The sequence below is a fragment of the Bacteroides sp. genome, from assembly GCA_036351255.1.
In the GTDB taxonomy this organism is placed as follows: Bacteria; Bacteroidota; Bacteroidia; order Bacteroidales; family UBA7960; genus UBA7960.
The window spans coordinates 1-49,504 of sequence record JAZBOS010000132.1 but is presented as its reverse complement, the minus strand read 5'-3'; the positions used below and the strand labels follow the sequence as shown (position 1 = coordinate 49,504).

Here is a 49,504-nt window from a genome sequence, read left to right as displayed (position 1 = left end):
TTGACCCCGAAGGAATCTTTGTGAAGGAATGGATTCCTGAACTGGATTCGGAAAATTATCCAGAACCCATTGTTGACCACAAGGCAGCCCGCGAAAGGTGTCTTGCCGTTTACAAAAAGGCCCTTACCTAGAATCGTAAAGCGGGTGGTGATCGATGATCACCTCAAAGTGCTCGGGGTCAAAGAAGGAAGCGAACTGCAGACGCTCCTTCCGCACGTCCTTGTTCATCTTTTCGAAAATATCAACACCCGCTTCTTTGAGGAAAATGCGCCAGATCAGTTCCGAACAAAAGAACCGGGTGCTGTCCTCCAGGCTGAAGCTGTGATCAAAAGGGACTTCCTGTTCAAGGTACTTCAGGCCAGCCTCTTCCACGCGCAGGTTCAGGCCGGGTTCCTTGCAGTAACCCTTGAACCGCACCACCAGAATACTATTGGTTTCGCTTTCGCTGACAAAGGAGGGAAGGTCTTGCTTTTGCACACCATCCACCTTCGAAACCCTTTGGGAAATGGACTGAACGACCTGCCAGCCATCTTTTGGGTCAAGGCTCAGCAAGGCCACGTGCGAGACCCTGATGTCTTCGTCCAGGTATTCGCGAATGGCCTGGCTTACCACCCCGAAACCTTGCCTTAAGATCAAATCACCCGGCTGAAGCAGTGCCAGTTCCTCCTGCGAAAGCTGGTAGCCTGGGTTTTGCTCTTCTTTTCCTGAAAAAAGGCTGCAGGAAGCTATCCCGCTCATAAGCAGGAAACAAAGAAGTGCAAGACGGGCAAACAAAGCGGAGGTCTTCATTGTTGCTTTAACAGAATTGGGGTAATTTTACCCTGTTTCTGCAAATGTACGCCTTTTGATTTTTTCATAGTCCCTTTATGTCTGTTGTTCAAAATAGCATCATTCCCGACAGGATAACCAAATTCAGCGCTTTTGTCCCTTTTTTGCGCAGCCTGCCCTTCCACCAGCTTCCAGGGATGGAGTCACAGCTCAGGATGGCACCCACCAACCGTAAGCAGGAAATCATGTCGCTGGGCAAGGGCAAAGGGGCCACCCAAAGCGCAGTGCTGTTTCTTTTCTATCCGCTTGCCAATGGCAATACGTCTACTGTCTTTATCCAGCGGCCTCAATACAACGGCGCCCACAGCGGGCAGATCGCCTTCCCCGGCGGACGCTTCGAACCCAATGACCCGGGCCTCGAATTCACCGCTCTTCGCGAAACCCACGAAGAGGTTGGAGTACACCCTGGTTCCGTCGAAATGGTGGGGAAACTTTCCGACCTGTTTATCCCTCCAAGCAATTACATTGTAAGCCCTTACGTGGGAATAACCATGGAGCGCCCGCAGTTTATTGCCGATCCGCTGGAAGTGGAAAGTATCCTGGAAATTGAACTGAGTGATTTCTTTCAGCCAACCCATTGTCAAACCCGTGAACTGACCCTCATTGGGGGATATCGCCTTCAAACCCCTTGTTACGTGATCAACGAGCAGGTTATCTGGGGTGCCACCGCTATGATGATCAGTGAGTTTCTGGCCCTGATCGAAAAAGGGTAGGGGCAAACTTCCCTGTCATGGAAAAGACTGCGGTAAGAAATCATTTCTTTTAAGCCAAGATTTTATTAATTAATCTGCTGGTTCAGAACGGGTTATAGCATCTGACCATTTATTTCTTTTGTTTTTCAGGCAATAATTTATTTTATCTTAAAAGGGTATTTGTTTGACGAACAATTTAATACCTCCTCCATACCATGCTCGTACCATGGTCGTGTAAGGTTCGAGAACACACGACCGTGGTAGGTCTGTGGCAGGTCAGTGGAGGGTGGAAAGGGAAAAATGAAAAATTAAAAATGAAGAATGAAAAATGTATTGAAATAGGCTCAGTAAGGACAGGATGATGGCTGCATGGGCACGAAGGCCCTTTGCCTCACCCGTTTAACCAAGCAGGATAGAATAAAAAAAGGGAGCTTTTTGGGCTCCCTTCTCACTAATGTTCTTTTAAATTTAGTCCTGGACAGAATCGACGATAGCTTTGAAAGCCTCGGGATTGTTCATGGCCAGATCGGCAAGGACCTTGCGGTTGATCTGGATATCCTTGGCGTTTAATTTACCGATAAATTGCGAGTAGCTCAAGCCATACTGCCTTGCACCTGCGTTGATGCGTTGGATCCACAGTTTGCGGAATTCCCTTTTCTTGTTGCGCCTGTCGCGGTAGGCATAGGTTTGTCCTTTTTCCCAGGTATTCTTGGCTACGGTTAATAAGTTTTTACGACCCCCAAAGTATCCTTTGGTGAGTTTCAGCAGCTTCTTGCGTTTCGCTCTCGAAGCAACTTTGTTAACTGATCTTGGCATAATTTTTCGTTTTTTGTTCGTTTAGCGCTTTCCTCACGCGGGAAAGTCTTTTTTGGCTAAACAAAGGTTTTTTAAAATGGTGTTTACTTTACGAGCATCGCTTTGATGTTCTTCTCGTCGGCCTTGCTAACCAAGCCGGTTTGAGTCAGGTTTCTTTTCTGCTTAGTGGTTTTCTTGGTCAGAATGTGACTCTTGTATGCATGTTTACGCTTCACGCGTCCGGTAGCGGTAAGCGTGAAACGCTTCTTTGCTCCGGATTTGGTTTTCATCTTAGGCATTACAAAACAATTTACGGGTTATTAAACAATGAACATTAGTTTTTCTTTGGTGATTTCTTGGGAGCGATCAGCATGATCATTCGTTTTCCCTCAAGTTTGGGCATCTGTTCAACTTTTCCGATTTCTTCCACTTCCTGGGCAAAGCGCAGCAGGATAACTTCACCCTGTTCCTTGTAAATGATGGAGCGGCCTTTGAAGAAAACGTATACCTTCAGTTTGGCGCCTTCCTCAAGGAATTTGATGCCATGCTTCAGTTTAAAGTTAAAGTCGTGTTCGTCGGTGTTGGGCCCTAGCCTGATTTCTTTGACAACAATTTTGGCGGCATTGGCCTTAATTTCTTTTTGTTTCTTTTTCTGTTCGTAAAGAAACTTTTTGTAATCCATGATTTTGCACACGGGCGGGTTGGCTGTTGGAGCGATCTCCACCAGGTCATAACCTTGTGCTTCGGCCATCGCCAGTGCCTCCCTGATAGGGATAATGGCGGGTTCAACATTGTCGCCAACCACCCTTACCACGGGTGCCTTGATCTTTTCGTTAATGGCATGCGGGTCTTCTTTTTTTACAAAGCGCCTGCCACCGGGGCGGGGTTTGAATGGTGCTGCTATACTTCGTTCCTCCTATGTTTAGTGAATATTAATGCATTAAAATTCAGTGACACTATTGATGTCTTCCTGAATCAATTTAACAAATTCTGCTATGGTGAAGGTTCCAAGATCACCATGGCCATGTTTCCTTACAGAAACCGTGCCATCTGTTTCTTCCTTCTCTCCGACAATCAACATGTAGGGAATCTTGCGTGTCTCGGCATCCCGGATCTTTTTGCCGGTTTTTTCACTGCGCTCGTCAATGAGGGTGCGAATTTCGGCATTATTCAGCAAATTTAAAACTTTTTTTGCATAAATCTGATACTTGTCGCTGATAGGCAGGATGATAGCCTGATCGGGGGCAAGCCAAAGGGGGAAATTACCGGCGCAATGTTCAATCAGAACAGCAACGAAGCGCTCCATTGAACCAAAGGGAGCCCTGTGAATCATCACGGGGCGGTGCTTCTGGTTGTCGCTTCCGATATATTCGAGTTCGAAGCGTTCGGGCAGGTTGTAGTCTACCTGAATGGTACCCAGCTGCCATTTGCGGCCCAGGGCATCCTTCACCATGAAGTCGAGTTTGGGCCCGTAAAATGCGGCTTCGCCGGGCACGATGGTTGCCTGCAGGCCTTTTTCGCGGGTTGCCTCGATGATGGCCTGTTCAGCTTTCTCCCAGTTCTCGTCGGTGCCAATGTATTTTTCGTGGTTGTCGGGATCGCGGAGGGAGATCTGAACGCTGTAATCCTTAAAATCAAGGGCATTGAAAATATACAGCACGATGTCGATCACCTTGGTGAACTCTTCCTTCACCTGGTCGGGGCGGCAGAAGATGTGCGCATCGTCTTGGGTAAAACCCCTTACGCGGGTCAGTCCATGCAATTCACCGCTTTGTTCGTAACGGTAAACCGTTCCAAACTCGGCAAAGCGCACGGGCAGGTCTTTGTAACTGTATTGTTTGGTTTTATAAATCTCGCAGTGGTGGGGGCAGTTCATGGGTTTTAGCATGAACTCTTCGCCTTCGGCCGGAGTTGAAATGGGCTGGAATGAATCTTTGCCGTATTTCTCATAGTGGCCGCTGGTCATGTAGAGGTTTTTGCCTCCGATGTGCGGGGTGATTACAGGCAGATAACCTGCCTTGCGCTGTACCTTTTTCAGGAATTTCTCGAGGTTCTCGCACAGTTCGGCGCCCTTGGGCAGCCAGAGGGGGAGTCCCTGTCCCACGTTTGCCGAGAAGGCAAACAGTTCGAGCTCCTTGCCTATCTTGCGGTGGTCACGTTTTTTGGCTTCCTCAAGCATCACCAGGTATTCATCCAGGTCTTTCTGCTTTGGGAAGGTGATACCGTAAACGCGGGTAAGCTGTTTGCGGCTTTCGTCGCCACGCCAGTAGGCGCCGGCCAGGGCCAGCAATTTAACGGCTTTGATGGGGCTGGTGTCGGGCAGGTGAGGGCCGCGGCACAGATCTGTAAAATCGCCCGATTCGTAGAAACTGATGGTGCCATCTTCCAGATCACTGATCAGGTCAACCTTGTATTCATCGCCTTTATTGGAATAGAAATCCAGGGCTTCCTGCTTGGGGACTTCGCGGCGCACAAAGGGCTGCTTCTCGCGAGCGATCTCAAGCATTTTCTTTTCAATCTTTTCAAAATCGTTACTCGAAAGGACTTGGTCACCCAGATCGATGTCGTAATAGAAACCGTTTTCGATATCGGGCCCGATGCCAAATTTGGTGCCGGGGTAAAGCGACTCGATCGCGCTAGCCATGATGTGAGCCGACGAGTGCCACATGGTAGCCTTGCCTTCTTCCTCTTCCCAGGTATGCAGTTTAATGCGGGCATCTTGATGGATGGGGCGGGTGAGATCTTTCACTTCGCCATTGACGCTAATGGAAAGCACTTTACGGGCCAAACCCTCGCTGATGCTTTGTGCGATCTCCAAACCTGTTATACCTTCACGATATTCGCGTACGGAATTATCTGGAAATGTTATTTTTATCATAAGGGACCTTTCGGATTTTCAGGGCGCAAAAATACAAAAAATTAGCCGATTATTTCAGCTATTTTGCAAAAAAAGCCATAAGAGGAACATTTAACCCAAAATATTGTTTGGGTTTGGCTTAATTCTTTTGATTAGCCTGAGCGAATGGGTGTATCTCCTGATATCGCGGCTGAAAATGCCATTGTGATCGATCAGATCAACCCGTACTTTCCCATGGGCGTGAATGATGTGGCCTTCGTTGATCAGCATGCCCACATGGGTGATTTGCTGCTCTTCATTGTCGAAAAACAACAGGTCGCCAGGCAATGCTTCATTGATCAGGTGGATGGTATCGCCTTGTGTGGCTTGCACAGCAGCGTCGCGGGGAATTTTTATTCCTCCCATCTTGAAGACCAACTGCATGAAACCTGAACAATCGATTCCAAAGGGCGATCGTCCTCCCCACAAATAGGGTGTATTCAGAAATAGCAGGGCATATTCAGTGAGTAGAGATGGCTTGGCTGGAAATTCCTGGTTTACGGCTCCGTTGTATTGGAAGACTTTTCCTGCCACGCTGAGATTGCCCGCTTCGTAAAAATAGAATGTACTTCCGGCACCTATAGGAAAACTTGTATTCTGGGTGCGGTCTTCAATCAACTTGATCAAGTCGGTATTGATGGTTTGCGGGCTTTGCTGCAGATCAGAAAAATCGGAATCAGTAAGCAATTGCACCTGGTTGGCACTAACCCATCCCAGGTAATGGTCGTAAAGCATACGAATCTGCAGCCAGTCTTTTTGATCGTCAACAATCTCAAAAAGGTCGCCAAACACAAGCTGGCTGACCAATTCGCTTCGGGAATCAGGTTCTGACCTTAGCCCGGCCACGCTTAACAGGCAAATTCCTTGCTTCATAAATTAGTAACGAATACGATGAATGTTTTTACAAAGATAAAATTTATAAAAGATAAACCCATCTTCAATAAAATGGTTGAATAGATATGCATAACCTTCTTTAGGATTAATTGTTAAATTCGTGGTCATAATCCTGAGGTAATGGACAAGCTCATAAATTGGTTTCAGAAGCATTTCACCAATCTGTTTAAGGCTGCTCTTTTCTTGGGCAGCATATTGCTGATCGTGCAGTTTTTCCCACGTCAGACGCGTTTTGCTTATGACTATCAGCAGGGGCGTCCGTGGCTGCACGAAGACCTGATTGCACCCTTTAACTTTGCCGTTCTCAAAAGCGATGAAGAACTTGAGGAAGATCGCGCAGAAGTACTCAGAGACTTCAGGCCTTTTTTCAGACATTTACCCGAAATTGCCGAAGAGCAGGAAATGAGGTTTGTTCAGGAGTTTGACCGTGAATGGCAGAAACGTTTTGGAGAAACAGAAGGACAGGCACGAAAAGAAAACCTTGAAAAAGGGTTCAGTTTGCTCGATTCGGTTTTCAGTATGGGCGTCATTTCCTTCGAAGGAGCCCCGGGGGAAGTAAATTCGGATTATGCTTTTAGGTTGATCGAAGGACACACAGCCACCAGCCGCCGGGTCTCTGATTTTTTAACCATGCGTGAGGCTTTCCTTTGGATCTCCACGCAACTGGAAAAGGAGGCGGGATTTGAGCGTGACCTCCTGCTTTCGCTCATTGAAAATGCCATGGCTGCCAACATTGTTTTTGATCATCAGTATTCTGAAATGACGCGCGAAGCGGAGCTGGACAAGATCCCCCTGAGCCGGGGCATGGTTCAGCAGGGAGAGAAGATCATTTCGCGGGGTGAACTGGTGACGCCCGAGAAGTTCCGCCTGCTGGAATCCTTCAAGGCTGAGTTTCAAAAGCAAGCAGGACAAACGTCTATTGCGACAGTTCTGTATGCAGGCCAACTGCTGTTGGTAAGCATTTCCATTGTTGTGCTGGCTTTGTTTCTTTGGTTTTTCCGGCGGGAGGTTTTCTTCGATAACCGCAGGCTGGTATTGATTCTCCTGTCCGTGTTCATCCTGGTGTTCATTACCAGCCAGGTGGTTAAGGCCGAGGTTGACTGGCTTTTCCTTTTGCCCGTTTGCATCGTTCCCATCCTGATTCGTGCATTCTTCGATAACCGCCTGGCGCTTTATGTGCATATCATCACCATTATCATTATTGGCTTTTTGGTCCCGCGCAGTTTTGAGTTCGTTTTTATGCAGTTTGTTGCGGGTATTGTAGCTATTTTTAGCATGGTCAACCTAAGACGGCGGTCCCAGCTATTCATTACTGTGATGCTGATCTTCCTTACCTATTCTGCTATATTCTTTGGCCTCTCGCTGGCTCAGACGGGAACCACTCGTGGTATTGACTGGATAAATTTTGCTTATTTTGGCGGAGCTGCCACACTGACCTTGTTTGCCTACCCGCTCATATTCCTGTTTGAGCGGATCTTTGCCCTCCCAACCGATTTCTCTTTGCTGGAGCTGGCTGATACCAACAATACCCTTCTGAGGGAGTTAAATCTCAATGCTCCCGGAACATTTCAGCATTCTCTGCAGGTAGCCAACCTTGCTGAGGAAGCCATCATTCAAATTGGTGGCAACAGTCTTTTGACCCGCACAGGGGCCTTGTACCACGACATCGGAAAGATTAAAAATCCCATGTTTTTTACTGAAAATCAGGCCTCAGGCTTTAATCCCCACGATGACATCCCACGCGAAGAAAGTGCCAGGATCATTATCAGCCACGTGATTGAAGGCATTGAGATGGCAAGGAAAAAGAACATCCCTGAATATATCATTGATTTTATCCGTACCCATCACGGGACCACCACAGCAAGATACTTTTTTTCCATGCATAAAAAGGAAAACCCTGGGGTGGAGACTGACATCAAAGCCTTTACTTATCCCGGCCCCCGCCCTTTTAGTAAGGAAACTGCCGTGGTTATGATGGCCGATTCAGTAGAAGCTGCATCTAGAAGTATGCGCAAACCCGACGAACGAAGCATCAGCGATTTGGTGGAAAAAATCATTGATACCCAAATCGCAGAAAAACAGTTTGAGAATGCCAACATCACCTTTAAAGACATTACCGTTGTAAAAAAGATTTTCAAAAGGCGTTTGATGAATATTTACCACGTCAGGATCGTTTACCCTTCGCTGAACTGATCGAGCAACTTCATTCCGCATTGCTGAAGATAAGGAAGAGTATCAGGTCCCAGGTTAAAAAGCAGGTCGATGACGCTTTGATTCCGTGCAAAACCAAACCTGTCGGAGAAAGGCTGAAAATATTCAGGGAATATGTCCTGGTTCAGTTTTTGTATTGTTTTTTCTTTGGGTGAGATGCTGTTACGGAGGTCAGTTCTCCCATTTGCCTCCTTTTCAAAACGAATGGTATTTTTGATTACCGGGTTCATTCCAATGGCCCTGAAAAGCTGGATTAGCAAGGATTGATTCCATTCAATCAAGTGTTGCGGTGGGGCACTGCTGTAAAAAGGTTCGAAAAAATCCTGATAATAGAGGAAAAAAGCTGACTTGCTGTAGGCCGTTTCTATGGATCTCCAGTGTTGTTTTTGCCAGGGCAGGTGGGGGCTTATTCTGATCAGGCAGGTCGGGGTATGATTGCCCTCGGGTCTTTCCACCGGTATGCTCAGGGCCAGGGGGCCGTTGGCCGAAAGGATGCTGCAGCGGTTACGCCAGGTTTGCTTGGGATAGGTTTCGTGAATTTCAATTTCAGCTTTTTCTGCAACGGTAAGCCAGGACATATACTCGACCGGAGGCAGGTAGGACGTGGAAAGCAGCAGAATGGGAGCCTGTGATTTCAAGTGAAATTATTTTTCGCAAAGGTAGGTAAAAATGGCAGAGGACATGGAGCTGGTTGCATGGGGCATAGGGGAGAGGTCCGGTAAAATTTTGGCAGGTCTCAAAAGCTTGCGCCCATTGGCCAGCGACAATGACATATTTTGTAACTTTATCCTTTAGAAAAGCCTATGCGGATGAAAATTCTTGACGCCCCACAGATACGCCAGCTGGATGCGTATACAATTGCCAATGAACCGATTTCATCCATTGACCTGATGGAACGAGCTGCCAGGCAATGCTTTCTAAGGATCAAGAAGTTACTCAGGCCAGGCATGGACATTAAGATTTTTTGCGGGATGGGCAACAATGGGGGAGATGGTCTGGCCATCGCCAGGATGCTTGCAGGATCCGGACATTCCGTGAGCGTTTTTAAGGTGATCCATACCAAAAAGGCTTCGCCCGATTTTCTTATCAACGAGGATCGGCTGAAAAAAGTCAGAAAGTCTAAAATCATTGAGATAAAGGAAGACAAAGATTTTCATGAGATAAGCAAAAACGATCTAATAATCGATGCCTTGTTTGGAACCGGGCTGAACCGGCCGCTCAAAGGACTCCCTGCCAGGGTGGTGCAGCACATGAACCAGTCAGAAGCCTTTGTGGTCTCCATCGATCTTCCCAGTGGACTGTTTTGCGAGGATAATAGGAGAAACGATTACAAAAAGGTGGTAAGGGCTAAGCTCACCCTGACATTCCAGTTGCCAAAACTTGCCCTTTTGCTGCCAGGCAATGCGCCTTTTTCTGGCCATTGGGAGATGCTCGACATTGGCCTTCATCCCAATGCTATTGAAGCTGTCGAGACCCGCAATTATTATCTTCAGGCAGAGGATATCCGGTCTTTTTACAAACCTAGGCAAAGATTCGATCATAAAGGTCACTTTGGCCACGCCCTTTTGCTGGCGGGCAGTTATGGGAAAGCTGGTTCTGCAGTACTGGCTGCCAGGGCCGCTCTTAGGACCGGTGCAGGTTTGCTAACCGTGCATTTGCCTTCAGGATTGGTTCCAATCATGCAGACCTCTCTGGCCGAGGCGATGTGTGTGGCTGATGAGGCCCACTCGATCATCACGCATCCGGGCGATGTTTCAGCATATAATGCCATTGCCATTGGCCCGGGATTAGGGAAAGACCCCCAGACTGCCAATGCATTGAAGTTCCTGATACAAAATACGCCGAATCCAATGGTGCTGGATGCTGACGCCCTGAATATCCTGGCGGAGAACCCAACCTGGTTATCGTTCTTGCCCGGAGGTTCTGTGCTTACGCCCCATCCCAAGGAATTTGAAAGGCTCGCCGGAAAATATGCCGATGATTATGAAAGGCTGGAGATAGCCCGTGCTTTTTCCCTGAAATACCAGGTTTACCTCGTTTTGAAGGGCGCCCATACTGCTGTGATATGCCCGGATGGACGCATATTCTTTAACGCTACAGGCAATCCCGGAATGGCTACAGCAGGAAGCGGCGATGTTCTGACAGGCATTATCCTTGGTTTTATGGCCCAGAGGTATACTCCCATACAAAGTGCCCTGGCAGGGGTTTTTATTCACGGACTTGCGGGCGACTTAGCTGCCTCCAGGTTTGGTTACGAAAGCTTAATTGCAGGTGATATTGTGTCCAATTTGCCCAAGGCCATCAAGAAAGTTTTTCATTCCTGACGTTCTTTATTTTGTCCATTAACCCGGCAAGCTTTGGGTTCAGGATTCTACCACCTTTACATGCTTATTTGGACTAAATAAAAATTAAATTTTGTACCTTTGCACGCCTTTTTGCCAGGGGTGCGAATTAAACAAAAACATGCCCGCTGGCGTTAAAAGATTGCACAAATCAACCCAGAAAAATATTTGAGATGGAAGTAACTGAAAAAACAGAAATTAAGAAAGAATATACGATTGACACTGTTGATAAAGAGACCCTGAAGAAGTGGTACAGGATTTTGATTTTGGGCAGGAAACTGGATGAGAAAGCACCCAACTACCTGAAACAGGCCCTAGGCTGGTCGTATCATGCTCCATATGCAGGTCATGATGGAATTCAGCTTGCCATCGGTCAGGTCTTTAACCGCGAGACCGATCACCTTTTCCCTTATTACCGCGATATGCTTACCGCGATTTCTGCCGGACTTACTGCCGAAGAGATCATTCTGAACGGTATTTCAAAAGCCACTGACCTTGCCAGCGGGGGACGCCATATGTCGAACCACTTTGCAAAACCTGAGTGGAACATCCATAACGTTTCTTCTGCAACTGGTAATCATACCTTGCATGCCGTCGGGGTTGCCCGGGGGATGAACCGGTATAAGCATCAGGGCGTTGCCATTAGCTCGCAGGGTGAGTCTTCGGTTTCTGAAGGTTATGTTTATGAAGCCATCAATGGTGCCAGCAACGAAAAGCTGCCGGTGATCTTTGTCTTCCAGGACAATGGTTACGGGATTTCCGTTCCCAAGAGCGACCAGACAGCCAACCGAAAAGCTGCTGATAACTTTACCGGCTTTAAAAATTTACGGATCATTCACTGCAATGGACGTGACGTGTTTGATTCAATGAACGCCATGCACGAGGCCCGCGAACACGCATTAAAAGCTGGCGAGCCTGTGATTGTTCACGCAAGTGTGGTGCGTATTCATTCGCACTCAAACAGCGACCGTCACGATCTTTATCGCGATGAGCGCGAACTGCATTGTGCACAGGCAAGCGATCCGCTTCCCAGGTTTGAAAACTTGCTGATCGGTAAAGAGATCTTTAAGGAAGCAGAATTGAAAGCTATTGAGAAAGAAGTGAACCAGGAGGTTGCCGAAGCCCATAAAAAAGCCATGGAGGCGCCTGATCCGGATTCAGATTCCATATTCGATTTCGTGATCCCGGAACCTTATGTAAGCGAGAAATATCCTAAGGGAATTCATGAAACAGATGGCCCAAAAAAGAAATTTATTACAGCCCTGAATGATACCCTGAAAGCCGAATTTGAGCACAATCCCGACACGTTTATCTGGGGTCAGGATGTCGCCAACAAGGATAAAGGTGGTATTTTCAACGTTACTAAGGGCATGCAGCACAAATATGGCAAGGCACGCGTGTTTAATGCGCCCATTGCTGAAGACTTTATCCTGGGCACTGCCAATGGCATGAGCCGTTTCAATGAGAAGATCCGTATTGTGGTTGAAGGCGCTGAATTTGCCGACTACTTCTGGCCTGCCATGGAGCAGTTTGTGGAGATGACCCACGACTACTGGCGCAGCAATGGGGCTTTTTCGCCCAACGTTACCATTCGCCTGGCTTCTGGAGGTTACATCGGAGGCGGACTGTACCATTCCCAAACCATTGAGGGCGCGCTTGCCACTTTCCCGGGCATACGCATCGTCTACCCTTCCTTTGCTGATGACGCGGCAGGCCTTCTTCGTACTTCTATGCGTTCGAAGGGCCCAACCCTTTTCCTCGAGCCCAAAGCCCTTTACAATGCAAAAGAAGCCGAGACCTCCGTTCCGGAAGATTATGAGGTTCCATTCGGAGTGGCCCGGGTACGCAGGGAAGGCAAGCATCTTTCCATCATTACCTATGGAAACACCACCCACATGAGTATCAAGGTGGCTGAAAAGCTGGCCAAAGAAACCGGTATGGAAATAGAGGTGGTAGATATCCGTTCGCTGATTCCGCTGGACAAGGAAACCATACTGAAGTCCATTCAGAAGACCAGCCGTGCGCTCATTGTTCACGAAGACAAGGTATTCGCAGGATTTGGCGGAGAGCTGGCGGCCATGATTGCCGATGAGGCTTTCAAATACCTGGATGCTCCCGTGAAAAGAGTGGGTTCTACATTCACCCCAGTGGGTTTCCACCGCAACCTGGAGAAAGCAATCCTTCCCTCTGAAGAGAAAATTTACGAAGCGGCTAAATCGCTTCTTGAATTTTAATTTCCCGATTGTGTTTGTTGTTTAATTTTGGTTTGTAAGAAAGAGGCTGTCTCAAGTTTACGAGGCAGCCTCTGGTTTTTTTTACTGACTCCTTAGAACCAGGGCTTTTATCTCTTTTTCTCTTAACTGCAATCCCTTTCCCTGTCATCCGTTCGCCATACCGAATGATAAGATTGTTCATTCAAGATAGTCTCAGAGTCAAGAATCAAACGAACCTGACACGAATTTTACACGTATTTAAGACGTAATTTAAACGTACACGCACGTCTGAACTACGTCTAAACTACGTCTGAACTACGTCTGAACTACGTTTGAACTCCCTCTTTGAACAGGACATGAAAGGATTCAGCCAGGCTTTTGGATTTTATGTTTTTCTGACGGAATGAAAAAATAACCCGCTCTTGAGGAATCTGGAAAGATGCCTCAAGTAAAAGGATTTAAGAAACAGGAATTGCTGAATTCGTTATCTTCTGACCAGGCTTTTTGAGAGGATGAAACCGATGTAAACGGCCATTAGCCCCAGAAAGATACTCAGTGAAGTGTACAGGAAGAACTGAAAATATTCCCCATGCCTGAGCAGGGTCATGTTTTCAAGGCTGAAGGAAGAAAAGGTGGTAAAGCCACCACAAAAACCGGTGGCCAGAAAGAAACGCCAGGACTTCGATAAAGGCTGTGGCTTCTCGGTGAGGCCCCAGAGAAAACCTATCAGAAGGCATCCTGCAATATTTACAAGCAATGTTCCAAGTGGAAATGACCAATGAAAATGCCTGGTAACGAACCATTGTACCCCGAAGCGTGAGATGCTTCCTAGGAAACCTCCTGAACCAATAAGTAAGAGATATTTGAGCATTTTTTATCGATTCGGGACTTGTAGTTATAACCATAGGTTTAAACAGAAACCCCGTTCGCCAAACAGGAGAACGGGGGGATTCTGTTTCTGGAGTTTTTTCATTACTTGGTCATTCCTCCGCAGACAGGAATCACTTGTCCGGTAACATAGGATGACAAGTCAGATCCAAGGAAGATGCATGCATTGGCTACATCATCAGCCGTGCCCGCGCGGCGCAGGGGAATTCTCTCGGCCCATCCTTTTTTCACTTCTTCCGGAAGGCCTGCGGTCATATCGGTCTCAATGAAGCCAGGAGCAATGGCATTGCAACGGATGCTGCGCGGGCCGAGTTCCTGGGCAACCGATTTGGTAAAACCAATCATGCCGGCTTTGGAGGCTGCGTAGTTGGCCTGTCCGGCATTGCCACCCAATCCCACCACCGAACTCATGTTAATGATACTGCCGCTGCGTTGTTTGAGCATGAATTTCTGTACGGCCTTGGTAAGGTTGAATACCGACTTCAGGTTCACCTGGATCACCAGGTCCCATTGCTCCTCAGTCATACGCATCAGCAGGGTGTCACGCGTAATCCCTGCGTTATTGACCAGGATATCAATCCGGCCAAACGCATTGACCACATCCTCGGCAAGCTTTTCGCTGGCGGCCAAATTGCTGGCATCGGAAGCAAAGCCTTTGGCCTTGATGCCCAAGGCCTTCAACTCTTCTTCCAGCGCCTGTGCAGATTCATCATATTTCAGGTCGGAAAAGGCCACGTTTGCACCATGTTGAGCAAAGGCAACTGCGATTGCTTTCCCTATTCCCCTGGCAGCCCCGGTGATCAGGGCAGTTTTTCCTTCTAATAGCTTCATAATCTCAAGTTTTGTTTAAGACATCAACACATTAATCTCCCGGATCATATCCATCTTACCAAGGGTAAGTCCTGACGGTGGGCCAGGAATTTCCCTTTCGGGAAAACCCGGAATGCATAATCGTATATACCTGCATTTTTACTGGGTACTTCACACTGGAAAGTGACTAGAATGCCATTCTTATCAACGCCCTTTTTCTCCAATTCATATACAGATATTACCTCATCGGTTTCATCAGTTAGGGACTGACGGATAAAGACCACTTCGATGCCTATATCCTCGTGGCCAAGTTCACTAACGTCAAGGACAATCTCTGCCCGGAAATTATCGCCCAGCATCATGGAGTTATCTGAGGTATTCATCATATCGATGCTTTCCACTTCTATGGTATCCCAGCTTCTCATTACCTGTGCTTTCCAGCGCCATTTTTCGCGGGACTGGGCAAAATTGTCCGCATGGTAGGTTTTTGACCCTTCAAATAATTTGTTGTAGAAACGGTCAAAATAATCGTTCATCATCCGCTTATTGGTATAATGGGGCGCGATATGGGCAATGTTGTTTTTTATCCAGCGGATCCATTCTACAGGGATATCCTTTTTATCCCGCTTGTAGAACATGGGTGCAATATCGTTTTCCAGGGTATTATAAATGGTTTCGGCATCCAGTTCATCCTGAAATGACTGGTTGTCATAGGTCCGTTCTTCCTTGACAGCCCATCCGGCTTCGGCGACATAGCCTTCGGCCCACCAGCCATCCAGAACACTGAAGTTCATGACGCCATTCAGCACAGCCTTCATACCACTGGTTCCTGAGGCTTCAAGCGGACGGGTTGGGGTATTGAGCCAGATATCCACCCCTTTGGTCAGGGCAGCACCCAATTGCATGTCGTAGTCTTCCAGGAAGAGAATCTTTCCCTTGAATTCAGGGCGTTTCGAGATCTCCACAATATGTTTTATCAGGTCCTGGCCTGCCTTGTCGGCTGGGTGGGCTTTTCCAGCATAAAGAAACTGAACGGGCATATTGGGATTATTAACGATCCTTGAGAGCCGCTCCAAATCATTGAAAAGCAGGTGGGCGCGTTTGTAGGTTGCAAAACGACGGGCAAACCCTATGGTAAGCACTTTTTCATCCAGGCCTTCCAGGGTCTGATAAATCTTCCGTGGGGTTTCCTGCCTGCGCGAAAGATTCTTGAGCATACGTTCACGGATATATTCCATGAGTTTTTTCCTTTGCTCATTGCGGAGGCTCCAGATCCTTTCATCAGGCACATCGTAGATCTTTTCCCAGATCTTGGGATCTGAGATATTTTCCTGGAATTCCTTTCCAAAGGTTTCTTTATAGAGCTGCTGCCATTCCTTTGCGGTCCAGGAGCCATAGTGTACACCATTGGTCACATAGCCGATGTGAAGTTCATCGGGGTAATAGCCCGGGTAGAGGTCTTTGAACATGTCGCGCGATACCTTTCCGTGCAAACGACTGACACCATTGACTTCCTGCGAAAGTTTAGTAGCCAGTACGCTCATAGAATAAGGTTCATCAGCATTTGAAGGTCTCATTTTTCCGAGGCTCATGAAAGTTTCCCAGTTGATGCCCAGGCGATCGGCATAATGGGGCATGTAAGTACGGAGCATGTCTTCGCTGAAATGGTCGTGACCAGCAGGGACAGGGGTGTGCGTGGTAAACAGGCTGCTTGAACGCACCACCTCAAGGGCTTCATTGAAAGATAACTTTTGATCCTGAACGAGTTTGCGTAATCTTTCCAGTCCAGCAAATGCAGCATGTCCCTCATTCAGGTGGTAAACAGCCGGGGTTATACCCAAGGCATCCAAAAGCCTTATGCCACCAATTCCCAGTAAAAACTCCTGCTTAAAACGGTTTTCCCAGTCGCCCCCATAGAGTTGGTGGGTAATAAAACGGTCAGCCGAACCGTTCTCTGGGATATCTGTATCCAAAAGGAAAAGGGGAATGCGTCCCACATCCATTTTCCAGACCTTAGCCTGAAGGGTACGACCCGGAAAAGCTATGCTGATCTTAATCCATTCGCCTGCTTCATTGCGCACTGGCACTGCCGACATATGCGAAAAGTTATGGCTGCGATAATTGGCCAATTGTTCACCAGTAAGCGACAGATTCTGTGAGAAATATCCATACCGGTAAAGGAGCCCGATGCCAACCATATTAACATTGTCATCGCTGGCCTGCTTCATAAAGTCGCCTGCCAGGACACCCAATCCTCCCGAATAAATCTTTACGGAAGTATGCAATCCATACTCCATACTGAAATAAGCAATGGGAGGCGTGCTCTTTTGTTTACCCTTTTTCAAGTATTGGTCGAGATCCTGAATGACCTTTCGGTACTTGCTCATCAATGATTCGTTGGCAAGCATGGTGTCGTAGTCTCCCATGGAAAGCTGATCGAGCAGCATATTCGGGTTTTTCTGGCACTTTTCCCAAAGATCAGGGTTAATGGAAGAAAATAATTCCTCTGCCTCATAATTCCATGTCCACCATAGGTTCTTGGCAAGCCTTTGCAGATCTGCCAATTCTTCTGGTACTTTCACTTCAACCAGCAGTTTCTTCCATTTTGGCTTTGCCGCCGGGATCACTGGTTTTTCAACGACAACGGGCTGTTTCTTGCCTTTGAAAAGCTCGTACCGCTGGGAGACCTTGGACAGCACCAGTTCAAAAACCTTAAAATAATTTTCTTTCAGGCTTCCCCAAAGGGCTTCAGAGGCAATCTTTGAAGCCAAATGGCGATCCTGAAGCAAATGGAGGTGAGCTTGTGCATTCAGCTCATCAGAGGCATCAGCCAGTTCGCCGGATTTTTCTCCAGTGAAACAAGCCAGGAAATGCTCAGCCATGTTTTTTACCACCTCTTCAGCATTATCATCGGTTCGCTTGATGACAGCCAGTGCTTTGCCTAAATCAGGGAAAGTTTCTTTGGCCCAAATCCCAAATCCTGCGAGGGAGGTTGTTACAGAGGGTACCCTGAAGGCAAGGCTTTCAAGTGGGGTGTAACCCCAGGGTTCATAGTAGGAAGGGAAAGCTGTCAGGTCAAGCCCAATGAGAGTATCATAGTAATTCAGGTTAATAATCCCATCGTCACCAGTCAGGTATGCAGGGACAAAGATGACCTTGACCTTATCGGAAGGATCATTGTGCAACTTGAATTGTTTGAGATGGTGCAGGATCGGGTCATGGCTATCATCCACCATCTTGTGCGTGGTATAATCATGGGATACAGGCTGGTCGAGGTTGGGCTTGTTGATGCGTTCCATTATTTCAGTACGGGCGCCTGTCTGGTTGGCAGGGATCAGGATAAATGCCACCACATTGTTGGTAAGCCGCTTGTCCTGGTTGATTTTCCCCAGGGCTTCAATAAAAAGGTCTATGCCCTTGTTTTTGAATTCATACCTGCCACTGGTAGCCACCAAAAAGGCGTTATCAGGAATTTCCTGGTTTAACATCCCTTTAGCAACCTTTATGAGGCGCTTGCGGGCTTCTGTTCTTTTTTCAGCAAACAGACCAGGGTGGGGAACGAAAGAGTTGTCAAAACCATTTGGCGTAACCTGGTCCACCGCTTTCCCAAGTAAAATCTCGCATTCATTGGCGGTGATCTCACTTACGGTGGTGAAGCCATCGGAATTTTTTGCAACCGTGGTCTCCATGCTATGCTTTGAACTGACTCCCAATTCGTTGGCTTTGCTTTCGGGATTAATGTTTTTCAGCTCGCTGTAAAGGGGCATCCCGTGTCCGGCAACCGAGCGGGCAAGGGTTGTTGCATGCGTGGTAAACAAAGTACCTACCTGGGGAACGAGATCCCGCAAATACAAGGCACCCGAGCCAGTCATCCATTCATGAAAATGGGCAATGATCTTGTCAAACTCCGATAAATGGAAGTTATAAAAACTTTCAATGACTTGCCCTGCGGCATAACCAAACATGGCAGGCTCAGTGTAATCCCATTGTCCACTGAGAGAATTTAATCCAAATTTCAGCCAGAAGTCCGAAAAGATCTTATCCTTTTCGGAAAACAAGGGCGTAAAATCGACGAGGACAGCAATGGGCTGGCTGGGAATATTCCAGCGCCCTATTCGGAAGTGAAGACCTGATTTGTTGGCTTGCTTTCGCCATGCACGATAGAGGTATTTGTCCTCAATAAACTCAGGGTTCCCATGGGTTTCTTTCCAAACATCCGGGCCAATGGTAATATATTTATCCTGGAATTCATTTACCAGTGAAGTGGCTTTTGTGCTAATTACAGTATGTATGCCACCAATTTTATTGCATACTTCCCAACTGACTTCAAAAAGATAATCGGGTCTATTTAATTTTTCAGACATAATATTTTTCTGCTAAGAATAATCTACTTTTTAAGGCCCGTGAAATTACAAAAAATTCCTTAATAAGGAATCACGGTAGCCTATAATGTAGGCTGTTAAAACGCAATACACTGTAATTAAGATAATTAACCAGCGTGCTATGGTTTCTTCTTGTGAAAAGGGTTTTTAAAAGCTTATTTTTTTCTGGCCTTTGCTTCGGTAGGTTTAGTGGCAGCAATTTTTGGAGGTTTCGCTGCTTTTGCTGATACGGCCTGCTTTTTCACTTTTTCTGGTTTCTGAACATTCATTTCTGCAGGGGTTTTTCCTGCACATTGCTTCTCTACCCTGATGGTAAAATCGGATAATACGTTCATATAATTAATGAAGGCATCGTAGGGTGAAGAATAAGGGTTAACCTTTCTGAAAACCATTCCATCAGAGAACCATTTGGTTGACATGAAATTAAAGTGATCGCTGGTTTGCAGAAGTTCCCACTCATGCAAAAGTTTGGCATCATCGCAAGCCTTCATTTTTTCTTCCACCTGGTATACCTTGTTGAAAGCCTCTTGTTGCAACTCATTCCCAAGCCATGCCGTCAGGTCACGCTCTTCATCGGCCCAAGAAATGGGATAAGGTACATGCAGCCCGGATACTGGCTGAAGGTTTTCAGAAACTTCAGCCGGAGTTTTAAAAGTATGCTTATTTTCTTCAATAACCTTCTTGGTAAAGGCTTTCAGGAATTCAAATATGCCGGTCTCCGCCCATTGATACTCTCCAAATGTTTCATAGTTTAGGAAAAGGTTGACGACTTCCTCATTGGGATTCATATTGTTTATCCAACCCAGGAATTTGTCTGCCGTCAGGGGCCATTCACTCCACATTTGTTCAGAAAAACGGAAGGACAGATCATCCGATAATTGGAAATTGCGCATCAGCAATTTCAGCTTAGGGTTGACAGCGCTGCAGTAAAGGAAATTGGGGCTTTTCCAGCCCAGCACGTGCTTGGCGCCTTCGGTAAGCATAGTCCGGTAACCCAGGTCAAAGACAAGTTGGCCAATGTCATCTGAATAAACCATCTCGGTGTTTCTGAACGTTTTTGGTTTCTGACCAAAGAGCTCCTCTGTCTTCTGTGCGTGTTTTATGACTTGCCGGCTGAATTCCTCTGGACTTTTTAAGGAGGCAAGGCTGTTGGCGTATGTTTCGGCAAGAAACTCTACGCATCCTGTTTTTGCCAATGCCTGGAAGCTTTTGAGCACCTCCGGTGCATACATCTCAAACTGCTCCAAGGTTGTGCCAGAGATACTAAAACTGACCCTGAATTTCTTGCCATGCTTGCGGATCATCTCCAGAAGCAGTTCATTGGCAGGCAGATATGACTTTTCGGCCACTTGTTGCATTAAAAAACGGTTGGCATAATCATCGAAATAGTCGTGCTTGTGCCCGATGTCAAAAAAACGGTAGGTCCTGAGCCTGAACGGTTGGTGAATCTCAAAAAATAAGCAGATAGACTTCATGGCTTTCGTTTTGGTTTTTTAATGCAATTTGTTTTTATGCCTTTAGGGGTGTTATGCCAGCAGGTTCTCGTAGATATCCTTTACCTTTTTGCCTGCCTGATCCCATTTAATATTCTCCACTTCGGTCTTACCGTATTTCTTGAACATCTCGGGCAGGGCATTGTAATGTAGCAGGCTATATATCGCATCGGCCATCGCATCGATATCCCAGAAATCAATTTTAACGGCATAATCAAGTACCTCGGCTACACCCGACTGTTTGGAAATGATCACTGGTACATTTGATCGCATCGCTTCCAGTGGAGAGATTCCAAAGGGTTCGGAAACGGATGGCATCACATAAACATCGCTCATCCCAAACATCTTTTCTACATCGTCACCTTTAAGGAAACCGGTAAAATGAAATTTTGTAGCAATACCCAGGCTGGCCACCCTGCGAATCATTTTGGGTAACAGGTCGCCACTGCCCGCCATTACAAAACGAACATTAGGATCGCGTTGCAGCACCTTGTAGGCCGCTTCAATAAAATATTCCGGTCCTTTCTGAAAGGTGATCCTGCCAAGAAAGGTAACGATCTTTTCATCCACCTTTTTCTCCGCGTCGAGGTACCTGCTTGGGGTGGCAGGTTCTACTCCATTGTGCACCGTGATCACTTTTTCTGCAGGGATGCCGTAACGATTTATCACAACATTACGCGTAAGATTACTGACAGCCACCACGATGTCGGCTGCTTCCATCCCTTCCTTTTCGATATCATAAACCAGTTGGTTTACATTCTCACCCGAGCGGTCAAATTCCGTAGCATGCATATGCACAACCAAAGGCTTCCCGCTGATGCGCTTGGCTTCTGCCCCGGCAAGATATGTCAGCCAATCGTGGGCATGAATGATATCGAATTCCTGCTGGCGAGCCACCTCAGCACCCACAAGGGCATAACGCCTGACTTCTTCCATCAGGTTTTTGCCATATCCTCCCGCAAAGCTGTATTTTTGCGTTTTTACGCTTAACTGCTCTGCTTTCACCCCTTTCTCCAACTGCTCGGTAATGCGGAAATACTCCTCATCGTCGGCGTACGGTATCAATGTAGAATCTATTTCCAGGTAACTTAGTCTGGATACCAATTCTCTGAATAGCTCATCCTTGATGTCTATCAGAACATCTGAAGCATTGACCAGCCTGATGCTTTTCGTTTCTTCATCACCATAAGCTTTGGGAACAACAAAAATGATATCAACCTCATGCTTCATCAGCGCTTTGGTAAGGCCATAGCTTGCCGTTCCCAAACCGCCTGAAATATGGGGTGGAAATTCCCATCCAAACATCAATACCTTCATATCCGCTTAATTTTTTAGGTTCTTCTTATTCTGTTTCTTCATTTCTTCTGAAAAAATCTTATTCGTGAGATGTTGAATCCGCATCAGTTCGGCCACACTGGGTGCAAACGATATGGCCCCGCATCCTGCATGAGGCGGATCTCCTTCATAGATTTCAGAAACTGTACCGATGCCGTCTTCCATCATGGTTTCTTCAAATCCATGGTATAGGTTTCTGATTTCTTCCAGGCCTTGTGCTCCATATAATTTTAAAAAGCCTTCAGCGTAATGCCCCAGCAACCATGGCCACACTGTACCCTGATGAAAGGACTGGTTTCGCTCCAGTTCATTGCCAAAATACCGGCCTTTGTATTGCGGGTCCTTTGGAGAAAGGCTTCGAAGCCCCCGTGGGGTCAGGAGCTCTCTTCTGACCGTGTCAATAACCTTGCGGCGAAGCTTCTCATCAATGGGACTGTATGGCAAGGAAGTGGCCAAAATCTGATTGGGTCTGATCTGCTGATTCGTTCCGGAATCCGTAACAAAATCCGACAGGCAATTGTTTTCTTTGTTCCAGAATATTTCGGGAAAATGTTTTTCGATTTTCTCAGCAATTGCCCTCCATCCCCGGAGGAAAGAAACGTTTTTGCCTCTTCCTGCCAACTCAATTGCAAAACAAATGGCATTATACCAGAGAGCGTTGACTTCAACAACATAGCCATAACGCGGGGTAACGGGCTTGCCGTTGACTTCAGCATTCATCCAGGTCATATTGGGCGAGGTCGGGTCGATATAGATCAGCCCGTTGTCGCGCATTTTGATGCCATTAGAGGTTCCCTGGGCATATTCCTCAAGGATGTTGCGGATGTGCTTACCGTGGGTTTTCCATATCCGGTCAGGGTTTTCGCCATTCTGCATGCAATGCTGCAAAGCCCAGAAATACCAGAGGGAAGTGTCAGCCGAGTCATAGGAAGTGCTTAGGCCCCGCCCGGATTCCGGGAAAAAGGGGCCTTTCATCTCCGTGACCATGGTCTGGAGCACAGCCTTACAAGCCCCAAAACCTGTCGGCTCCAGGCTCAGCCCCGGCAGCGAAATGAAGGTGTAACGTCCCATCCGGTCATACCAGGGGAATCCGGCAATGATATCTGTTTTACCATCATGCCTGTGAATGAATTGCTGAGCAGAATTTCCCAGGCAATTTTCAAAAGTACTTCTGGGGGTGCGCCTTTTCAGTTCATTGGTAAACAACCTCGACAAGGTGCTCGGATTAACTTCACGGGTAGATGCACAAAAGATAATGCTCTCACCCTTTTTGATGTCCGCCTCGAAAAATCCCGGGACATAAAGATCTTCGTTATGTTCGTAGCCTCTTTCTTTCTCCAGGGTATATTCAAGGTCTTTATACCAGTCGGGAACATGGGTATATTCAACAGTTTTTTTGGAGAACTGCATATGCAGGTTTGAATATCCCGGATACATGCGGGTCCTGATTCCATTGGGCACCTCATCATACCGGGTCTCCAGGTCAATATTCTGGTTACTCAGGCGGTGCATGCTGCGGTAGGCCAGGAAAGGCTTGAGCCGGATACTGGTTGGAGAGTGTGCCTCCAGAAGGGTGTATCGGATCAAAACCATCTCTTCTTCTGTGACAAACATGGTCTCTTTGCTCAGTACCACCCCGCCAACCCGGATGGTAAGAACGGGAATGACATCAGCAAAAAAATCCCTTACATATTTGTGCCCTTTCGGATTATAGGTCCCGGGATAACGGTTCACCCCAATGTTAAACTCTGCATTGTGCTGAATGATGGTTTCATCCACTTTTGATAGCAGAACATGCTTGTCTCCGTCGAGGGTTGGCTGGGGGCAAATAAGCAAACCGTGATATTTGCGGGTATTGCAACCAATAATCGTGGTGCAGGAAAAAGACCCTGCCCGGTTTGACCGGATCATTTCCTTGCTGAGCGAATATTCCAGGTTGATCAGTTGCTGTTTATCAAACTTAATATATCCCATGTGTTGAATAAATTTATTGCAGTTTGAGGTATGATCTCTTAGGCTAAAGTGCTGGTATGGATCAAATTTACAGATTTTTTTTATTTAATTTTTTATTCATTTTTTTTCACTGAAAATTAATGCTCCGATATTTGTTTTGTTATAATAAAAAAATAGCTGTCTGAATCCAGACAGCTATTTAATTTGAAGGAATGTTTTATTGAATACCTTCCTGGGTGTAATCGATCTCAGAGCCCAGCAAGCTATGGGGAATCATGTAGGCGATCAAGGTTACCACGGCCGCAATGATTACCCAGGTCCGGTGTTTCGGGTTTTTTCTCACCTTCCAAAAGGCAATAAGCCAGAAAATGAACATCACCAGGGTTTTATTATCCGTAAGGTCAGTTCCAAAGGGCCAACCGGTCCAGAATGCTCCAAAGGCATATTTTTGTACTATGGGGCCGAAAATCAGACCTCCTGCAAAAAGAAGTATCAGCGTGGCAAGGGTTAAGCCATAGGTCTTTTTGTTGAAAATGGCTGACAAACCCGTTCGGGTGCTTAGAAATATGGCTGCGAACATAAACAGGATATGCGGGATCATGGTCCAGGCCGGAACATCATTGCGAAAGCGTATGACAATGGGCTCTTCACTCAACACAGCCTGTTCCCCGTCCTTCTCCAGGGTGACCTGGTAAGCCACTTTCCCGGCTGATGGTTGCTGTGGGATATAGGCAATCAGTTCGTCACCTTCCCTGACCAGCGGGGCTTCGGTCCATTCATCATGGCTGGGGGTGCGTTTGTAGCGATAGTGTCCGCTGACGGCATCATCAGGAACCAATATCCTTGCAGGGGCATTTTCAGGCTTGGCATAAGTTCTGATCAGGCTGTAGGAAATGGTTTCTCCATTTAACACCACACTTCCCCTGTATGGCTTTGTTGGGCCTGTCAACCTTGTATAATATACTGCACCTAACGTCAGCAGGAATGCAAACACCCATAATAAAGTTTTCTTCGGCATAAAGTCTTTAATTGATTAGTTTTTAATTGTTTTGATTAACAATTTCTTTTCCGGTTTTTCATCCTGCTCTTCAAACCCCATATGTTTGAGGTAGTGCAGGTGCTTTTCATTCTTAACCTGGCTCACCAGGCGTTTAATGCCCTTTCTCCTGAAAAAATTCAGGTTTTTTTCATAAAGGAATTTCCCGGGCTTCATATCGCGGTATTCTGGGATCACAAAATCAAGGTAAACCTCAACGTCACCATCCTGTTGATTTCCCAGGAAAAGCCCTGCCACCGCAGCGTTTCGCAGAATGATAAGAGAAATGGGCTGCTCCCTTTCTTCCAGCATTTGGTGCTTGTTCTGCTCAAAATCAGGGAAGAACTTCCTGATCTCAGCTTTGTAAAAGTCCAGGAAATAACTGATGTAGGGATTATCACCTTGAATGGATAACAGTTTATAAGCATCCTTTCGTAAATAAATAGAGGATAGGAAGTAAATGTTTACAAAGGCAATGAACAGGTTTAACAGGCCAACCGGAAGCGAACCAATGGCAAAGCCGTAAAAGGAAAAGACTGCTGAACCCGCCAGATTAAGCCATCGCAGCCTGATGATGGAGCTCATGGTAAGGGAGATGGCCACCACTACCGATCCAAGGTAACCAATCCATTCAATCAAGGGGATGTTTAAAAACATAGCTGAGAAGGTTTTATGTAATGCTAATCCAAATCAGATAATACCTTTGGCCGCGATTGCTCAATGGCATCATAAATGGCTTGCTGCATGTTGATCCTGATATCCAGTTCCGAAATTTTTCCGTTCGAAGGGTAAGGGAAAGTTCGGTTGGAAAGGAAGACAAATACCAGATTTTCTTTAGGGTCAACCCATACGAAGGTTCCGGTAAAGCCAGTGTGGCCGTAGCTCAGGGGTGAAGCAGAGTGGCAAGCGGGACTGCCGTTGGCGGGGGTGATGGCAGGCTTGTCAAACCCCAGGCCTCTCCGATTGCGGTTCCCGGCAAACTGAACCCGCGTAAATTCCCTGACTGTGGTGGGATCCAGGTATTTATGCCCAGCGTATTCTCCGCCCTGCAATAACATTTGCATAAACACTGCCAGATCCAGGGCATTGGAGAATAATCCCGCATGGCCCGAAACACCCCCAAGCATGGCCGCATTGGGATCATTGACATAGCCTCTGAGGATTTGTTTCCGAAACAGGGTATCATTCTCCGAGGGAACGATCCTGTTGGCAGGAAATTTCTCAAGGGGGTTGAAGGTGATCGTTCGCAAGCCGAGCGGCTTATAAAATGTGTTGGCGACGTATTGATCCAGGGTTAGCCCGCTTTGGCGTTCAACCAGTTCGGTCAGCATAATGAACCCCAGATCGCTGTAACGGTAATTCCTGCGTCTGAGCAGGGGCGATTCCATGATTTGCCCGAAAAGCGTATCGCGGAAAGATTGATGAATAAAAAGCCCATCGGCTACCTTCACGGGAAATTCTTCAGAATAATCCGGGCTGAAGATCCCATCTCTGGGTTTCCCATCTTCAAGGGTGTTGTTGAAAAATGGAATCCAGGGACGCAACCTGCCCTGGTGAGCCAATAAATCACGCAAACCTATTTTTTCCTTGTCACTTTTTTTAAGCCACGGCAAGTAATGTCCAAGGTTTTTCTGCAGATTGACTTTACCCTCATCTGTTAAACGCATCACCGAGGCCGTAGTAGCAACCACTTTGGTCACTGAAGCCAGGTCGTAAAGGTCGTCGAGGGTCACAGGCTGCCGGTTAAAATAGGTGTGAAAGCCAAAAGCTTTGTGGTAAAAAAGTTTTCCATCCTTCACAATGGCTATCTGACATCCCGGATAGGCCATGCTGTCGATGCCCATCCTAGCGAGGCTGTCAATGGCATTCAGGTATTGAGCTTGTATGCCTGCCTCTTCAGGCTCCGAAAACGATATCCTGAAATTCTCAGGGGTTTGAATGCCTTTATAAACAGGGAAATGAGGTGGGATGGATACTGGCAGCCTGCCCTTGGCGGGGAGCCCCCCGATGATCACCTGTGCGGCAGCTTCCTCAAAGTATTGTCCATCCTGGTAAGCCACTATCAGGCCATCGGGCTCGAGGGCAATGTCTCCAAAGGCACGGAGGCTGTAAGGATTGGCAAAGACCGAAATAATGACTGCCTGCCTCTTGGTCAGGGCGCTCAGAAAAGCAATGTTTCCATGGCTGATGCCATAATTCCTGCCAAGGTTGTGATTGTTCCGGTGAAGCCCCACCACCACCAGTTCAAATTCACGCAAGCGACGGAGCATATCCGTGGTTTGCGCTTCGTTGTGATTCTTGGGCAACGAAAATTGCTCCAATTCAGCATACTTTCCAAGCATCGACTGGAATGGATTTCCGATATCCTGACCAATCGAAAGCACCGCAATCCGCTTTCCTTCGGTATTCCTGACGGGAATGATCTCTTCCTGGTTCCGGATTAATGATACAGCGGCCTGTGCAAGCCGTTTGTTAAGCACATTGACTGAACTGGAATTCAAGTCCCCGATCAAATGTTCCGGATTGATTTTTTCAAAACGGTCAAGGCCTGCCTTCTGCTTATAATACAACACCTTTCTTACCTTATGATTCAGTGCTTCTTCCTCAAGATCACCACTAAGAACAGCATCTCGAATGGTATGAATGGCCAGGGGAATATTCCCGGGCATCAACAGAAGGTCATTGCCCGCCTTCAGGGCACGCAATTCAAGATCGCCTGACTTGAAATGGTCGCTAACCCCTCTCATGTTGAGCGCATCCGAAATTACCAGGCCTTTAAAGCCAAGGTCTTTTATCAGGAGCTCACTGATCACATTGTAGGAAAGGGAAGAAGCCAGATTCCGCCCAGCTTCAATGGAAGGAACCTCCAGGTGACCCACCATGACGGATTGCAATCCATTTTCAATGAGCCTGCGAAAGGGGTAAATATGAATGGAGTCGAGTTCTTCTCTGCTGTGATCGATGAGTGGAAGGGTATGATGCGAATCGGTATGGGTGTCGCCATGACCGGGAAAATGCTTGGCGGAAGCGATAACCCCTGCATTTTGTAAGCCCCGCATATAGGCGATGCCTTTCTGAGCCACATTAAAGCGGCTTTCGCCAAATGAGCGGTAATTCACTACTGGGTTGTCCGGATTTGTATTCACATCCACCACCGGTCCAAAGCACATGTGAACCCCCAGCCGACTGAGTTGCCTGCCGGCTTCCAGTCCCATTTCATATACCAGGCCTTCTCCGGCAATGGCGCCCATGGTGAGGTGATAGGGAAATGCCATTACACTGTCAAGGCGCATGGCAGGGCCCCATTCGGCATCCATAGCGACCAAAAGAGGCGTAGTGGCTGCGGCCTGGAGCCGGTTGGTGATCTGTACCTGCCTGACAGGCCCTCCTTTAAAAAAAACCACCCCGCCCAGCTTATGGTCCCGTATCTGTCGCTCAATCAGGTTGTAATAGTCGCGCCCCTGGTCGGTATGTACCGCTATCATGATCAATTGCCCGATGCGCTGCTCCAGGCTTAGACTATTTATGACGGAATCCACCCAGGGGGTGCTGAAATCCATTTCAGAAGCCAGGTCTTCAGCGGAAAGCTGCCCCTTGGGTTGAAGGGGCTGAGAACTGACCGGGACTATGAAGAACAAAACGAAAAAGGGGAAGTATATCAAAAACCTGCGCATCGATGTAAAGCCAAAAAAATTAACACAACAAAAATTCCTGTCTGCAAATATAAAGGAATTTACCGCTTTCCTGCCAGAAAGCAAATATTCCAGCGCATAAAAGGTACCTGTTAAAATAACAGAAATTTTAGGGAAACCGGGATGCAAAGCTTTCAGGATTGTTTGCACCAGTGAGTAAGCTATTCCCGGCATAAATCCTTAAACCACCAGTTCTTTCCAGGTGCCGTGCTTGAGAAATATGTATGCGAAGATTCCGATAATGGAAAAGTACAATACTTCCACAAACCAAACCCCGCTTGCAGGGGCGTCGAAACCCACTGCCAGGATGAAAGCGAAAAGCAGGTAAACAATGATGGAGATCACCTCTATGCGGAGGGCTGTGCCGGTTTTACCGGTTCCCGAAAGGGCGCTGAATATGATCATGCTCACCGAAAAAACCGTTAACGAAAGGGTAATGACCCGCAGCAGGGGAAGGGTGGCTTCCACCAGTTCTGGACTGTCGGTAAAAAAGGAAATGACCGTGCGGGGAAAGAAAATCAGGGACTGGATAAGAATAAGGTTGGCAACCACACTGATGGTCAGGATCTTTTTGACCATTGACATCACTTCATCTGATTTTCCCTGTCCGATAATGTTGCTAACCAGGGTAGTAGTGGCCGAACTCAGCCCCCATACCGGGATCATCAGCAGCATATATACACTTCGGGTAATGTTGGAAGCAGCAAGGGCAGTCTCTCCGATTTGCTCCAGGATCATAAAGAAAATGAACCAGGCGGAAAAGGAGATGAAATGCTGAAACATCACGGGGATGGAAAGTCTCAACAGGTCATTGTAGAGGCGTTTTTTGGGCTTGTGGAAACGCAATAGCCTGAAGGAAGTGATACACTTGTTTTTAAAGGACCACAACAGATAAAACAAAAAAGTGATGAATTCGGCCAGATTGGTGGCCAGGGCGGCACCTGCGATGCCCATTTCAGGCAGTCCGAAATTGCCAAAGATTAGTCCGTAGTCAAGGATCATATTGCTTACTGCCATCAGGATTGTGGCTACCGACACCATACGGGTGCGCACAATCCCTACATAAAAGGAGTTGAACACCATAATGAGGAAGCCGAAAAAGTACCCGAAACGCCTGTAACTGATGAATATCAAACTCTGCTCAAGGATGGCAGGCGAGTTGATAAAGCGTTCCAGCAGGGCAGGGGCGGCAAGGCTAATGAAAACGATAAGCAACAGGGCCAGCCCAACCATGAAATACAGGCCGTGATCGAAGATTCGCCCGATGGTCCGCAAGCGACCTGCCCCGTTTCGGCGTCCGATGATGATTTGCAGACCTATTCCAAAACCCGCCCCAAACATCACCAGCGTGAGGTAAAACAATCCCCCGATGGCAGCAGCTCCCAGGGTGACTTCTCCCAGGCGCCCCAGAAAAGCAGTGTCAATGACAACCATCAGGTTCTGGGCCACCAGACCAATGATAATCGGGTAGGAGATTTTCCAGATGGAGCGATAGGTATTGCTGAAGGGGGTTTGAAGAGTTGTCATTGTTGTCGTTGTTGTCCGCTTCGCGTTCGCGCAATAAGTTTATCCTTCAAAAATCTTAAATCGTTTAATCCTGTTCAATATTCAAATCTCACTAGATTGCTCAAACACCACAACCCTGAAAAATCAAAAACCAACCCGTCAATCCCAAACATGCGGGAATAACTATGACAACCAAGACAACCCTGACAACCACGACAACACTTATTCCACTTTCAGCACCAGTCCCTTCAGGTATTCTCCTTCCGGGTGAAAAATATTTACCGGGTGATCGGCAGGCTGGTTCAGCTGGTGCAGGATGCGGATACTCCTGCCCGATTCAATGGCCGCGGCCAGCACTGCACCCCTGAAGAGTGGCATATCGACCACTTGTGAGCAGCTGAAGGTGAATAACAGTCCACCAGGCTTGATCTTACGCATGGCTTCCAGGTTCAGGCGCTTATAGCCCTGCAGGGCGTTGTGGCGCGCGTGAGTGTGTTTGGCATAAGCAGGGGGATCCAGAATAATCACATCGTAGGTCTCATCCGTATGCTTCAGATACTGCAGGGAATCCTGGGTTATGGAGCGGTGCCGGGGTTCTTCACCAAAATTCAATGCAATATTACGTTCGGTCAGTTCAATGGCCCTGGCCGAGCTGTCGAGCGAATGCATTTCGGTGGCCCCCGCCTGAAGGCCATATACCGAAAATCCACCGGAATAACAAAAGGTATTCAGCACTTTGCGACCAGCAGCATATTGTCCAAGGATTTTCCGGTTTTCGCGCTGATCAATGAAGAAGCCGGTTTTTTGCCCTTTCTCAATGTCGATCAGGAACTTATGGCCATATTCCATGACCTCCACCAGTCCGGTTTCACCAAACAAATTGCCATAAAAGGTTTTTCCCTGCCAGAAGGTATCAGGAAGGGTCTCCCGGCTTTTATCGGTAATGCTTTTCAGTTCAGTCCCGTAAATCTTCTTCAGGGCACCGGTAATGGCTTCCAGATAATAATACATCCCCGTGGCGTGCACCTGGATCACCAGGTGACCGTTGTAATGGTCGATGATGAGTCCGGGCAGGTGGTCACCCTCACCGTGCACCAGGCGGTAAACATTGGTTTCTTTGCTAACGCTCAGTCCGGAGTCCTTGCGCAGATGAAAAGCCTTCTCAAGTTTTCCTGTCCAGAAGGCTTCATCCAGACGTTCTGGACGGTCCGGGGGGAAAGCCAGGATTCGAATGGCTATGGTGGCATCCTGGTAAATGCCGGCGCCCAGGTAATCGCCATGATGACTGAACACATCGGCGTGCATGCCATCACTGGCTTCACCTTCAATTTTTTTGATAGCCCCACTGAAAACCCAGGGGTGAAATCGCCTTATTGCCCCGTCCTTGCCGGGATGCAATATTATTTTTAGTTTTCCTTGCATAATAAGTTGCAAAAGTAAACATTATCGCGCTTTGGAAAACGTTTCCAGGTTGGATTTGAAGAAATCAAAGCGTTCACCCCGGCTTCTGGCCATTGAATCCTGGAAGTAATGATAATCCAGCAAAATGGCGAAGGCGTCAATCGCCTAAAAACCACATAATATGGGTGCAATCAGAACATACATAACAATCGGCATTGCGGTTGACAAAATCAAGGTCGAACAGGGTGGCCCAAAAGGTATTCAGCATGGCTTTCCTGGTTCTGAAACGCGTATTTCCGCATACCGGGCATTTTAATTCATTTCCCCTTACGGTGAATTCCTGTGGTATTTGTTTGCTAAACCTGCTCATGTTGAGAAAATTTTAAATGAAAAATGACTTGAAACTACAGGAAGCCGGCCCGTTTTTTTTATTGAAAGGGCTTAGGCCTTGTCAAAACGATTTGCCATTCTTGTTACGATCGACCTGACCCCGCCTGACAGGCTTTCCAGGTAATGCTCCTGCGAAAGGAAAGCCATCTCTTTGGCCAGTTCAGGATATTTGTCTGCTAATTTAGCCATCATTCTGAAAGCGTGAAGCCTTACCCCGGGTTTTTTGTTCACCTGCTCCCAGATCCCGACACAGGCATCATACAGCACGCCTTCGTATTGCTCATCGATCTCCATTTTTTGAAGGATGATCAACCATTCGCGCTGCCGGTTTTCCTTCACCTGCGTAAGGTTGCGAATCAGGTCGCCGACCAAGGGCCTGATCCGGGCATCATTGGTTTCCATGCAACTCCAAAGGATCCACGATGCCCGCCACGCATAGGGTGACTCAGGGCCCAGGGCCAGCCTGATGGCCTCTTCAAAGGCCCCGGGATGCTCATCCATATAGTGAAGGATGTTGGCCTTGTAATGATTGACCAGGAATTTCTGAAGCTCAGTTTCGGCCATAAGGTTTTTATTCAAATATTTTGCCGGCTAAAGAAAGCCCAAATGCATCCCTTCCCGGGCCATGCAGAGAAAAATGAAAAACAAGGAGCTTTTTTTCGATTCATCCCGTTTTTTTATGTTTTCGCAATTTAATAAATAATTGAAAACTAAATATAAAGCATTCCAAAAATTTGTTCTCAGAAATTTCCTTGCTGGAACCATCCCCTTACCAGGGAGGTACCATCCTCGTAGTTTATACGGTTTAAACCGTATAAACTACGTTTTAACACCGTCTTAAACAGGAGCCTGGTCATACAATGCTTTTTGAATATTTGGAATATGAAAACGATGGTATTTTCCCTTTCCGGGAATAAGATTATGGAGTCATACAGGCTCGTTCCGCATTTCCTTACCGATGATTTTGAACAAGATGGCGGTAGTTTTGGCCATTAGGTAGATTTGAGGGACATTCTTGAAGGTGTATGGAATAAATCTTTGTAATTTTGAGAAGGGAAATCCCTGCAATTTAATGAATTATGAAGCGGAGAACCATCATAATCATCCACCTGCTGTTCTGGTTCTATATGATCAACCAGGCCCTTTTCCCTTTGTATGTGGGTGATTTGAAAAAAGTGGATATTGCCACCTGGAATTACCTTAAGGATGTTGGTTTCTCGGTTTTTTTAAGTGCCCTTACCTTTTATGCCGTTTACTTTGTCTTTCCCCTGGTTTATTTACTGAAGCAAAAGTTTCTTGCTGTGCTTGTTATGTTAACCTTGATTGGGCTTTTGACCTTTACCCGATTTGGCATTAGTTGGATAGTCTTCAATCATGCCGGCTTTTTCAACGCCAGCGAGATGAATTATTCTTTTGACTGGATTTGGAATGAACTCAGGGTTTGTTTAATAACGGGCATTTATGCAGTGCTTATCCGTTTTATGATCCGGGCCTTTGAGGCACAAAATATTCGAAATGAACTGGTTACCCAGCAGCAGGCAGGTGAGCTTGCCCTGATCAAGGCCAAGGTGAACCCCCATTTTCTGTTTAACACCCTGAACAACATTTATTCGCTGGTTTACAAGAAATCGGACGAAGCAGCCGAGGCAGTCATGAAATTTTCATCCATCATGCGGTTTGTGCTGAGCGAGGCAAACAGCGAAACCATACTACTGGACAAGGAGATTGAGTACATGAAGAGTTATATTGAATTGCAGAAACTCCGTATGAATGAACCAGGGTATGTGGTTATGAACATCAGCGGAATGACGGAAAAAATGATCATTGCACCCATGTTGCTGATCCCGCTGGTTGAAAATGCCTATAAGCACGGGAGCCGGAGGCACCATCCGGGGATCATCATTAACCTCATTGTGGAGAATGGCCGGATTGATTTCGGGGTACTCAATTACCTGAAGGAAGGCCAAACCCGGGCTGAGAGCCAGCCGGGAGCTCTCGGCCTGGACAATATCAGGCGGAGACTCGATTTGACTTACCCGGGGAAACACCAGTTTTCCATTACAACAGAAAGCGGTCAATTTTTTGTGAAACTTATTATTGAACCCTGAGATGAAAATCAATTGCATTGCCATAGACGATGAACCCCTTGCCCTGGATATCATAACTGAGTATTGCAAGCGCATTCCGTTTCTTGATCTTTTGCAGACCTTTGATAATGCTGTTGATGCACTCGGATATCTTCGGGAGAATACAGTGGATCTGATGTTTCTGGATATCGAGATGGAGGGGCTGAGCGGGATGCAGTTATTGAAAACCCTTAAAAATAAGCCTTATATTGTCATGATAACGGCTTATGATCAGTATGCGGTGCAGGGTTTTGAGCTTGACGTGGATGACTATATGCTTAAGCCCGTTTCATTCGAACGTTTCATAAAGGGTGTAAATAAGGTTTACGAACGTATGCAAAAGGACCAGGCAGAAAAGCCTGCCGATGCTGCGCCAATAGCTTCTCAGGCAGAGGCTGAACCTGCCTGCTTCTTTATCAAAACGGAAACCCGGATGGAAAAAGTCAATCCTGCCGACATCTTGTATGTGGAAGGCATGGGCGACTATTGGCGCATTGTTACTACCGGGAAAAAGATCATGACCCTGATGAATGCCCGCGGACTGGAAGAAATGATGCCTGAACCCCGGTTTTGCCGGGTACATAAATCGTATTTTGTGGCCATTGACAAAATAGAATTCATTGAACGCAGAAGTATCAAGATCGGGGACATCCGCATCCCGGTCAGTGACACCTATCAAAAGCGTTTTTTTGAGCTCATTGAAAAGAATAAACCGGTCTGAAATGCCCACCTGGGGCGGGCCCATTTCTCTCCCTGAAAAATCTTCCGTCTCTTCCTGCTTTTAATCGGTAAACAGCCTTGATTGCCCGGTGAGTCACTTACCGATTTGTTTCCGTAGCTTATAGATTGTATTTGCTTTATCCTGAGGGTCTTGACTAACTTAGCATAGAGAAAAACCCTCAGCCATGAAAACAAAAGTTTTAACCCTAGTGATGGTCGCCCTGATGGGCCTTGCCAGTGTCTCTGCCCTGGCAGGCAGCCCTCCATGCACCATGCCCTTCTACACGGCTAACGGAATTATCCGCATCCCTGTAAAAGTAGAAGAGACCTGTGATTCCCTTCCCTGCTGCGTAAAGGATCTTATCTGTAAGCGCCAGCAGCAGATGCATTGCCTGGTCACCTTGCAATTCGACCTCAGCCAGATAACCAAGACGGAAGCCGATGCTGACGATGTGACCATTGACACCCAAGCCATATTCCAGGCATTACGCTATAACGAATATGCACGCAAATAACCCGTCTGCAAAAGATTTCCGGGCGAAAATTCTTTCTGCAACAAAAATGAATGATCCCAGGGACAAAAAACCTGATTATTAAAATTAAAGGAGGATGTAACCATGAAAAAATTACTGCTTTTGTTAACTATGATTTGTTTTGCTTTTCTACCCCCTGCATTAGGCGAAGGGAATTATGCCATTGTAAAAGGCAAGGTCTATTTCAGTGATCATGCCAGGGTGGTGTTTAACAGGATTCGAATGGAAGCCGACGACGGCCTTACCCTGGTGGTTCCATTAAAGGAAGTGGATGCTTATAAAGTGGATGACAAGGTATTTCACCGGCTTCCCCTTGTTTGTTTAAATGGGGAAGAAAAAGGGGATGCCCTGCTGCATCTGGTTGGATACCGGAATGGATTAAGCCTTTATCGCTGTGATAAGCTCGACGAAACCCTTGGCTGCTGCTTTGAAGACAATACAGGCAATATCAGCACGTATTTTGTGTACAAAGATCACGAGTTGTATTTGCGGGTGGATGAAAAAAATGCCTGGACTGTATTTCCGTTCTTTGGCATTCAGGCCCTGAAAGACCGAAAAGAGCTTTAAGTTTCCCTCATAAGGCAAAGCCATGAAAACAACGGATGTTCATTCAGAATGGATGGGATATTGAAGGTGGCAGAGACGTAATTAAGCCATTGTGAATTCCACCATGAGGAATGAAATCAGGCCCTGAATGAAGATTTTTGAAAAGCTAAACCAATGAAGAAGGCTGTGTACACAGCCTTCTTTATTTTAAACTACTTATGATACCACATTGGGTAAAATAACACGAAACTCGCTTCCAAGGCCCGGTTCACTTTTTACTTCAATATGTCCCCCATGGCGTTCTACAAGTTCCTTGCACAGAATCAGGCCCAGACCGGTGCCGGGCTCCAAATTGGTTCCCTTGGTGTTGTGCCGGGCATCGATAAAGAAAAGGGAATCCAGTTTTTCCCTTGCAATGCCAATTCCGTTATCTTCAACACCAATAACACAGTGGTTGCCCTCCGGAATAAGCGTGAGAAGAATTTTTCCACCCGGGTAGGTGAATTTTATGGCATTGGTCAACAGGTTACGGAGCACCGTACGGATCATATTGACATCAAGGTAGGCATTGATGTCAGGCAAATGATTGCTGGTGATTTCAATGTTTTTTCGGGCGGCCTGATCCCTGAACAGATCAATGGTATCGGTGATCAGGGTTCTTACCTCAATGCGTTCAGGCTGAAAGGGCATGGTGCCAGTTTGTGAGCGCGCCCACTGTAAAAGGTTCTCCAATAATTCATGGGCCTGGCAAGAAGAACCCCGGATCTTTCTGACCGATTGTTCCAAATGTTTCTGGTCTTTGCCCTGCAAATCCCTAAGAAGCAGATCTGTTATACCGTTGATGTAATTAAAGGGGTTGCGCAAATCATGTGCAATAATGGAGAAAAACTTATCCTTCGAGGCATTGAGGTCATTGAGTTCCCTGTTTTTCTGCATGATCTCAGCCTTTTGTTTTTCGATTTGAAGGGTACGCTCACTGACTTTCTCTTCCAGTATTTTTTTGTCCTTCTGATACTGGTATTCCCTTCGCTTAAAAATGAAGAAGATCAACAAAGCCGTTAGAAAAAAATAGGCAATAAAAGCTCCCGGGCTTCTCCACCACGGAGGAAGAACATGAATTTGCAATATAGCAGGATCCTCACTCCACAACCCATCGTTGTTGGAGCCTTTAATGCGGAGCGTATATTTCCCAGGCGCCAGATTTGAGAAAGCAATGGAGTTTCTATTGCCTGTTTCAATCCAGGAATCATCGATGCCTTCCAGTTGGTACATAAACTGGTTTTTCTGTGGGTTAGTATACTCCAAGGCTGCAAATTCCACGGTAAATGAATATTCATTGGGTTTGAGCAGGATTTTGTTATGCATCCCTTTATTGAGAGATTCACGCTGACCGTTAACAATTCGGTAGACTGATGTGATAACGACCGAAGGTAAATATGGATTTGAGGTCAGGGAGTCAGGAAAGAAAGAATTTAATCCATTCATGCCACCAAAAAACAGTTCTCCGTCCTGGCTGAGGAAAGCGGCACCCAGATTAAATTCGGAACTTTGTAGACCATCCTCTTCCGTAAAGGCGCGAAATGTATTTGAGATGGGGTCAAAAGTGCAAAGACCATTGCTGGTGGCAAACCAAATATTTTTGCTTTTATCCTCAATAATATTGTAAATCAAATTTCCAGGTATCCCGTGTTCTTGTGAGAAGAAAGTAAAAGTGCTATCTTTTTTTGAAAAGCGGTTCACAAAAAAAGTTGTTCCGATCCAAATATTCCCCTCCTGGTCTTCGCAGAGTGCAGTAACAAAGTTGTCTGAAATGGAATTAGCGGAATTGCTCTGTTGCCTTTTGTGCGTAATATGCGATGTTTCAGGGTTCAGGATATCGAGGCCTTGTGTAGTGGCAATCCAAATTAGTCCCTCCCGGTCCTCTATGACATTGTAAATCAGGTTGCTGCTTAAACCTGCTTCGACATGGTATCTTCTATAAGGCAAATCTCCGGGTGGTTTCATAAAAAGACCATTCTGTGTTGCGATCCAGAAATTGTTTCGGCGGTCTTGAATAATTTTGAAAATTCTCAGGCCTGAAAGATCGGGCATTCCTGGATTTCTCCCGTATCGATGAGGCCTGATAAAAGAATGCGTTTCCTCCTGGTAAACGAGAATACCATCCCTTGTCCCAATCCAAACATTCTTTGCGGAGTCTTCAAAAATGACATGTACAAAATCGTTGGGAATAAAGTGTTTTCCAGTCTTGCTGGAAGAAAAATGCTCTACCTGGCCACTGCTCGGGTCGTAAATGTTAAGACCCTGCCCCCAGTTCCCAATCCATAACAGGCCATTCTGATCCTGGTATATGGAGGCGATGACATTATCTGCCAGATTTACCGAACTGGGAGAATCAGTTTTTCTGAAAAGCTTAAATTTCTGTTCCTTCAGGTCAGTCTTGTTTACGCCTGCTAGAGTACCAACCCATAAATTTTCTGATCGGTCGATCATCAAGGAAAGGATGATGTTGTGTAAAAGCTCACTGTTTGCGTAGTGAAAAGGGGTGATGTGAAAATTTTCCTTTTCATCAGCTCTTAGCAGGGAAAGTCCGCCCCCTTCTGTAGCAACCCAAATGTTGCCCTTCTTGTCCCCAATTATTGATCGAATAAAGCTCTGTCCCGGGAGATTAAGTTTGGGGTCTCCTGATGGATAGATAATAAGGCTGTTATCTTGAGGATTAAAGCGGTTAAGTCCGGACGGAGTACCAATCCAGAATTGTCCCAAGGGATCTTGCCAGAGGGCTGTAATATGATTATCTGTCAAACCTGCACTGAAAAGTGTAGGCATGATTTGCTCATCAAAACGTTTTGAATCGCTGCTAAACCTGGCTAAACCTCTTGTAGAACTAATCCATATATCTCCACTTGCATCTTCCAGCAAGGGGTAGCAATAGTCTTTTATACTACCATCATATTCCAAGGGGGACAGAAAGTGTTCAAAAGTTAATTTTTTTGGATCGCAGATGGTTAGTACCGGGGGTGTATTGATGAGAATCCGGCCATCCTTGGCACATTTGACGTCGTAAACATAACGAGTGATATCAATTGGGTAAGGCGTTTCGTAATTTATTTGCTCGAATCTATTTTCTTTTTTAATATATCTGTTCAGCCCTCCTTTTGTGGCAATCCAGAGGTTCCCTTCCAAGTCCTCCGTAATAGCATAAATCCATCTGTTTGAAATGGATGTAGTGTCATTAGGGTTATAAGGCAGAATCTCGAAGTTATATCCATCGAAACGGTTAAGACCATTCTGTGTTCCCAGCCAGATATAGCCACTGGAATCCTGAAAAATGCAGATGACTACCGATTGCGAAAGCCCATCAGCAATGGAATAACCTGAAAAGTTATATTGTTTCGCCTGGCTACTTAGAATAGTAAACCATAGAAGAATCGCGCAACTAATTCTTATTTTCATGGTTTCAGGAAATGCCGGGGATATCACAAAAATTAGGTCCGGTATTTCTTTGCTAAAGTTAAGAAAATAGCTGATTTAAAATACATTAAACCTCTAAAAAGGAGTTAAAATAACATAGAGGGAGGCTTCTCCAACTGGAACCGGTAAGGCCAGCCTGAGTGTTCGCCTGCATAATCTACTCCTATACGGGGCCCAATCAGGATGCGGTATTGTTCTTGGGAGAGATTGTGATTTTCAATCCAGATGGTATCGCCAGAGAGCGAGACTTTATCGTGGCGGGTAGAGATGCCCAGGGCCTTTGTTAATTTCCCGGGGCCATTCAGGATCTGTAGTTTTTCAAAAGGTTTGCCGGTGCGATGCGACATTAGTTCCAGACCGGCAATAGGCTCAATGCCCCTGATCAGGATGGCGTGTGGGATGCCTTCTATGTTGGTAATTAAATTAAACAGGTGGTGCATCCCATAGCAAAGGTACACGTAAGCCACACCGCCTTTCATATACATCGTTTCGGTTCTGTTGGTTCGGCGTCCCCCGAAGGCGTGGGAGGCGCGGTCCATTTCCCCTGCATAGGCCTCGGTTTCCACGATGATTCCTCCTGTGACCCCATGTCCTTCGATGTTGGTCATCAATGCCTTGCCCAGCAGGTCGCGAGCCAGGAAAACCACATCGGATTGCAGATAGTATTCGGGGGGAAGCTTTTTCATGGAAATGAAAAATGAAAAGTGAAAAATAAAGAATAAAGTGGGTTATTTTACTTTGATATCGAGCATTTTTTTGTCTTCAAGATAGGCTTCGAGTCGATCGCCGGGCTGCACAGGGCCTACCCCTGAAGGGGTTCCAGTAAATAGCAGGTCGCCCATTTTGAGGGTAGAGAATTTGGACACGTATGAAATCAGCTGGTTGAAGTTAAAGATCATATCGGATGAGCGGCCCTGTTGCACCAGCTCGCCGTTCTTCTTCAGGCTGAAGGAAATATCAGAAGGGCTCTCAAGGCTTGCCAAGGGTATAAATTTGCTGACGGGCCCTGAGCCATCGAAGGACTTTGCCATCTCCCAGGGAAGGCCTTTCTCACGGCACTTCCTCTGAATATCACGGGCAGTGAAATCGATCCCGATCCCAATCTCCTGGTAATAGGTATGGGCAAAACGCTCCCGGATGTGCTTCCCCAGCTTTGAAATACTCAGCACCAGCTCCACCTCATAATGCACCTCGTTTGAAAAATCTGGAACAAAGAAAGGCAGCCCAGCACGAATCAGGGCAGTTTCAGGCTTCATGAAAAAGACAGGCTCCTCGGGCACAGGGTTGTTCAGCTCGGCCAGGTGGGCGTGATAATTCATTCCAATACAAATGATCTTCATGGTTTTTTTGATTACACGAATTTTTACGGATTACACAGATTGTGCATGGTGCATGGGGCATAGGGCATCGTGGATGGGGCATGGGGTAAAATCCGCTGGTAAGCGGATCCGCCAGTAGTCTGACAGGCGAAGCTCTGAAACCCGAAACCTGGAACCTTAAACCCCAAACCTTAACCTTTAAAAATAAACTGCCCCTGGCTTCTACCACGCATATAAATGGCGGTGATAACATTTTTAGTGGAGAGGGGGAAGTCTGCATTCATCATCCAGTCGTAATACTGGGGTTCTTTTTTGAAGACTTCCTCCACTTCGCGGCCTTTGTTCTTGCCGAAGTTAAAGATCTCCTTGCCCTGGCGGTTGATGCCGATATGTCCCACCAGGTCGGCGTGCTGGTGGTTGTATGAAAACTGGTAAAGAGCGTCCACGTCATTTTGAATGGGCTGACTGGTTTTGCCATCGCGGTCGGTATATTCTACATCCTTGTAATGGTCGAGCTGGGCTTCAAGGATCTCGAAGGTAGCCCTGGTATCGGCAGCTGCCTCGTGGGCGTCGACGAGTTCCTGTCCGCAATAAAATTTATAGGCGGCCTTAAGGGTGCGGGGTTCCATTTTGTGGAAGATGTTCTGCACATCAATAAGGCGGCGCTTCTTCAAATCGAAGTTGATGCCGCAGCGCAGGAACTCCTCGATGAGCATCGGGACATCAAATTTATTGCTGTTGTAACCTGCCAGGTCACAGTTGGCCAGGAATTTCTCAAGCGTGGGTGCCAGTTGTGCAAAAGTAGGGGCATCGGCCACGTCTTCATTGCGGATGCCGTGAATGGCGGTAGTCTCAGGCGGAATGGGGCGGCCGGGATTGATTAACTTGCTGAAGTTTTCGGCGGTTCCATCGGGGTTCACCTTATAAATAGCAATCTCTACGATGCGGTCGGCCACCACGTTTACGCCAGTGGTTTCCAGGTCAAAAAAGGCCAAAGGGCGGGTAAGGTTGAGTTTCATTGGTTCAGTTCAGGGTTATTGTTATTTGCGAAAGTAAGGAAAATATGGGAAAAGAAGTGTTGTCGGGTTGTCGTGGTTGTCATTGTTGTCCTAAGAAAGGCAGAATTGGTTCCGCTGGGCAAAAAACAGTTTTGCCGGCAGGTGTTGCTGCCGGAGAAAAAGAACGCGATGGAAGTAGTTTAAGGATTAGGCGCCCAGTGTTTTGAGGGCTTCGTATACAAGGAAAGCCGGCCAAACTAGCGCCTTCAGGAATCCAAGGAGGCCCATCCAGAACCCCGTGGCCGTGGATATGTAATAAATAACGGCGCCAATGAAACCAAGGCCGTATACTGCACTTGCTGAACCGCTTCCGTGATCGTTTTTCATGGTTTGATGTAAATAAAGGATGAATGGATTTAAAGGAGTTGTAAATCTAAGACTTTTTCTTTAAATATGTCACAAACCTTTCAACAAGAATGGTTATGAGGCCGATCTGCAGTCCAAAGGGAAGGTAGCCAGCATAGCCAAGGATTGGCATTTCAAAGACCTGGAAACGGTGAACCAGTGGAATAGAATAGTGCCACTGGGTAAAGCTGTGAAAATTCCAAAGCTCCCAGAAAAATCCGCAAATGATTGCGGCCAGGGCAAGCGAGAAGATGTCTCTCCAGTTGCCGGAGGGGAGCCCCTCAAAGAGCTCGATGTTCCCGCCTAAGGCCATGGTAGCCCCGAGGATGGCTGTGGGCGCCAACCAGAGCAGGGGATAGAGGTAATCTGGCTCGAGGTTGATGGCCATTAAACCAATCACCCCGGCCAGGAAAAAGAACCATGCCACTGCGCCCGGTTTAGAAGTTTTGAATGGAATAAACTGATCCAGGCCTGCTGTAAGGCGTGGAAAGGTGTTGATCAGGTTGCGGGTGCTGATCACAGCGGGAAGCACAGTCGAGAAAGGGAAAGTGGCATACCAGAAGAATTGCCACTTACTTAAATCACCGGTATTCACATAAAACCAGTTCTCGACCATCAGGTTGAGGTATTCGAAATACCACCAAAATACGGCGCTGAAAACAAACAGGGCCACCAGGGTAGCAGGTTTGTGGGTGATCAGCGACCAGCCACTGCGCCGGTAGGTCAGGGCATTGACAAGCAGGATATACCCCAGCCAGGGGGGCGTGAAGGTGTAAGTCTGAAAGTTTTCAAACCAGGGAACTCTTGTCCAGGCCATCAGCCAGCCCAGCAGCAGGATGGCCAGCCCCAGCCATCCCCACCAGGGGAGGGGATGTTTTTTACGGGAAATGGGAATAAAACTTTCCTGGGCCCGGAGGATTCTGACAATAAAGGGCAGCATAAACATCAGGATCAAAGCCAGGAGGACAAAAAAGGCAATCCAGGAAAAGGGAGCTTTTTCAATGGTGACTTCTGTGGTCATAGGCGGGAAGACCAGCATCTTATTAAGTGGTATATCAGCCAGGTATGCCCCAAGCAGAGGGGCACCCAGAAGACCAAGGATTGCCAGCAGGAAGGAAGTATACCGCATAGCCGGAGTGTTTTTGCTTTCTTTCAAAGTTCAGGCGAATTTCAGAGAATTCAAAAGAAAACTTCGCAAAAATAAGGCTGTGATTGTCTTCTCTGGCGTTCAATCAGCTGGAAATCACACAATATTTTGAAAAAACTGTTTAAGTTTTCCTTAGGTTCTAATGAAATTAAAAGCCTTAGGGATTGTCCCGAACCACTTAGGAAAAACTTCTTTTTCGCACCTCCCCAAAACAACCTCTCAAAAACTCATCTTTGCTTGTTTCGACCCAGAGTTCAGACGTAGTTCAGACGTAGTTAACACGTAGTTCAGACGTAGTTCAAACGTGCACGCACGTTTAAACTACGTTTTAAATACGTTTAAATTACGTGTTAACAACGGTTTAGGGAATATTCAGAAAAGTCATGGAAAACGGGGATATACAACCCAAATTAAGTTGATTTTAAACCTGGCAGGTTGAAAGCTAAAGGTTCAAATAGAAACAGGACAAAAAACAAAGAGGCTGCCTTGTAAATTGGAGGCAGCCTCTTTCGAAAAATAGTCCTTCCGGATTATATATTCTGGCTGGTATCGAATTTCTCGAGGTAATCGGCCACGCGCTTGAGGAACATGCTTCCCAGGGCGCCATCCACCACGCGGTGGTCGCACGAGAGGGAGAGCATCATCATATGGCGGATGCCGATGGAATCGCCCTGCGGGCTTTCGATCACCACAGGCTTCTTCTGGATGATCCCGACGCCGAGGATGGCCACCTGCGGCTGGTTGATGATGGGGGTTCCGCCAATGGCGCCAAAGGTGCCGAAGTTGGTCAGCGTGAAGGTGCCTCCCTGGATCTCATCGGGCTTGAGTTGGCTGGCGCGGGCGCGGTTAGCCAGGTCGTTTACTTCCTTGGTCAGGCCCAGCAGGCTCTTGTGGTCGGCATTCTTGATGACGGGCACAATCAGGTTACCATCGGGGGTAGCGGCTGCCATGCCGATGTTCACATTTTTGCGAACGATGATCTTATCTCCTTCGGTGGAAATGTTCACCATGGGATAGTCGCGCAGGGCCTTGGCAATGGCTTCAATGAAAATGGGGGTGAAGGTGAGCTTTTCGCCTTCGCGCTTTTCGAGGATGCCTTTTTGCTTGTTGCGCCAGTTGACGATGTTGGTCATATCGGCCTCGGCAAAGAGGGTAATGTGAACAGAGGTATCTTCCGACATGACCATATGGTCGGCAATGAGTTTGCGCATCCGGCTCATTTCAACCACCTGGTCGCTTTCTCCAATGGCAATGGACGGAGCCTTGGGCTTCTGGGTGGCGGGGGCCGCAGCAGGGGCCTGGGCCTTTGGTGCAGAAGCGGCAGGTTTGGTTTCACCGGCTTCCCGCTTCTTCAGGTAATCCATGACATCCTGGCGGGTCAGGCGGTTCTGATGGCCGCTTCCGGAGATGCTTTCCAGTTCTTCCAGCGAAATATTTTCTTCTTTGGCAATGGTACGAACCAGGGGAGAGTAGAAGCGACCGCTGCTATCCCTGCTTTTCAGGCTTTCACCCTCAGGGGCCTCTTTTTTCTCTTCTGTCACAGGCAAATCTTCTTTGGCAGCAGCCTGGGGTTTCTCTTCTTTCTTTTCTTCGGCAGGGGCTTTTTCTTCAGCACCTTCTCCACCGGTTTCAATGATGGCAATGACAGTTTCAACTTCCACCACATCGCCTTCATTAAACAACTGCTCTTTCAGCACGCCTTCCACAGGGCTTGGGATTTCAGAATCTACCTTATCGGTAGCGATCTCAAGGATGGCCTCATCCAGTTCAATGGTATCGCCGACATTTTTCATCCACTTGGTGATGGTAGCCTCTGTAATACTCTCGCCCAATTTGGGCATCTTCAATTCAAACTTTGCCATTAATTATGTTGTATTTTGGGTTTTTCAAAAGTAAAATCTCAGGAAAATAAACACTAAGTTACGAAATATTTACATTGGCCAGATAGCGAGGCCATCAGAAATATCGTTAACCCGGGTTTGGTTATTCATTTTTTAAACACATGAAAAAGCAAAAGGTTTAAAAAAGTCCAATGGCTCAGGTGCGTCCCAGGTTGCGCCAGCCATTCAAAAAGATGTTCAGGTCGTTCTCTATCCTGTATTCTTTGGCATAGAGATTGTTCAGGTTATTTAGGGTTTCCTCGTCCAGCGCCTGATTCCTGATCATATCGCCGGGGAAAAGTACTCCTTTTTTGATCCTAGGAAGATTAGCGGTTTTGGGTAAGGGGTGGTAACCAATCCAGGATTTTCTTCCGAGGCTTACGCTAAAAACATTGCGGATCATCCCCAAAGGGTTCCTGACAAGGAAAAGGGTGAGGGGAAGGCTCAAAAAGACCAGACCAGATGCAATCAGGTCGAACAGCCTTTTGTTTCTCCGGTTGGCAGGTTTGTTTACTGCATTGATGTTGATGGTAAACAACTCTTCAAAAGTTTCAATGCTGTTGCTTCCGATGATATAAAGGCTTTCAGGTGGGGCGATCTTAAAATTGACTTTTTGGTTGCTCAGCGAGGCCATAAGGTCAATGATGGCTTGTGAACTCATGTCAGCGGCACAGAAAATGATCTCATCAATAGCATAAATGCCAATGATCTCATTGATCTGTGCAATAGTGCCCACGTATCCTCCTTCTCTTGGTTTCGCTTTTTGGAGGGAAACCAGTCCAATGAAGGCGCTGTTGCCTGCTTGCCTGATCATGTGCACAATGCGGGCGGCTTCTTTCCCATCACCTACAATGATAATACGCTTGTTCTGGCTTGATTCCACATGCAAGCCTTGCTTGCGAACAAGAGAAAGTATTGTTCTGGACAGCAGGATGGAGAATAGCGCCCAGGCTCCCCCCAGGAGGATAAGTGCCCTTGAAAACCTCAGGCTGATGGGCAGGAGGGCATAGATAACCAGGATAATCACTGTGCCCATTCCTATGCCCCGGATGATACGGAAAATCTTTATGGGTCTATCGTATCCGCCGCTGAAATAAACGGTGAATAACCAAATGAGGATATAGGCCGGAACGATGAATTGCATAAACTCGGGCGGGTAATGGGGCCCATTGAAGACTTGTTCCTCCCAGCTGGTTTTGATGAAATAGAAACCGGCATAAATGATCAGGGCATCGAGCAGGGGCCAGAAGATCTTTTTCAGGAAACGGTTGATGATGGCTACCCCTGCCCTGAAATACACGGCCAGGTTGATGAGGGTGGAAAACAGCCGGGCGTTTTGGCGCGAGAAATGCTTGCGCGCAAAAATGATCATGGCATTGTAAAACACGATCACATAGTTGACACTGCTTTTCTTTGTGCTCTCACCTTTATAGTGAATGATGCGGGTACCTGGAAAATAATAGTTCTTGTAGCCCGCCTTGGTGATTCGATAGGAAAGATCGATGTCTTCCCCATACATGAAGAAGTCCTCGTCGAGGTAACCGGTTTTCTCCAGGGCTTCTTTGCGCAGCATCATAAAAGCGCCTGAGAGGACATCCACCACTTGCGTATCATTGGGATCCAGATAGCCCATGTGGTATCTGCCAAACGTTTTTGATTTTGGGAATAGCTTTGCCAGACCAAATATCTTATAGAAAGCCACCTCAGGGGTGGGGAGGCCCCGTTTGGATTCGGGGAGAAAGCGTCCCTGTCCATCAAGCATTTTGACTCCTAAGCCACCGGCATCGGGATGTTCGTCCATAAACCTTACCACCTTGCTGAGGGTATCATCCTCTACCACCGTATCGGGATTAAGCAGCAGCACATATCTGCCCTTTGCCAGCCGGATGGCCTGGTTGTTTGCCTTGCTGAACCCCATATTCTCATGGTTGGCAATCAGTTGAACCTCAGGATATTTCTCGCGGATCATTTCTTGGGAGCCATCCACCGAGTTATTGTCAACAACGAAAACCTCCATCAGCAGGCCTTTTCCCGAGCGGAATACCGACTTGAGGCATTGATCGAGAAAATACTGGACGTTGTAATTGACGATTACTACGGTTAAATCCATTCAGGCTTCTTATTTGACGTTTTCATAAGGGGTCCGGTTGACGATAGACCTGCCCAGGGTGACCTCGTCGGCATATTCCAGTTCATCGCCTATTGCAATACCCCGGGCAATGACTGAAACCTTTACATCAAAGGGCTTAATCTTTCTGAAAATATAGAAGTTGGTGGTATCGCCTTCCATGGTAGTGCTCAGGGCCAGAATCACCTCCCTGAGTGAATCCTGGTTTTGTTCGATCCTGTTTACCAGGCTTTCGATATTCAGGTCACCAGGTCCAATACCATCCATAGGCGAGATAATTCCCCCCAAGACATGATATAAGCCGTGATACTGGGCAGTGTTTTCAATGGCGATGACATCGCGCAGGTCTTCCACCACACAGATCAATGACTGGTCGCGGTGGGGCGACCTGCAGATTTCGCAAAGGTCCTGATCGGAGATGTTATGACATTGTGAGCAATAAACCACTTCGCTGCGCAATCGGGTCATGGCTTCAGAGAAACGGATTACGGTTTCTTCATCCTGCCTGAGGAGGTAAAGAACCAAACGCAATGCGGTTTTTCGCCCTATACCGGGCAGGCGGGAGAATTCTTCAACAGCGGCCTGAAGTAATTTGGAGGAGAAAGTTTCCAAAACGTATAAGATTGTTCAGCAACGGCCAAAGTTAATATAAAAACTACTGCTTTTAGCCTTGAGAACAACAAGAAAGGCAATGTTTTTTTTAGTTTAGGATGATTTCTTCAATTCAATAAAAAAGGTGGCGCCTTTATGTTCTTTGCTTTCAAAATACAATCTGCCCTTGTGGAGTTCAACAATCTGTTTTGTGATATACATACCTAACCCATGGGTCTTTTCGCCTTTCAGGCCAAACCGTTTTGCGCGTGTAAACTTTTCAAACAGGTAGTTATGTAATTCCTTGGGTATTCCGATGCCTGTATCAGAAACCCGGATAAGCACCTTTTCGCCCTGGTCTGAAAGAGCTACCGTAACAGTACCTTTTTCATTTGTGAATTTCAGGGCATTGCTGATGAGGTTTTCCATTACCCGGCTAAACTTCTTAATGTTTAAATCAGCATACAATGCCTTATCTGGAATATCTTTGTATAACCTGATTCCTTTTTCATTAGCATCCGATTCAAATTGCTCCAGTACCTCGGGAATGAGATCATTTAAACATACTTTTTGTGTGGTTAGAGAGAAGTTCTGGGACTCCATCTCTGCTACTTCAAGCAATTCTTCCATGATTTCTAAAGCAGCCTGGGAGGAACGCTTGATTAAGTCAATGTAAAACAGATTTTCCGAATCCTTTTTCTTTTGCTCAAGCATATTGCAAAGGCTTAGGATGCCGCTGATGGGATTTCTCAGGTCGTGAGCCACAGTAGCCATGATCCGGTCTTTGCTGTTGTTGAGGGTAATCAGTTTTTCCTCGTAACGTTTTTGGGCAGAAATGTCAGAGAGCACCCCTTCAAGTCTTGAAGGAAGTCCCCCTTTGCCTATGACATGCCAAGCTTTAAAGTGAACAAATTTCTCCTCGCCGCTCCTGGTTCTTATTTTGAAATCGGAGGAAAAAAAGCCCTCTTTTAAAACTCCTTGAATTTCCCCACGAACTCTTTCCAGCTCATCTATAGAAATCAGTTTTGAAATAATATTGTTATCCTTGTAAAAGGAATTGGGGCCATACCCGGTAATTTCCAAGACCGGATCACTAACAAAAATGGGTTTAAAAGGGTTCAACTCAGCGGTCCATACAACATGGTCAATGGTTTTCAAAATGCTGTCCAGCCGGTCTCGTTCTTCCTGTAAATTCTGCTCGGCTTCTTTTTGAGCGGTAATATCCAATCCAACAGATTGAAATTCCTGCAACTCACCAAATTCATCATAGATTGGAATATCGGTCCACTTTTGCCAGGATTTCTTTTTTTCAACAGTCAGTACTTCGTGCTCATAAGCAAAAATCTTTCCTGTTTTCCCAACCATATCCAGTTGGTCAATCAACAAGGGCCAATCTTTTTCTGGGATAAAATCCAACCAGCGCCGCCCAATTAGTTTTTCTTCGGGCTGGTTAAAAAATCTGCAATATGCCTGGTTAACAAAGGTAAGGGTGGTATCGGGCAGGAACCGGCAGATCATTTCCTGCTGGGCGTTGATGATAGCCTCGAGGAAATCATTCTTCTGCTTAATCCTTTTTGTAGTACTTATACCCATGGAAGGTCGATAGAAATAAGAATTAAATAGGTGACAGGCTAAATTTGTTTGATGAGGTCAAATTTGGACAAATATAGAATAATTTGTTTTAATATTCCAAATAATGGTTCGAGAATCTTACATATTTTTGCTGGAATTTAAATCAGCAATTATATGACACCTGGCATTATCCTGATTTCCTTCCTGATATATACTGCACTGATTTTTTTAGTCTCACGTTTTACGCTCAGGAAAGTAAATAACGAAAGTTATTATCTTGGGAACCGGAACTCCCCATGGTATGTCGTGGC

Annotated in this window: 38 protein-coding genes; 8 read left to right on the top strand and 30 right to left on the bottom strand. The window is 46.7% G+C overall.

Going from position 1 to position 49,504, the window contains the following annotated elements:
• Nucleotides 1-123: 123 nt before the first annotated feature.
• Nucleotides 124-789 carry a YiiX/YebB-like N1pC/P60 family cysteine hydrolase gene (locus tag V2I46_13180; GenBank protein MEE4178452.1) on the bottom strand — a complete coding sequence of 222 codons (666 nt, stop codon included), beginning with the start codon at nt 787-789 and terminating at the stop codon, nt 124-126.
• A 77-nt stretch (nt 790-866) separates the two neighbouring features.
• Between V2I46_13180 and V2I46_13175 the strand changes: the two genes are divergently transcribed.
• A complete protein-coding gene (locus tag V2I46_13175; protein MEE4178451.1) occupies nt 867-1,541 on the top strand; it encodes a CoA pyrophosphatase in 675 nt (224 codons plus the stop codon).
• A 447-nt stretch (nt 1,542-1,988) separates the two neighbouring features.
• Here V2I46_13175 and rplT read toward each other — a convergent pair whose 3' ends face one another.
• The 5 genes from rplT to V2I46_13150 form a co-directional block, all read right to left on the bottom strand.
• Nucleotides 1,989-2,336 (bottom strand): 50S ribosomal protein L20, encoded by a 348-nt coding sequence (gene rplT / locus V2I46_13170; GenBank protein ID MEE4178450.1) that lies wholly within the window; start codon nt 2,334-2,336, stop codon nt 1,989-1,991.
• An 83-nt stretch (nt 2,337-2,419) separates the two neighbouring features.
• Complete coding sequence (rpmI, locus tag V2I46_13165) at nt 2,420-2,614, bottom strand: 50S ribosomal protein L35 (protein ID MEE4178449.1); 195 nt, start codon at nt 2,612-2,614, stop codon at nt 2,420-2,422.
• Between the two features lie 35 nt (nt 2,615-2,649).
• Nucleotides 2,650-3,219: a translation initiation factor IF-3 gene (infC, locus tag V2I46_13160; GenBank protein ID MEE4178448.1), complete on the bottom strand. Its 570-nt coding sequence runs from the start codon at nt 3,217-3,219 to the stop codon at nt 2,650-2,652.
• 36 nt (nt 3,220-3,255) lie between these two features.
• Complete coding sequence (thrS, locus tag V2I46_13155; protein ID MEE4178447.1) at nt 3,256-5,193, bottom strand: threonine--tRNA ligase; 1,938 nt, start codon at nt 5,191-5,193, stop codon at nt 3,256-3,258.
• A gap of 90 nt (nt 5,194-5,283) precedes the next feature.
• Nucleotides 5,284-6,084 carry a C40 family peptidase gene (locus tag V2I46_13150; GenBank protein ID MEE4178446.1) on the bottom strand — a complete coding sequence of 267 codons (801 nt, stop codon included), beginning with the start codon at nt 6,082-6,084 and terminating at the stop codon, nt 5,284-5,286.
• A gap of 141 nt (nt 6,085-6,225) precedes the next feature.
• On the opposite strand from V2I46_13150, the gene V2I46_13145 reads away from it, so the two are divergent.
• Nucleotides 6,226-8,298, top strand: coding sequence for an HDIG domain-containing metalloprotein (locus V2I46_13145; GenBank protein ID MEE4178445.1), 2,073 nt, complete (start codon nt 6,226-6,228; stop codon nt 8,296-8,298).
• Here the strand turns inward: V2I46_13145 and V2I46_13140 are convergent.
• A complete protein-coding gene (locus V2I46_13140; protein ID MEE4178444.1) occupies nt 8,280-8,954 on the bottom strand; it encodes a WbqC family protein in 675 nt (224 codons plus the stop codon). The genes V2I46_13145 and V2I46_13140 overlap by 19 nt on opposite strands.
• Nucleotides 8,955-9,125: 171 nt before the next feature.
• Here V2I46_13140 and V2I46_13135 point away from each other — a divergent pair, with 171 nt between their 5' ends.
• Together V2I46_13135 and V2I46_13130 are read left to right on the top strand one after the other, a co-directional pair.
• On the top strand, nt 9,126-10,640 hold the full coding sequence (locus tag V2I46_13135) for an NAD(P)H-hydrate dehydratase (GenBank protein MEE4178443.1): 1,515 nt from the start codon (nt 9,126-9,128) through the stop codon (nt 10,638-10,640).
• Nucleotides 10,641-10,831: 191 nt separating this feature from the next.
• Nucleotides 10,832-12,892: a thiamine pyrophosphate-dependent enzyme gene (locus V2I46_13130; protein MEE4178442.1), complete on the top strand. Its 2,061-nt coding sequence runs from the start codon at nt 10,832-10,834 to the stop codon at nt 12,890-12,892.
• A 463-nt stretch (nt 12,893-13,355) separates the two neighbouring features.
• Here the strand turns inward: V2I46_13130 and crcB are convergent, their stop codons facing one another.
• The 13 genes from crcB to V2I46_13065 all read right to left on the bottom strand — a co-directional run bounded on the left by crcB (nt 13,356) and on the right by V2I46_13065 (nt 32,321).
• Nucleotides 13,356-13,742 carry a fluoride efflux transporter CrcB gene (gene crcB, locus V2I46_13125; GenBank protein ID MEE4178441.1) on the bottom strand — a complete coding sequence of 129 codons (387 nt, stop codon included), beginning with the start codon at nt 13,740-13,742 and terminating at the stop codon, nt 13,356-13,358.
• A gap of 101 nt (nt 13,743-13,843) precedes the next feature.
• Nucleotides 13,844-14,590, bottom strand: coding sequence for a 3-oxoacyl-[acyl-carrier-protein] reductase (gene fabG, locus V2I46_13120; protein MEE4178440.1), 747 nt, complete (start codon nt 14,588-14,590; stop codon nt 13,844-13,846).
• Nucleotides 14,591-14,634: 44 nt separating this feature from the next.
• Nucleotides 14,635-18,933, bottom strand: a complete 4,299-nt coding sequence (glgP, locus tag V2I46_13115; protein MEE4178439.1) for an alpha-glucan family phosphorylase — start codon at nt 18,931-18,933, stop codon at nt 14,635-14,637.
• A gap of 173 nt (nt 18,934-19,106) precedes the next feature.
• A complete protein-coding gene (locus V2I46_13110; GenBank protein ID MEE4178438.1) occupies nt 19,107-20,426 on the bottom strand; it encodes a glycoside hydrolase family 57 protein in 1,320 nt (439 codons plus the stop codon).
• 51 nt (nt 20,427-20,477) lie between these two features.
• Nucleotides 20,478-21,761, bottom strand: coding sequence for a glycosyltransferase family 4 protein (locus V2I46_13105; protein ID MEE4178437.1), 1,284 nt, complete (start codon nt 21,759-21,761; stop codon nt 20,478-20,480).
• A gap of 6 nt (nt 21,762-21,767) precedes the next feature.
• On the bottom strand, nt 21,768-23,753 hold the full coding sequence (locus V2I46_13100; protein MEE4178436.1) for an amylo-alpha-1,6-glucosidase: 1,986 nt from the start codon (nt 23,751-23,753) through the stop codon (nt 21,768-21,770).
• A gap of 196 nt (nt 23,754-23,949) precedes the next feature.
• The gene (locus tag V2I46_13095; GenBank protein MEE4178435.1) at nt 23,950-24,750 is read right to left on the bottom strand and encodes a hypothetical protein; all 801 of its coding nucleotides are present in this window, start codon (nt 24,748-24,750) and stop codon (nt 23,950-23,952) included.
• A gap of 15 nt (nt 24,751-24,765) precedes the next feature.
• A complete protein-coding gene (locus V2I46_13090; GenBank protein ID MEE4178434.1) occupies nt 24,766-25,425 on the bottom strand; it encodes a GNAT family N-acetyltransferase in 660 nt (219 codons plus the stop codon).
• Between the two features lie 23 nt (nt 25,426-25,448).
• A complete protein-coding gene (locus V2I46_13085) occupies nt 25,449-28,442 on the bottom strand; it encodes a glycoside hydrolase family 3 N-terminal domain-containing protein (GenBank protein ID MEE4178433.1) in 2,994 nt (997 codons plus the stop codon).
• Between the two features lie 198 nt (nt 28,443-28,640).
• Complete coding sequence (locus tag V2I46_13080) at nt 28,641-29,987, bottom strand: MATE family efflux transporter (protein MEE4178432.1); 1,347 nt, start codon at nt 29,985-29,987, stop codon at nt 28,641-28,643.
• A gap of 201 nt (nt 29,988-30,188) precedes the next feature.
• On the bottom strand, nt 30,189-31,388 hold the full coding sequence (locus tag V2I46_13075) for a class I SAM-dependent rRNA methyltransferase (GenBank protein ID MEE4178431.1): 1,200 nt from the start codon (nt 31,386-31,388) through the stop codon (nt 30,189-30,191).
• Nucleotides 31,389-31,524: 136 nt separating this feature from the next.
• Nucleotides 31,525-31,737, bottom strand: a complete 213-nt coding sequence (locus V2I46_13070) for a hypothetical protein (protein ID MEE4178430.1) — start codon at nt 31,735-31,737, stop codon at nt 31,525-31,527.
• Between the two features lie 71 nt (nt 31,738-31,808).
• Entirely contained in the window at nt 31,809-32,321 is a 513-nt protein-coding gene (locus V2I46_13065; GenBank protein MEE4178429.1) for a hypothetical protein, read from the bottom strand.
• 515 nt (nt 32,322-32,836) lie between these two features.
• Here V2I46_13065 and V2I46_13060 point away from each other — a divergent pair.
• The 4 genes from V2I46_13060 to V2I46_13045 all read left to right on the top strand — a co-directional run bounded on the left by V2I46_13060 (nt 32,837) and on the right by V2I46_13045 (nt 35,703).
• The gene (locus tag V2I46_13060; GenBank protein MEE4178428.1) at nt 32,837-33,865 is read left to right on the top strand and encodes a sensor histidine kinase; all 1,029 of its coding nucleotides are present in this window, start codon (nt 32,837-32,839) and stop codon (nt 33,863-33,865) included.
• Between the two features lies 1 nt (nt 33,866).
• The gene (locus tag V2I46_13055; protein ID MEE4178427.1) at nt 33,867-34,604 is read left to right on the top strand and encodes a LytTR family DNA-binding domain-containing protein; all 738 of its coding nucleotides are present in this window, start codon (nt 33,867-33,869) and stop codon (nt 34,602-34,604) included.
• A gap of 184 nt (nt 34,605-34,788) precedes the next feature.
• Nucleotides 34,789-35,118: a hypothetical protein gene (locus V2I46_13050; protein ID MEE4178426.1), complete on the top strand. Its 330-nt coding sequence runs from the start codon at nt 34,789-34,791 to the stop codon at nt 35,116-35,118.
• A gap of 102 nt (nt 35,119-35,220) precedes the next feature.
• Complete coding sequence (locus tag V2I46_13045; protein MEE4178425.1) at nt 35,221-35,703, top strand: hypothetical protein; 483 nt, start codon at nt 35,221-35,223, stop codon at nt 35,701-35,703.
• Nucleotides 35,704-35,898: 195 nt separating this feature from the next.
• On the opposite strand, the gene V2I46_13040 is transcribed toward V2I46_13045, so the two are convergent.
• The 10 genes from V2I46_13040 to V2I46_12995 all read right to left on the bottom strand — a co-directional run bounded on the left by V2I46_13040 (nt 35,899) and on the right by V2I46_12995 (nt 49,214).
• Nucleotides 35,899-39,135 (bottom strand): two-component regulator propeller domain-containing protein, encoded by a 3,237-nt coding sequence (locus tag V2I46_13040; protein MEE4178424.1) that lies wholly within the window; start codon nt 39,133-39,135, stop codon nt 35,899-35,901.
• A gap of 104 nt (nt 39,136-39,239) precedes the next feature.
• The gene (locus V2I46_13035) at nt 39,240-39,839 is read right to left on the bottom strand and encodes a DNA-3-methyladenine glycosylase (protein ID MEE4178423.1); all 600 of its coding nucleotides are present in this window, start codon (nt 39,837-39,839) and stop codon (nt 39,240-39,242) included.
• A gap of 42 nt (nt 39,840-39,881) precedes the next feature.
• The gene (locus V2I46_13030; GenBank protein ID MEE4178422.1) at nt 39,882-40,493 is read right to left on the bottom strand and encodes a fumarylacetoacetate hydrolase family protein; all 612 of its coding nucleotides are present in this window, start codon (nt 40,491-40,493) and stop codon (nt 39,882-39,884) included.
• A 170-nt stretch (nt 40,494-40,663) separates the two neighbouring features.
• Entirely contained in the window at nt 40,664-41,491 is an 828-nt protein-coding gene (locus tag V2I46_13025) for a 3'-5' exonuclease (GenBank protein MEE4178421.1), read from the bottom strand.
• A gap of 186 nt (nt 41,492-41,677) precedes the next feature.
• Entirely contained in the window at nt 41,678-41,857 is a 180-nt protein-coding gene (locus V2I46_13020) for a hypothetical protein (GenBank protein MEE4178420.1), read from the bottom strand.
• 46 nt (nt 41,858-41,903) lie between these two features.
• Entirely contained in the window at nt 41,904-43,004 is a 1,101-nt protein-coding gene (locus V2I46_13015) for a hypothetical protein (protein MEE4178419.1), read from the bottom strand.
• Nucleotides 43,005-43,552: 548 nt separating this feature from the next.
• The gene (locus V2I46_13010; GenBank protein ID MEE4178418.1) at nt 43,553-44,884 is read right to left on the bottom strand and encodes a dihydrolipoamide acetyltransferase family protein; all 1,332 of its coding nucleotides are present in this window, start codon (nt 44,882-44,884) and stop codon (nt 43,553-43,555) included.
• Between the two features lie 175 nt (nt 44,885-45,059).
• Nucleotides 45,060-47,012, bottom strand: a complete 1,953-nt coding sequence (locus V2I46_13005) for a glycosyltransferase (GenBank protein ID MEE4178417.1) — start codon at nt 47,010-47,012, stop codon at nt 45,060-45,062.
• A 9-nt stretch (nt 47,013-47,021) separates the two neighbouring features.
• On the bottom strand, nt 47,022-47,642 hold the full coding sequence (gene recR / locus V2I46_13000; protein ID MEE4178416.1) for a recombination mediator RecR: 621 nt from the start codon (nt 47,640-47,642) through the stop codon (nt 47,022-47,024).
• Between the two features lie 93 nt (nt 47,643-47,735).
• Nucleotides 47,736-49,214, bottom strand: coding sequence for a PAS domain-containing sensor histidine kinase (locus tag V2I46_12995; protein ID MEE4178415.1), 1,479 nt, complete (start codon nt 49,212-49,214; stop codon nt 47,736-47,738).
• Between the last annotated feature and the right edge of the window lie 290 nt (nt 49,215-49,504).

Excerpts from the sequence above, each read along its gene's own strand:
- V2I46_13070 (MEE4178430.1), bottom strand. The coding sequence starts at position 31,737 with ATGAGCAGGTTTAGCAAACAAATACCACAGGAATTCACCGTAAGGGGA.
- V2I46_12995 (MEE4178415.1), bottom strand. The coding sequence starts at position 49,214 with ATGGGTATAAGTACTACAAAAAGGATTAAGCAGAAGAATGATTTCCTC.
- V2I46_13015 (MEE4178419.1), bottom strand. The coding sequence starts at position 43,004 with ATGCGGTATACTTCCTTCCTGCTGGCAATCCTTGGTCTTCTGGGTGCC.
- V2I46_13095 (MEE4178435.1), bottom strand. The coding sequence starts at position 24,750 with ATGCCGAAGAAAACTTTATTATGGGTGTTTGCATTCCTGCTGACGTTA.
- V2I46_13065 (MEE4178429.1), bottom strand. The coding sequence starts at position 32,321 with ATGGCCGAAACTGAGCTTCAGAAATTCCTGGTCAATCATTACAAGGCC.
- crcB (MEE4178441.1), bottom strand. The coding sequence starts at position 13,742 with ATGCTCAAATATCTCTTACTTATTGGTTCAGGAGGTTTCCTAGGAAGC.
- V2I46_13080 (MEE4178432.1), bottom strand. The coding sequence starts at position 29,987 with ATGACAACTCTTCAAACCCCCTTCAGCAATACCTATCGCTCCATCTGG.
- V2I46_13055 (MEE4178427.1), top strand. The coding sequence starts at position 33,867 with ATGAAAATCAATTGCATTGCCATAGACGATGAACCCCTTGCCCTGGAT.
- V2I46_13045 (MEE4178425.1), top strand. The coding sequence starts at position 35,221 with ATGAAAAAATTACTGCTTTTGTTAACTATGATTTGTTTTGCTTTTCTA.
- V2I46_13050 (MEE4178426.1), top strand. The coding sequence starts at position 34,789 with ATGAAAACAAAAGTTTTAACCCTAGTGATGGTCGCCCTGATGGGCCTT.
- V2I46_13020 (MEE4178420.1), bottom strand. The coding sequence starts at position 41,857 with ATGAAAAACGATCACGGAAGCGGTTCAGCAAGTGCAGTATACGGCCTT.
- V2I46_13145 (MEE4178445.1), top strand. The coding sequence starts at position 6,226 with ATGGACAAGCTCATAAATTGGTTTCAGAAGCATTTCACCAATCTGTTT.
- V2I46_13060 (MEE4178428.1), top strand. The coding sequence starts at position 32,837 with ATGAAGCGGAGAACCATCATAATCATCCACCTGCTGTTCTGGTTCTAT.
- rplT (MEE4178450.1), bottom strand. The coding sequence starts at position 2,336 with ATGCCAAGATCAGTTAACAAAGTTGCTTCGAGAGCGAAACGCAAGAAG.
- V2I46_13035 (MEE4178423.1), bottom strand. The coding sequence starts at position 39,839 with ATGAAAAAGCTTCCCCCCGAATACTATCTGCAATCCGATGTGGTTTTC.
- V2I46_13075 (MEE4178431.1), bottom strand. The coding sequence starts at position 31,388 with ATGCAAGGAAAACTAAAAATAATATTGCATCCCGGCAAGGACGGGGCA.
- thrS (MEE4178447.1), bottom strand. The coding sequence starts at position 5,193 with ATGATAAAAATAACATTTCCAGATAATTCCGTACGCGAATATCGTGAA.
- rpmI (MEE4178449.1), bottom strand. The coding sequence starts at position 2,614 with ATGCCTAAGATGAAAACCAAATCCGGAGCAAAGAAGCGTTTCACGCTT.
- V2I46_13100 (MEE4178436.1), bottom strand. The coding sequence starts at position 23,753 with ATGGGATATATTAAGTTTGATAAACAGCAACTGATCAACCTGGAATAT.
- V2I46_13175 (MEE4178451.1), top strand. The coding sequence starts at position 867 with ATGTCTGTTGTTCAAAATAGCATCATTCCCGACAGGATAACCAAATTC.
- V2I46_13150 (MEE4178446.1), bottom strand. The coding sequence starts at position 6,084 with ATGAAGCAAGGAATTTGCCTGTTAAGCGTGGCCGGGCTAAGGTCAGAA.
- V2I46_13110 (MEE4178438.1), bottom strand. The coding sequence starts at position 20,426 with ATGAAGTCTATCTGCTTATTTTTTGAGATTCACCAACCGTTCAGGCTC.
- V2I46_13030 (MEE4178422.1), bottom strand. The coding sequence starts at position 40,493 with ATGAAGATCATTTGTATTGGAATGAATTATCACGCCCACCTGGCCGAG.
- V2I46_13135 (MEE4178443.1), top strand. The coding sequence starts at position 9,126 with ATGAAAATTCTTGACGCCCCACAGATACGCCAGCTGGATGCGTATACA.
- V2I46_13010 (MEE4178418.1), bottom strand. The coding sequence starts at position 44,884 with ATGGCAAAGTTTGAATTGAAGATGCCCAAATTGGGCGAGAGTATTACA.
- V2I46_13005 (MEE4178417.1), bottom strand. The coding sequence starts at position 47,012 with ATGGATTTAACCGTAGTAATCGTCAATTACAACGTCCAGTATTTTCTC.
- fabG (MEE4178440.1), bottom strand. The coding sequence starts at position 14,590 with ATGAAGCTATTAGAAGGAAAAACTGCCCTGATCACCGGGGCTGCCAGG.
- V2I46_13090 (MEE4178434.1), bottom strand. The coding sequence starts at position 25,425 with ATGTTTTTAAACATCCCCTTGATTGAATGGATTGGTTACCTTGGATCG.
- V2I46_13025 (MEE4178421.1), bottom strand. The coding sequence starts at position 41,491 with ATGAAACTCAACCTTACCCGCCCTTTGGCCTTTTTTGACCTGGAAACC.
- glgP (MEE4178439.1), bottom strand. The coding sequence starts at position 18,933 with ATGTCTGAAAAATTAAATAGACCCGATTATCTTTTTGAAGTCAGTTGG.
- V2I46_13180 (MEE4178452.1), bottom strand. The coding sequence starts at position 789 with ATGAAGACCTCCGCTTTGTTTGCCCGTCTTGCACTTCTTTGTTTCCTG.
- V2I46_13130 (MEE4178442.1), top strand. The coding sequence starts at position 10,832 with ATGGAAGTAACTGAAAAAACAGAAATTAAGAAAGAATATACGATTGAC.
- V2I46_13085 (MEE4178433.1), bottom strand. The coding sequence starts at position 28,442 with ATGCGCAGGTTTTTGATATACTTCCCCTTTTTCGTTTTGTTCTTCATA.
- V2I46_13040 (MEE4178424.1), bottom strand. The coding sequence starts at position 39,135 with ATGAAAATAAGAATTAGTTGCGCGATTCTTCTATGGTTTACTATTCTA.
- V2I46_13105 (MEE4178437.1), bottom strand. The coding sequence starts at position 21,761 with ATGAAGGTATTGATGTTTGGATGGGAATTTCCACCCCATATTTCAGGC.